The sequence below is a fragment of the Cupriavidus sp. C1SS-2L genome (assembly GCF_057073735.1).
In genome coordinates, this window is record NZ_CP172709.1 from 2,659,503 (window position 1) to 2,717,173 (window position 57,671).

General features: G+C 65.9%; 44 protein-coding genes (1 of these 44 only partly in view). 29 read left to right on the top strand and 15 right to left on the bottom strand.

Translation table 11 applies throughout. From position 1 onward, the window contains the following. Nucleotides 1-588, top strand: the 3' end of a protein-coding gene (locus tag ACIGJG_RS30035) for a DUF1254 domain-containing protein (RefSeq protein ID WP_140949253.1). 741 nt of this gene lie to the left of the window's left edge; only the last 588 of its 1,329 coding nucleotides appear in the window; its start codon lies beyond the left edge, outside the window; the stop codon is at nucleotides 586-588. Between the two features lie 55 nt (nucleotides 589-643). Here the strand turns inward: ACIGJG_RS30035 and ACIGJG_RS30040 are convergent, their stop codons facing one another. After that, entirely contained in the window at nucleotides 644-1,315 is a 672-nt protein-coding gene (locus ACIGJG_RS30040) for a TetR/AcrR family transcriptional regulator (protein WP_483673638.1), read from the bottom strand. A gap of 355 nt (nucleotides 1,316-1,670) precedes the next feature. On the opposite strand from ACIGJG_RS30040, the gene ACIGJG_RS30045 reads away from it, so the two are divergent. Continuing rightward, nucleotides 1,671-2,777 (top strand): ligase-associated DNA damage response exonuclease, encoded by a 1,107-nt coding sequence (locus ACIGJG_RS30045; protein WP_483673640.1) that lies wholly within the window; start codon nucleotides 1,671-1,673, stop codon nucleotides 2,775-2,777. Continuing rightward, nucleotides 2,774-4,429, top strand: a complete 1,656-nt coding sequence (locus ACIGJG_RS30050; RefSeq protein WP_483673642.1) for an ATP-dependent DNA ligase — start codon at nucleotides 2,774-2,776, stop codon at nucleotides 4,427-4,429. Before ACIGJG_RS30045 ends, ACIGJG_RS30050 begins: the two co-directional genes overlap by 4 nt. On the opposite strand, the gene ACIGJG_RS30055 is transcribed toward ACIGJG_RS30050, so the two are convergent. From ACIGJG_RS30055 to ACIGJG_RS30070, 4 genes are all read right to left on the bottom strand, one after another. After that, nucleotides 4,416-5,399, bottom strand: coding sequence for a Bug family tripartite tricarboxylate transporter substrate binding protein (locus ACIGJG_RS30055; protein ID WP_011300018.1), 984 nt, complete (start codon nucleotides 5,397-5,399; stop codon nucleotides 4,416-4,418). The genes ACIGJG_RS30050 and ACIGJG_RS30055 overlap by 14 nt on opposite strands. A 47-nt stretch (nucleotides 5,400-5,446) precedes the next feature. Then, nucleotides 5,447-7,909: a CaiB/BaiF CoA transferase family protein gene (locus ACIGJG_RS30060; protein WP_483673644.1), complete on the bottom strand. Its 2,463-nt coding sequence runs from the start codon at nucleotides 7,907-7,909 to the stop codon at nucleotides 5,447-5,449. A gap of 43 nt (nucleotides 7,910-7,952) precedes the next feature. Further along, the gene (locus ACIGJG_RS30065; protein ID WP_483673645.1) at nucleotides 7,953-11,270 is read right to left on the bottom strand and encodes an acetyl-CoA carboxylase family protein; all 3,318 of its coding nucleotides are present in this window, start codon (nucleotides 11,268-11,270) and stop codon (nucleotides 7,953-7,955) included. Nucleotides 11,271-11,343: 73 nt separating this feature from the next. Further along, on the bottom strand, nucleotides 11,344-12,891 hold the full coding sequence (locus ACIGJG_RS30070; protein WP_041680143.1) for an acyl-CoA carboxylase subunit beta: 1,548 nt from the start codon (nucleotides 12,889-12,891) through the stop codon (nucleotides 11,344-11,346). Between the two features lie 173 nt (nucleotides 12,892-13,064). Here ACIGJG_RS30070 and ACIGJG_RS30075 point away from each other — a divergent pair, with 173 nt between their 5' ends. The 8 genes from ACIGJG_RS30075 to ACIGJG_RS30110 all read left to right on the top strand — a co-directional run bounded on the left by ACIGJG_RS30075 (nucleotide 13,065) and on the right by ACIGJG_RS30110 (nucleotide 22,808). Then, nucleotides 13,065-14,798, top strand: a complete 1,734-nt coding sequence (locus ACIGJG_RS30075) for a sigma-54 interaction domain-containing protein (RefSeq protein WP_011300014.1) — start codon at nucleotides 13,065-13,067, stop codon at nucleotides 14,796-14,798. Nucleotides 14,799-14,943: 145 nt separating this feature from the next. Then, nucleotides 14,944-15,762 (top strand): IclR family transcriptional regulator, encoded by an 819-nt coding sequence (locus ACIGJG_RS30080; protein ID WP_483673646.1) that lies wholly within the window; start codon nucleotides 14,944-14,946, stop codon nucleotides 15,760-15,762. Nucleotide 15,763: 1 nt separating this feature from the next. Then, on the top strand, nucleotides 15,764-16,825 hold the full coding sequence (locus ACIGJG_RS30085; RefSeq protein WP_140953386.1) for a cyclase family protein: 1,062 nt from the start codon (nucleotides 15,764-15,766) through the stop codon (nucleotides 16,823-16,825). 60 nt (nucleotides 16,826-16,885) lie between these two features. Then, nucleotides 16,886-18,127, top strand: a complete 1,242-nt coding sequence (locus tag ACIGJG_RS30090; RefSeq protein ID WP_011300011.1) for an ABC transporter substrate-binding protein — start codon at nucleotides 16,886-16,888, stop codon at nucleotides 18,125-18,127. Then, nucleotides 18,127-19,272 carry a thiolase family protein gene (locus ACIGJG_RS30095; RefSeq protein ID WP_483673648.1) on the top strand — a complete coding sequence of 382 codons (1,146 nt, stop codon included), beginning with the start codon at nucleotides 18,127-18,129 and terminating at the stop codon, nucleotides 19,270-19,272. Before ACIGJG_RS30090 ends, ACIGJG_RS30095 begins: the two co-directional genes overlap by 1 nt. Continuing rightward, the gene (locus tag ACIGJG_RS30100; RefSeq protein WP_140953389.1) at nucleotides 19,269-19,622 is read left to right on the top strand and encodes a Zn-ribbon domain-containing OB-fold protein; all 354 of its coding nucleotides are present in this window, start codon (nucleotides 19,269-19,271) and stop codon (nucleotides 19,620-19,622) included. The genes ACIGJG_RS30095 and ACIGJG_RS30100 overlap by 4 nt, the downstream gene beginning before the upstream one ends. A 69-nt stretch (nucleotides 19,623-19,691) precedes the next feature. Next, complete coding sequence (locus ACIGJG_RS30105; protein ID WP_483673649.1) at nucleotides 19,692-20,678, top strand: tripartite tricarboxylate transporter substrate binding protein; 987 nt, start codon at nucleotides 19,692-19,694, stop codon at nucleotides 20,676-20,678. A 36-nt stretch (nucleotides 20,679-20,714) separates the two neighbouring features. Further along, nucleotides 20,715-22,808 carry an acetate--CoA ligase family protein gene (locus ACIGJG_RS30110; protein ID WP_483673650.1) on the top strand — a complete coding sequence of 698 codons (2,094 nt, stop codon included), beginning with the start codon at nucleotides 20,715-20,717 and terminating at the stop codon, nucleotides 22,806-22,808. A gap of 195 nt (nucleotides 22,809-23,003) precedes the next feature. Here the strand turns inward: ACIGJG_RS30110 and ACIGJG_RS30115 are convergent, their stop codons facing one another. The 3 genes from ACIGJG_RS30115 to ACIGJG_RS30125 form a co-directional block, all read right to left on the bottom strand. Beyond that, complete coding sequence (locus ACIGJG_RS30115; RefSeq protein WP_483673651.1) at nucleotides 23,004-24,191, bottom strand: acyl-CoA dehydrogenase family protein; 1,188 nt, start codon at nucleotides 24,189-24,191, stop codon at nucleotides 23,004-23,006. A 66-nt stretch (nucleotides 24,192-24,257) separates the two neighbouring features. Then, a complete protein-coding gene (locus ACIGJG_RS30120) occupies nucleotides 24,258-25,277 on the bottom strand; it encodes a tripartite tricarboxylate transporter substrate binding protein (RefSeq protein WP_483673652.1) in 1,020 nt (339 codons plus the stop codon). A gap of 86 nt (nucleotides 25,278-25,363) precedes the next feature. Beyond that, a complete protein-coding gene (locus tag ACIGJG_RS30125; RefSeq protein ID WP_140949246.1) occupies nucleotides 25,364-26,170 on the bottom strand; it encodes an IclR family transcriptional regulator in 807 nt (268 codons plus the stop codon). 155 nt (nucleotides 26,171-26,325) lie between these two features. Between ACIGJG_RS30125 and ACIGJG_RS30130 the strand changes: the two genes are divergently transcribed. From ACIGJG_RS30130 to ACIGJG_RS30140, 3 genes are all read left to right on the top strand, one after another. Beyond that, entirely contained in the window at nucleotides 26,326-27,567 is a 1,242-nt protein-coding gene (locus ACIGJG_RS30130; RefSeq protein WP_483673653.1) for a CaiB/BaiF CoA transferase family protein, read from the top strand. 370 nt (nucleotides 27,568-27,937) lie between these two features. Then, a complete protein-coding gene (locus tag ACIGJG_RS30135; protein WP_483673654.1) occupies nucleotides 27,938-28,957 on the top strand; it encodes an oxidoreductase in 1,020 nt (339 codons plus the stop codon). Nucleotides 28,958-29,112: 155 nt separating this feature from the next. After that, nucleotides 29,113-30,258: a CaiB/BaiF CoA transferase family protein gene (locus ACIGJG_RS30140; protein WP_041680142.1), complete on the top strand. Its 1,146-nt coding sequence runs from the start codon at nucleotides 29,113-29,115 to the stop codon at nucleotides 30,256-30,258. A 99-nt stretch (nucleotides 30,259-30,357) separates the two neighbouring features. Here ACIGJG_RS30140 and ACIGJG_RS30145 read toward each other — a convergent pair whose 3' ends face one another. From ACIGJG_RS30145 to ACIGJG_RS30155, 3 genes are all read right to left on the bottom strand, one after another. Continuing rightward, complete coding sequence (locus tag ACIGJG_RS30145; RefSeq protein ID WP_011300000.1) at nucleotides 30,358-31,335, bottom strand: Bug family tripartite tricarboxylate transporter substrate binding protein; 978 nt, start codon at nucleotides 31,333-31,335, stop codon at nucleotides 30,358-30,360. 120 nt (nucleotides 31,336-31,455) lie between these two features. After that, nucleotides 31,456-32,706, bottom strand: a complete 1,251-nt coding sequence (locus ACIGJG_RS30150) for a CaiB/BaiF CoA transferase family protein (RefSeq protein WP_483673656.1) — start codon at nucleotides 32,704-32,706, stop codon at nucleotides 31,456-31,458. 96 nt (nucleotides 32,707-32,802) lie between these two features. Continuing rightward, complete coding sequence (locus ACIGJG_RS30155) at nucleotides 32,803-34,917, bottom strand: 3-hydroxyacyl-CoA dehydrogenase NAD-binding domain-containing protein (protein WP_140949217.1); 2,115 nt, start codon at nucleotides 34,915-34,917, stop codon at nucleotides 32,803-32,805. Between the two features lie 1,127 nt (nucleotides 34,918-36,044). Between ACIGJG_RS30155 and ACIGJG_RS30160 the strand changes: the two genes are divergently transcribed. The 7 genes from ACIGJG_RS30160 to ACIGJG_RS30190 all read left to right on the top strand — a co-directional run bounded on the left by ACIGJG_RS30160 (nucleotide 36,045) and on the right by ACIGJG_RS30190 (nucleotide 43,124). Further along, the gene (locus ACIGJG_RS30160) at nucleotides 36,045-36,785 is read left to right on the top strand and encodes an IclR family transcriptional regulator (RefSeq protein ID WP_140949219.1); all 741 of its coding nucleotides are present in this window, start codon (nucleotides 36,045-36,047) and stop codon (nucleotides 36,783-36,785) included. A gap of 52 nt (nucleotides 36,786-36,837) precedes the next feature. Continuing rightward, on the top strand, nucleotides 36,838-37,587 hold the full coding sequence (locus ACIGJG_RS30165; protein ID WP_140949221.1) for an SDR family NAD(P)-dependent oxidoreductase: 750 nt from the start codon (nucleotides 36,838-36,840) through the stop codon (nucleotides 37,585-37,587). Then, the gene (locus ACIGJG_RS30170) at nucleotides 37,580-38,743 is read left to right on the top strand and encodes an acyl-CoA dehydrogenase family protein (RefSeq protein ID WP_140949222.1); all 1,164 of its coding nucleotides are present in this window, start codon (nucleotides 37,580-37,582) and stop codon (nucleotides 38,741-38,743) included. Before ACIGJG_RS30165 ends, ACIGJG_RS30170 begins: the two co-directional genes overlap by 8 nt. 105 nt (nucleotides 38,744-38,848) lie before the next feature. Beyond that, on the top strand, nucleotides 38,849-39,349 hold the full coding sequence (locus tag ACIGJG_RS30175) for a MaoC family dehydratase (protein ID WP_011299994.1): 501 nt from the start codon (nucleotides 38,849-38,851) through the stop codon (nucleotides 39,347-39,349). After that, nucleotides 39,346-41,481, top strand: coding sequence for an acetate--CoA ligase family protein (locus ACIGJG_RS30180; protein WP_011299993.1), 2,136 nt, complete (start codon nucleotides 39,346-39,348; stop codon nucleotides 41,479-41,481). The genes ACIGJG_RS30175 and ACIGJG_RS30180 overlap by 4 nt, the downstream gene beginning before the upstream one ends. Next, a complete protein-coding gene (locus ACIGJG_RS30185) occupies nucleotides 41,475-42,254 on the top strand; it encodes a citryl-CoA lyase (RefSeq protein ID WP_011299992.1) in 780 nt (259 codons plus the stop codon). The genes ACIGJG_RS30180 and ACIGJG_RS30185 overlap by 7 nt, the downstream gene beginning before the upstream one ends. A gap of 129 nt (nucleotides 42,255-42,383) precedes the next feature. Next, nucleotides 42,384-43,124, top strand: coding sequence for an IclR family transcriptional regulator (locus ACIGJG_RS30190; protein WP_011299991.1), 741 nt, complete (start codon nucleotides 42,384-42,386; stop codon nucleotides 43,122-43,124). A 161-nt stretch (nucleotides 43,125-43,285) separates the two neighbouring features. Here ACIGJG_RS30190 and phbB read toward each other — a convergent pair whose 3' ends face one another. Both phbB and ACIGJG_RS30200 read right to left on the bottom strand, forming a co-directional pair. Beyond that, nucleotides 43,286-44,029, bottom strand: coding sequence for an acetoacetyl-CoA reductase (gene phbB / locus ACIGJG_RS30195; RefSeq protein ID WP_041680141.1), 744 nt, complete (start codon nucleotides 44,027-44,029; stop codon nucleotides 43,286-43,288). A 262-nt stretch (nucleotides 44,030-44,291) separates the two neighbouring features. Continuing rightward, nucleotides 44,292-44,849, bottom strand: coding sequence for a phasin family protein (locus ACIGJG_RS30200; protein ID WP_011299989.1), 558 nt, complete (start codon nucleotides 44,847-44,849; stop codon nucleotides 44,292-44,294). A gap of 484 nt (nucleotides 44,850-45,333) precedes the next feature. On the opposite strand from ACIGJG_RS30200, the gene ACIGJG_RS30205 reads away from it, so the two are divergent. Next, the gene (locus ACIGJG_RS30205) at nucleotides 45,334-45,777 is read left to right on the top strand and encodes a hypothetical protein (RefSeq protein ID WP_011299988.1); all 444 of its coding nucleotides are present in this window, start codon (nucleotides 45,334-45,336) and stop codon (nucleotides 45,775-45,777) included. A gap of 84 nt (nucleotides 45,778-45,861) precedes the next feature. Here the strand turns inward: ACIGJG_RS30205 and ACIGJG_RS30210 are convergent, their stop codons facing one another. Continuing rightward, a complete protein-coding gene (locus tag ACIGJG_RS30210) occupies nucleotides 45,862-46,881 on the bottom strand; it encodes a Bug family tripartite tricarboxylate transporter substrate binding protein (RefSeq protein WP_011299987.1) in 1,020 nt (339 codons plus the stop codon). Between the two features lie 444 nt (nucleotides 46,882-47,325). On the opposite strand from ACIGJG_RS30210, the gene ACIGJG_RS30215 reads away from it, so the two are divergent. From ACIGJG_RS30215 to ACIGJG_RS30230, 4 genes are all read left to right on the top strand, one after another. Beyond that, nucleotides 47,326-47,658 (top strand): hypothetical protein, encoded by a 333-nt coding sequence (locus tag ACIGJG_RS30215; RefSeq protein ID WP_245001823.1) that lies wholly within the window; start codon nucleotides 47,326-47,328, stop codon nucleotides 47,656-47,658. Nucleotides 47,659-48,054: 396 nt separating this feature from the next. Then, complete coding sequence (locus tag ACIGJG_RS30220; RefSeq protein WP_140949225.1) at nucleotides 48,055-49,209, top strand: porin; 1,155 nt, start codon at nucleotides 48,055-48,057, stop codon at nucleotides 49,207-49,209. A 534-nt stretch (nucleotides 49,210-49,743) separates the two neighbouring features. Continuing rightward, nucleotides 49,744-50,730, top strand: a complete 987-nt coding sequence (locus ACIGJG_RS30225; RefSeq protein ID WP_220630427.1) for a Bug family tripartite tricarboxylate transporter substrate binding protein — start codon at nucleotides 49,744-49,746, stop codon at nucleotides 50,728-50,730. Between the two features lie 61 nt (nucleotides 50,731-50,791). Further along, a complete protein-coding gene (locus tag ACIGJG_RS30230) occupies nucleotides 50,792-52,213 on the top strand; it encodes an aldehyde dehydrogenase family protein (protein WP_483673657.1) in 1,422 nt (473 codons plus the stop codon). 53 nt (nucleotides 52,214-52,266) lie between these two features. Here the strand turns inward: ACIGJG_RS30230 and ACIGJG_RS30235 are convergent, their stop codons facing one another. Next, the gene (locus tag ACIGJG_RS30235; RefSeq protein WP_483673658.1) at nucleotides 52,267-53,466 is read right to left on the bottom strand and encodes an acyl-CoA dehydrogenase family protein; all 1,200 of its coding nucleotides are present in this window, start codon (nucleotides 53,464-53,466) and stop codon (nucleotides 52,267-52,269) included. 570 nt (nucleotides 53,467-54,036) lie between these two features. Here ACIGJG_RS30235 and ACIGJG_RS30240 point away from each other — a divergent pair. The 3 genes from ACIGJG_RS30240 (at nucleotide 54,037) to ACIGJG_RS30250 (ending at nucleotide 57,572) form a co-directional block, all read left to right on the top strand. After that, nucleotides 54,037-55,014: an NAD-dependent epimerase/dehydratase family protein gene (locus tag ACIGJG_RS30240; protein WP_011299981.1), complete on the top strand. Its 978-nt coding sequence runs from the start codon at nucleotides 54,037-54,039 to the stop codon at nucleotides 55,012-55,014. A gap of 212 nt (nucleotides 55,015-55,226) precedes the next feature. Further along, nucleotides 55,227-56,393 carry a porin gene (locus tag ACIGJG_RS30245; RefSeq protein ID WP_011299980.1) on the top strand — a complete coding sequence of 389 codons (1,167 nt, stop codon included), beginning with the start codon at nucleotides 55,227-55,229 and terminating at the stop codon, nucleotides 56,391-56,393. Nucleotides 56,394-56,594: 201 nt separating this feature from the next. After that, nucleotides 56,595-57,572, top strand: coding sequence for a Bug family tripartite tricarboxylate transporter substrate binding protein (locus tag ACIGJG_RS30250; RefSeq protein WP_011299979.1), 978 nt, complete (start codon nucleotides 56,595-56,597; stop codon nucleotides 57,570-57,572). Nucleotides 57,573-57,671 lie beyond the last annotated feature (99 nt).

Sequence of the window (57,671 nt, forward strand, 5' to 3'; positions counted from 1 at the left end):
GCGGGGACGATGGACGATGCGCAGCGGAAAGCCCTGTCTGCCGCACTGGCAGCGCTCGATGCCGAACTCGCCGCACCGATCCCGTCGGACCTCGGCGGCGGCTGGTCCCTGCCGGTCGAGTTGCTGTCCACGTTCGGCGAACGCTATCTCGAGCGGGCGCTGGTGGCGCGCAACTACATTGGCGCGCTGGGCATGGAAGAGGCGATGTACCTGATCGCCGATTGCGATGGCGACGGGCAGCCCCTCGACGGCCGCGCCAGCTATGAACTGGTCTTTCCGGCAGACGGCCTGCCGCAGGTCGATGCGTTCTGGTCGCTCACGCTGTACCGAAAATCCGATTGCATGCTGGTGGAAAACCCGTTGTGCCGGTATTCGCTCGGGGACCGTTCACCGGCGCTGCAATATGAATCGGATGGCAGCCTGCGCCTGCTGCTGGGCTCGCGCGCACCGGCTGCTGCATCACTGCAAGGCAACTGGCTGCCTGCGCCCGATGAACCTTTCTATGTCGCATTGCGCCTGTACGTACCGCGCAAGGCTCATCTGGACAAGACCTTCGCGTATCCCCCCATCCGGCGCGTCAGTGCCTGAGCGCGTAATCGCATGAGCGCGTGACGTCATGCCGCTGCACGGGCAGCGGCAGCGCTCACCCCTTTCGCGCCTTGCCAGCGCGGCGCGGAGCGCTCGTGGTGCGCGTGACCGGTCCCGTGAGCCCTGCAGTGCAGTAGTCGGCCAGTTCGTCGACGGGCGGCGCGCCATGCTCGGCGCGCGTGCGCTGGTACCAGTCCGCCAGCGAAAAGACCGTGCCGTGGTTGAACCACATCAGGCGGTAGTCCATCACCTTCGCCGGCACGTCGGGCAGCGCGGCCATGACCATCCGACGCGTGCGCGCCAGCCCGGTCATCGCATCCTTGTCGAGCAGTTCCGCGTTGAAGAGCGTCGGGCTGAACATCGTCTGCGCGGCCACTTGCAGATAGTTTCCACCCCATGCCGTGTCGACCACGGTATCGGCCAGGGCACTGATCGATGCATGCACGATCGCGCGCACATCGCCTGCCTTGCCGGCGGCCTCGACTTCATCGAGATAGGCGTTGCGCAGCACGTTGACATGGGCCAGCCGCAAGTTCAGCAGATGGGCGACCAGCGCCTCGCGCGAACCGAAGTGGTAGTGCAAGGCCGAGCGGTTGCGCTGGCCCGCCTCGACCACGATCTGCCGCAGCGGCACCTGCTCGATGCCATGCTCGGCGAACAGCCGCTCCGCGATTTCCAGCATGCGCATGGCGGTTTCGCTTTGCTGTGCGGCGGCGGGTGTTGCCACCTCGGCCGGCGGGGGCCTGCCGGCGGGGTGGCTTGCCTCGGCGACGAGGGAACTTAGGGTGCGGATGCGGGGCATTCCGGGAGTTTTTGATGGGAGGTTGGATGGATTATCAGAGCGCCGAGCCGTTCAGGCAATTGGATTGGAACGTTCCAGGAAGGGCAGCGGCAGGACGCCACATCGCGAGAGCACGTAGCCCCAGGGTTCCAAGGATCAAAACGCCGCAGGGGCCAGCGCGCTGTCAGACCCCACCGACACGCGAATCGGCCGCAACCGGCTCCACAACCCGTAAGCGCACGAAGTATGATGCTCGCGTCTTCATGGCGGCTTGCGGGCCGCAGTGCGTCAGGAGGCAAGCTTGGACCACCCACGGCCGCCCACATCCGAATCCCGCCACGCCCACGACCTTATCATCGCCCGCCCCGAGGGCCTTTACTGCCCGCCGGGTGACTTCTACATCGACCCGTGGCGCCCGGTAGATCGCGCCGTCATTACCCACGCCCATTCCGACCACGCCCGTTTCGGCCACGCGCACTACCTGTGCGCCGAACCCGGTCGCGGCGTGCTGCTGGCACGGCTGCCTGGCATTCAGCTCGACACCCTGCCGTACGGCCAGCGCATCACGCACCACGGCGTCACGCTGAGCCTGCATCCGGCCGGCCACGTGCTTGGCTCCGCGCAGGTGCGACTCGAATTCGGCGGCCAGGTATGGGTGGCCTCCGGCGACTACAAGCTGGAATCCGATGGCACCTGCGACCCGTTCGAGCCGGTGCCGTGCGACACCTTCATCACCGAAAGCACCTTCGGCCTGCCGATCTACCGCTGGCCGCCGCAGGCGGCACTAATGGCGGAGGTTTTCCACTGGTGGCAGGCCAACGCGCAGGCAGGACGCGCCAGCATCGTTTACGCCTACACCTTCGGCAAGGCACAGCGCATCCTGCACGGGCTGCTGCGCCACGCCGGCGATGACGGCCTGCCAGGGCCAGTCATCGCCCACGGCGCACTGACCACGCTCAACGCCGCCTATGCCGAAGCCGGCGTGGCGCTGCCGCCGATGATGCTCGCCACCGAACTGCCGCCACGCAGCCCGCTCTTGCGGCAGGCACTGGTGGTGGCGCCGCCGTCGGCGCAGCGCTCGCCTTGGCTGCGCCGCTTTGGCGATGCGTCCGATGCGTTCGCCAGCGGCTGGATGCAGTTGCGCGGCACGCGCCGGCGCCGCGGCGTGGACCGCGGCTTCGCGCTGTCCGATCATGCCGACTGGCCCGGGCTGCTGAAAGCGATCGAAGCGACGGGCGCCGGCCGCGTGATCGTGACGCACGGCAATGTGCCGGTGATGGTGCGCTACCTCAGCGAGCGCGGCTGGCAGGCGCAGGCGTTCGATACCGAATACGGCGACGACGACGAATCCGCACGCGCCGATGAGCAGGCTGAGCCAGCCGCCGCTAGTGAGGATACGGCGCCATGAAGGCCTTTGCCGATCTCTACGCCGCGCTCGACGGCACCACCTCCACCAAGGCGCGGCTGGCCGCGCTGGTGGACTACCTGCGCGCGGCGCCGCCGCAGGACGCCGCCTGGGCCGTGTATTTCCTCGCGGGCGGCAAGCCACGCCAGATCGTGCCGGTGTCCCTGCTGCGCGACATGGCACGCCAGGCCGCCGACCTGCCGGACTGGCTGTTCGAGGAAAGCTACCAGGCCGTGGGCGACCTGGCCGAGACCATCGCGCTGTTGTTGCCGGACCCCATGGATTCTGATCATGCCGGCCTGGCCGAATGGGTCGAGCAGCGCCTGCTGCCGCTGCGCGGCCTGCCGCCCGACGAACTGATGCCGCGCCTCGATGCGCTGTGGCGGCCGCTCGACGCGCACGGCCGGCTGGTGCTGTTCAAGCTGATCACCGGCGCCTTTCGCGTGGGCGTATCGCGGCTGCTGGTGACGCGAGCGCTGGGTGAAGTCGCCGGCATTGACCCCAAACGCGTGGCCGAGCGCATGGTCGGCTACACCGACCTGTCCGCGCGGCCCGACGCAACGCGATTCCAGGCACTGCTCGCACCCGAAAGCGAGGACGACCGCGAACTGCGCGCCAACGGCCAGCCCTTCCCGTTCTTCCTCGCGCATCCGCTGCAGGTTCCGCTGGAGCAGTTCGATGCCGTGCTGGGCGACCCGGACAACTGGCAGGTCGAATGGAAGTGGGACGGCATCCGCGCGCAGCTCGTCTGCCGCGGCAATCAGACCTGGCTGTGGTCGCGCGGCGAGGAACTGATTACCGAACGCTTTCCCGAGATCGTCGAGGCCGCCGCGGCACTGCCTGACGGCACCGTACTCGACGGCGAGATCGTGATCTGGCAACAGGGCCGCGTGCAGCCCTTCGCGCTGCTGCAGCAGCGCATCGGCCGCAAGACGCTGAACGCTAAGCTGCTGCGCGACGCGCCGGCGATTCTGATGGCCTACGACCTGCTCGAATGGCGGGGAGAAGACTGGCGCACGCGGCCGCAGGCCGAGCGCCGCGCACGGCTGGAACAGCTTGTCGCCAGCCACGTGCACCCGGCACTCGAACTGAGCCCGCTGGTGCAGGCCGGCGACTGGGCGCACTTCGCCAGGCTGCGCGAGGCGTCGCGCGAGATGGGCGTGGAAGGCTTCATGTTGAAGGCCGCAAGCGCGGCCTATGGCGCGGGCCGCACCAAGGACGTGGGTATCTGGTGGAAATGGAAGATCGACCCGTACTCGGTCGATGCGGTGCTGGTCTACGCGCAGCGCGGCCACGGCCGCCGCGCGAGCCTCTATACCGACTTCACGTTCGCGGTGTGGAACGCGCCGCCCGGGACGCCGGACCGCGCACTGGTGCCGTTCGCCAAGGCCTATTCCGGTCTGACCGATGAGGAAATGCGCGCGGTCGACGCCATCGTGCGGCGAACCACGGTGGAGAAGTTCGGCCCGGTGCGCAGCGTCGAGCCAACGCAGGTATTCGAGCTGGGCTTCGAAGGCATAGCCCGCAGCGGCCGGCACAAGAGCGGCATTGCGGTGCGCTTTCCGCGCATGTTGCGCTGGCGCACCGACAAGCCGATCGACGAGGCCGATACGCTAGCCACGCTGGAGGCGATGCTCCCCGTCAGTCCAGCGTAATCCCTTCCCGCTGGATCACCGCGCCCCAGGCCGCATCTTCCTTCTCGATGCGTTTGGCGAAGGTGGCCGAATCGATCATCACCACATCGCCCTGCTGCCCCAGCGCCGCCTTCGCCTTGCTGTCCTCCAGCAAGCCACGCGTGATCGCGTTGAGCCTCTGGACGATCTGCGGCGGCGTGCCGGCCGGTGCGAGCATGCCGATCCAGAAGGTCACGTTGAATGGCGTGATGCCGAGTTCTTCCAGCGTGGGCACGTCAGGCAGCTGCGTCATGCGCTTGGACGAGCTGACGGCCAGCGGCTTCAGTTTTCCGACCTTGATCTGCGGCAGCGCGGTCCACGGGTCGAACGCGGCTTCGAGTTCTCCGCTCATCACGGCCAGCTCGGCCTGCGCAGCCGACTTGTACGGGATATGCGTGGTCTGGATCTTCGTCCGGTTGTTCAGCATGGCGAAGCTCAGGTGCGCGATATTGCCGGGGCCCGCCGAACCATAACTGATCTTGCCCGGATTCTGCGCGGCAAACTTCACGAGATCCGGCACCGAGCCGACCGCATGCTTCTGCGACCACTCCGGGTTCGTGACGAGGATGAACGGCGCCTCGAGCACCAGCGTGACCGGCGCGAAGTCCTTCGGCTTGTAGTTGCTCTTCTTGTAGACCTGGTGGTTGATGGTGATGCTGCTCGAGTTCGTGAGCAGCAGCGTGTAGCCATCAGGCGCGGCACGGGCCGCCTCGCCCACGCCGATCAGCCCGTTGGCGCCGCCCTTGTTGTCGACGATCACCGGCTGGCCCAGCGATTTGCTGAGCTGCTCCGACACGACGCGCGCCACGGTATCGGTGAACGAGCCCGCCGGGAACGGCACGATCATACGGATCGGCTTGTTCGGCCAGCTGCCGCTCTCGGCGACGGCCGGGCCGGCGACGGTGCAAGCCAGGGCGATCAGTGCGGCACCGGCCATGTTGAATTTCTGCATGCTTGTCTCCTGTTGCTGCTCTGTGTTTTTTTGATGTCTCGCTGACCTTACGCGGCCTTGCCAGATGCCTTCGGCTTGGCAGCCTTGCCCGTGATGCCTAGCCGTTCGAGCTCCGCCAGCCGCTGCGCGCTCAGTCCGAGCACACGGGTCAGGACCTCGTCGGTGTGCTCGCCCAGGGTCGGCGACACATGGCGGACAGGCACGGGTTCGATACCGGTACGGCACCAGGCAGTGCTGGCCGTGTAGGGACCGCTGTGCGCACGATCTACGCGCTGCCAGAACCCGCGCGCGTGCAGATGCTTGTCCTGCAGCACCTGTGACATGGGACGGACCACGCCAGCCGCAATCCCGGCCTGTTGCAGCGACTGCATGGCCGTCTCGGGATCGCGGCCCGCACTCCATGCCGTGATGGCGGCATCGATCCTGTCCTGCTGCGTACGCCGCCCGGCCGCATGTGCAAGCTGCACGTCTGCTGCAAGGTCTTCCCTGCCGATTGCGCGGCACAGCGCAGGCCAGTGCGCGTCAGGGACAGTCAGGACCACCCACGCGTCGTCGCCAGCGCAGCGGAAGCAGCCGTGCGGCACATTCACCGGATGGCGATTGCCCTGCCGTGGCGCGACGGTTCCGCTGACCGATTGGTCAATGATGAACGGCGCCGCCATCGGCAACATCGCTTCGACCTGCGACAGGTTCAGGTGCCGCCCCTTGCCAGTCGCCTGCTGGGCGAACAGCGCCAACAGCATCGCTGCTCCGGCATTGAATCCGCCGACCGGATCGCCGTACGCGTACGATGTCATCGCGGGCGGACCATCCGGATGCCCCGTATGCAGCGGCAGGCCGCTTGCCTGCTCCAGCGTGCCGCCATACGCGCGGGTGTTGCTCCACGCGTTGCCGAGGCCGAATGCGGGCATCGACACCATGACCAGCCGCTCGTTCACGGCGCGCAGTGCCTCGTAGTCGAGACCAAGCTTCGGCAGGACCTCGGCCGAGTAGTTCTCTATCACCGCATCGGCGCGCGCCACAAGATCGAGCAGCAACTGCTTGCCTTCGGGCTGCGTCAGGTCCAGCGTGATGCCGAGCTTGTTGCGGTTCATCAGGTGGAAGTTGGTGTTCTTCTCGTATAACCGCTCCCGATAGAACTCCTCGGTGAAATTCGCGCCACGCCACCAGTCGGGATAGCCAGTGCTTTCGACCTTGATGATCTCCGCGCCGAAATCGGCCAGCGTCCGCGACGCCAGCGGCCCTGCCCATCCCATCGTCAGGTCGACGACGCGAATGCCCTGCAGCGGCAGTTGCGGCGAAGCGGTTTGCCGAAGTTGCCGGCGCGGGTGGTGATCAAGGCCCGCAGCGCGATAGAAGGCGTCGTGCGCGCCCTTTGCCGGAGCGGGTCCGCCAAGCAGTGGCCCGGCCGCATCGAGCCGCAGCGGCACGACCGGGCCTTCAAACGCCACGCCACCGATTTCCACCGGCACGAACGCATTGCGCTGCCGATGCACGTCCTGGCGCAGCAACTGCTCCATCGTCGGCACGATCACCGCCGGATGCTTCTTGTCGCAAAGGATGTCGAACCATTCCTGCGCGGTCCGCGTGCGCAAGGCGGGAATGAGCAGATCGTCGATCTCGTCCGCGCGGGCCATGCGCTCCTGGCCATTCGCATAGCGCGGATCATTGCCCAGCTCCGGACGACCAATCGCCTCGCACAGCGCCTTCCATTGCGGCAGCGTGTGCGTGAAGATGCCGATCCAGCCTTGGGCGGTCTCGAAGATGCCGGCCGGATGCGTGCCGCAGAAGCGGTTGACGCCAAGGCGCCGCAGCGGGTGTCGCTTGTCGGGCACCATGCCCGCTTCCATCTCGACCATGCCGAAGACGGCTTCGTGCGCGCTCAGCACGTAGCGGCGGCTGCCTTGCCCGCTGCCGATCAACGCCGCAACGGCGGACGAGAACACCTGCAGGCCGACGGCGATTGCGGTCTGCACATCGTGGGGCATGTGCGGCGGGCCCGCTACGGGACCGCTTCCGTGGATCGCACCCGCAAGACCCCGGCAGACGGACTCCGCACCTGCGTATTCACTGTACGGCCCGCTTTCGCCAAACCATGTGAGCGCCACTTCGATCGGCTCGTGCGGCGGCTGCGCAGCGCCCGACCAGACGGAACTGGCAAGCACGCCGGGACCCTCCGTCAATGCGCGCGCATCCAGCACGACATCGCAAGTCCGCGCAAGTTGAGCGATCCATGCAATGTCTTCGGCATTGTCGGCATTTGCCGTGACGCTGCGCTTGTTCGTGTTCAGCCATGCGAACAACGCGCTTTCCGGTTCGGCGCCGGGAACATCGACCATTGGCGGCATCTGCCGCCAGGCATCGCCCGCAGGACTTTCGACCTTGATGACTTCGGCGCCGAAATCGGCGCACAACTTGCCCGCGTACGCCAGCGCCGGACCGGTGCCGATCTCGAGTACGCGCAGCCCGCGCAGTGCAAGCTGCGCCGGGTCAGGACCATTCCTGATCATGCAAACCTCCTGGCTGTTGTGGATGGAATCGCTGCGGTCGCGTTCACCATGCATCGACGAAGCCGCGGCGCGCGCGGCGGCTACGCAGTTCGGCGGAGGCGATGCCCTGCGCGATCCATTTCCGGGTCTGGGCCGGGTCGATCACGGCATCGATCTCCACGGCCGCTGCTGTATTGATCGCATGCCCGCGCTCATAGGACTGCCCGACGAGCTGGTCGAACAGCGCCTTGCGCTCGGGGCCATCCGGCACTGCTTCGAGTTCCTTCTTGAAGCCCAGTCTCACGGCACCTTCCAGACCCATCGGTCCGAACTCGCCGGTGGGCCACGAGACAGTGAAGCTCGCGGAGCGGAAGCCACCGCCCGCCATCGCCATGGCGCCAAGCCCATAGCCCTTGCGCAGCGTCACGGCCAGCAGCGCGACGCGCAGCTTCGCGGCTGTGAGGAACATGCGCGATACGTGCCGCACCTGCGCTTGCGCTTCGCACTCCGGCCCGACCATGAATCCCGGCGTGTCGATCAGCGAGACGATCGGCAGCCCATGCGCATCGCACAGCTGCATGAAGCGCGATGCCTTGTCGGCCGCATCGGCGTCGATGGCGCCGCCGAGGTGGTAGGGGTTGTTGGCCATGATGCCAACCGCCTGCCCTTCCACGCGCGCCAGCGCGGTGTGGATGCCCGCGCCAAACCCGCCGCGCAGCATCAGCACGCTGCCGGCATCGGCAATGCCTTCTATGGCCTTGCGCGTGTCGTACACGCGCAGACGGTTTTCAGGAACGACATGGCGCAGCGCCAGCGGGTCCGGCGCACTCCAGTGCTCGACGCGTCCCTGGAACATGGACAGGTAGTGCTTCGCGACCTGCACGGCTTCCGCCTCGTTCTCTACCAGCACGTCGATCACGCCATTGGCGAACTGCACGGGCGCGGGACCGACCTCTTCGGGGCGGTAGATGCCGAGACCGCCCCCTTCGATCATCGCGGGCCCTGCCATGCCGATGTTGGCCGACTTGTCGGCGATGATCACGTCGCAGCAGCCGAGGAAAGCCGCATTGCCCGCAAAGCAGCGGCCCGACACGATGCCGACCACCGGCACCTCGCCGCTCAGTTCCGCGAACGCGGCAAAGGACGGCTGGTAGAGGCCTGACACAGACGGGAAATCGACATCTCCGGGCCGGCCGCCACCGCCTTCGGCGAACAGCACCAGCGGCAGTTCATCGCGCAACGCCACTTCGACGATACGGTCGGTCTTGATATGGTTGCGCTTGCCTTGCGTCCCGGCGAGCACCGTCGCGTCGTAGGCCATGACCGCGCTGCGCGCACGGTCCTTGCCGACCAGTGCGCCGTTGATGTTGCCGATGCCGGTGATCAGCCCGTCCGCGGGCGTGTTGACGATGAGATCGTCCTTCGTACGGCGAGACGACTGCGCCGCAAGGGCCAGCCCGCCATATTCCACGAAGGTATCGGCATCGCACAGGTCGGCCAGATTCTCGCGCGCAGTGCGCTGGCCACGCGAGCGGCGCCGCGCGACGGCGTCGGGACGCGCGGCGTCATCGAGAAACGCGTGCCGGTCCAGCACGCGCTGCAGATCCGCGCGGATGGCGTTCGGGTCGGCCTTCTGCGCCGCATCCACCGCCACGCCCTCCGCCTCAACCTGCTCCACCACGATCAGGATCTGGCCTTCCGCTGCCAGCGCACCCTTCTCCAGCCGCAGGTCGACCACGCGGCCACCGCATTCGGCGGTGATCGCGTGTTCCATCTTCATGGCATCGAGCACGGCAACGGTCTGTCCGGGCTTGACGATCTCGTCAAGACCAACGGCGATCTCCACGACGCGGCCGGTCAGCGGGGCACAGATTGCCACGAGGCCGTCCTCGACTTCTTCCTCGGCTTCATGCGATCTGGACGCGTGTGCAGCGGGCGAGCGAGAGGCATCGCCGAGCAGCGCCTCCTGCGCGCGGCCGGCTTCCGCGACCGCCTCTGCCGAAGCCGCCAGCGCCGGCAGGATCGCCTCGAAGTGGCGGGTATGGACATCCTGCGTGAGGAAGTCGTCGCGCTGCACCAGCGCGCGCAGCAGGTTGATGTTGGTCGGCACGCCGACGATGCGGAACTCCGCCAGGCTGCGCTGCAGGCGCCGCACGGCGGCCTCGAACTTTGGTGCGGCGCTGCTGACGATCAGCTTGGCGAGCAGCGTGTCGAAGTTGGGCGACGGCTCATAGCCGGTGTAGCCGTGGGAATCGACGCGGACGTCGGGACCGGACGGCGGATCGAAGCGTTCGAGCCGGCCATACGCGGGACGCGCAAGCCCCTGTGCATCGGTACTTTCCGCGTTGATGCGCACCTGGATCGCAAAGCCCTTGGGTTGCGGCGGCGACGCCGGGTCCAGCCCGAGATCGGCAAGCGTGCGCCCTGCCGCGAGGCCGATCTGCAGCGCGACAAGGTCGACACCGGTGACCTGCTCGGTGATGGTGTGTTCGACCTGCAGGCGCGGGTTGGCTTCGATAAAGACGAAGTCCTTCTGCTCGCCCGATTCCGTTTCCTCGACCAGGAATTCGAACGTGCCAAGGCTGCGGTAATTCACACAGCGCGCAAGCCTCAGGGCGGACTTGATGATCTCGTCGCGCAGCTGGGGCCGCAGCACGGGGCTCGGCGCGATCTCCACGAGTTTCTGGAAGCGGCGCTGCAAGGTGCAGTCACGCTCGCCCAGCGCGACGACATGGGTGCCGTCGCCGGCGATCTGCACTTCGATATGGCGCGCGCGGCTCACTAGCCGTTCGGCGTACAGCGCATCGACGCCGAACGCGGAAGCTGCCTCCGACCGGCAGCGCGCATACGCTTCGGCCAGGTCTTCGCGCCGCCTGACCACGCGCATGCCGCGGCCACCGCCGCCGCCAACGGCCTTGATCACCACGCCGGCATCGCCCTGCTTGTCGAAGAAGCTCGTGATGTCTTCGAGCGAAGCACCGCCGCGCGTGGCGGGCATGACGCGCACATCGCTTTCCATCGCCAGCTCAAGCGCCCTTCCCTTGTCGCCAAACAACGCAAGCTGTTCGACCGTCGGCCCGATGAACCGGATGCCGGCGTCGGCGCACGCCTGCGCAAAATCAGCGCGCTCGCTCAGGAAGCCATAGCCTGGGTGGATCGCATCGCAACCGGATGCCTTCGCGGCGGTGATGATTCCCGCAATGTCGATATAGGCGGCCGGCCCTGAGCCGTCGAGGGCAATCGCCTCGTCAGCCAGCATGCGATGCCGCGAGCTGGCGTCGTCCTGCGAATACACGGCCACCGTGGCGATATCCAGGTCGCGTGCCGCGCGCAGCACGCGCAAGGCAATCTCGCCCCGATTGGCGATCAACAGCTTGTTCAATTTTGTCTCCTCGTTCAGATTGCGGCTTCTGCGGCCAGTGACTGGTATTGCGTGCTTGTTGCGTGCGGCCCGCTCAGGGACGGATGCCGAAGCGGCTGATGCCCGCTTCGCGCAGCGGCGCCGCCAGGTTGGCAAATTCGCACAGCAGCGTGCGGGTCTCGCGCGGGTCGATGATGTCTTCGATGACGAAGGCTTCGGCGCTGCGGAATGGCGAGGTCAGGCTGCGCACGCGCTGTTCGATCTCGGCGCGCTTCTGCACCGGATCATCCGCGCCTTCGATCTCGGCCTTGTAGGCGACTTCGAGCCCGCCTTCAATCGGCATCGCGCCCCAGTTCGCCGAAGGCCATGCATAGCGGCAATTGAAGCGGCCCATATGCTGATGCGCGGCCGCGGACATGCCATACGCGCGGCGCAGGATGACCGAGCACCACGGCACGGTCGCCTGGTAGACCGCTGCGAGCGCGCGCACGCCGTGGCGCATGGTCGCGGCCTGCTCGGCCTCCTGGCCGATCAGGAAGCCAGCCGTGTCGACAAGATTGACCACGGGCAGGTGGAAGGTCTGCGCCAGGTCGACGAAGCGCGTGAATTTCTCGGCGGTCGCGCTGTCCCAGCCGCCACCATGGAAGTACGGGTCGCTGGCGATCACGGCCACAGGCCAGCCATCGAGCCGGGCCAGCCCGGTGACGATGGCGCAACCCCATTGCCGGCCGATCTCGAAGAACGAACCGTCGTCCACGAGCGCCTGCACGATCGGGCGGATCTTGTAGACCGCGCGGCTGTCACGCGGAATCGCAGAGAGCAGCCATTCGTCGCGGCGGGCGGGATCATCGGACGGCTCGGTGCGCGGCGGGAGTTCGTGGACCGACGCCGGCAAGTAGGACAGGAAGCGGCGGGCATGCTCGAACGCGTCCCGCTCCGTGGCGACTTCGTCGTCGACCACGCCATTGCGCGTGTGGATGTGGCTGCCACCCAGTTCGTTCTTGCTCAGTTGCTGGCCGATGTGCGCGACCACGGGCGGGCCTTCGGTGAACAGTTGCGAGGTTTCCTTGACCATCACCGAGTAATGGCTGGCTGCCACGCGTGCAGCGCCCATGCCCGCGACGGACCCGAGCGCCAGCGACACCACGGGCACCACCGACATGTTCTCGACCACGTGCTGCCAGACCTTCATGGTGGGAATCAGCGTGTGGCCCTTGATCTCGATATTGCGCACCGAACCACCACCGCCGGTGCCGTCGACAAGCCGCACCATCGGCAGGCGCAGATCGTGCGCCATCTTCTCGGCGTGGACGAGCTTGTCGCCAACCGCGCCATCGTTGGCGCCGCCACGCACCGTGAAATCGTCGCCCACCAGCACCACGGGCCGCCCGCCCATCTTCGCGCGGCCCATCACGAGGTTCGACGGCACCAGGTCCACCAGCCGGCCATTGCTGTCATAGCGGCCGCTGCCGCTCAGGCCACCGACCTCGCGGAACGATCCCGGGTCGGCAATGCCGGCGACGCGATCGCGCACGGTCAGCTTGCCGGCCTCGCGGTGGCGCGCCACTTTCTCTTCGCCGCCCATGCGCTCGGCCAGGCGGCGGCGGTAGGCGAGTTCGTCAATTTCGGGCTGCCAGGTCACGGTGTGTCTCCGGAGTTCTCGTTCGTGCATCGGATCCAGTACCGCACAAGCCATGCCAACCCGGCGACACCCCGCGAGCCGTTGATTTCATTGAGGATTCTTTTTTGCGCAGCTATGATGTCCGCGATAACGACAGGATGTGTCCACACAGAGGACACACACGGAGACAGACGGTGTCCTCATCGACAACACAAGGGCCGACCCCGCCCGCCCTCGGCGCGGTAATCCGGTCACGCGAAGGGAAGCGGCTATCGGCGATAGGGGTCTGTGCTGACCCCAGCACTGCGGAAGCGGCGGAAGCTGCTTGTGCCGGAGCGGCGGATCGCACGGCGGGTAGGCGGCTGTTTCCCGTGGAGGCTGGCGGTCACCGCTACGTCGGCCTGTGTCTCGAGGACGCAGCGCAGCAGATCATCCTGCTGCACCGCGCCGATACGCACACCGTACTGTTCGACTTCCTGGGCACGGTGCCCTTTGCCAGCGCCATCCTCAACCATTTCCTGACCGACCCGTACCAGGCCATCACCGTGGCTGACCGGCAAGGCCGCATGCGGTTCATGAGCCCCGTCCACGAAAAATTCCTGGGCCTCGATACCGGCGAAGGCATCGGTCGCCCGGCCGCCGACGTCATCCCGAATTCGCGGCTGGCGCAGGTAGTGGCCAGCGGCAAGGCCGAGATCGGGCAGCTTCAGCCGATGAATGGCGTGACGCGCGTGGTCAACCGCATTCCGATCCGCCAGGACGGCGAGGTAGTGGGCGCCATCGGCCAGATCATGTTCAAGGGCCCGGAAGACATGGTCCGGATGCACGATGAACTGTCCGAACTGCGCTCGCAGGTCGCGCGCTACCAGCGCGAACTGGACGGCCTGCGCGAGGGCCAGCCGCCGCTCGGGTTGATCGGCGACAGCGCGCCGATGCAGCGCCTGCGCCGCGAAATCCAGACTGTTGCGCGGCTCGACGTGCCGGTGCTGATCCTCGGGGAAAGCGGCACCGGCAAGGAACTGGTTGCCAACGCCATCCACCACGCGGGGCGCGAGCCCGTCAGCGAGCGGCCGCTGCTCAGCCTGAACCTGGCCGCGCTGCCCGCCACGCTGATCGAGTCCGAACTGTTCGGCCATGCGCCCGGCGCGTTCACGGGCAGCCAGCGGCATGGGCGGGCCGGCAAGCTTGAGCTCGCAGCTGGCGGCACCGTGTTCCTCGACGAGGTCGCCGACATCCCGATGGAGATGCAGGTCAAGTTGTTGCGCGTGTTGGAGGACCACATGGTCGAACGACTCGGCAGCCGCCGGGCGCAGCACGTGGACTTCCGGCTGATCTCCGCGACCAATCGCGACATTCCGGCGCTGATCGATGCGGGTCGCTTCAGGCTGGACCTGTACTACCGCCTCAGCGGCGTGGTGCTGCGCATTCCGGCGCTGCGACAGCGGCGCGAGGATATTCCCGCGCTGCTGCAGCACTTCGTCAATGCGTTCTGTGCGCGCAACGGCGTGCCGGTGCCGAAGGTCGACCATGACGTCGCGCGGCACCTTGCGGGCCAGCCGTGGCCGGGCAATGTGCGCCAGTTGCGCCAGCGTATCGAGGAAGCGCTGGTGTTCTGCGATGGCCGCATGCTCAGGGCTACCGACTTTGCGCGTGGCGAATCGGCGCGTGGGCTCGTGGGCCTGGAAAGCGAGCCGGTCGTGCATCCACTGGCGCGGGCGTATTCGCATGAAGAGGTTGAAACGGACAGCAGGGCATCGAATGCGGCATTGCCGGTTAGTGAGCCTGCGGCGGGGATGAGCGAGCTTGCCTATGCGGCAGTGGTCGACGCGATTGCGCGTCATGGCGGCAACAAGAAGCGCGCCGCCGAACAACTGCGGATTTCGCGTTCGCATCTGTACAAGATATTGGAGCGCGGGCCCGGCGGGTGAGTCGGAACGGCGTGCGCAAGTAGCAGCGTCAGAGTTTCATCCCGCAAAATTTTTCTGCGCCGCAGGATGACGGCCCTTGCCTGATCGCCTATAACCGCTCCTACAGGTTTCAAATGACGAAAACCTGACAAGGAGACATACCGGCGTGACCATTCCGAGCACCTCGCTGCAGAAGGCCTGCCGCCTGCTGCGCGCGCTGACCGATGTCCGTAACAGCCGCCTGACCGACCTCGCGAACGCCGCCGGGGTCGACAAGGCGTCGGCGCTGCGCCTGCTGGAAACGCTGGTGGCAGAAGGGATGGTGCAACGCGACGCGGTGACTAAGGCGTTCATGCCCGGCCCGGAGTGGCTGACCCTGCACGCCACCACCGTGCATCGCACCGACTTGCGCCCGCTGGTCCGCCCCGCACTGATCCGGCTGGCCAATGCGTTCCAGGACAGCGCCATCCTGTCCGTGCCCAGCGGCTGCGAGTCGGTCTGTATCGAATTGCGCCTGGGCACGTTCCCGATCCGCGCGAACTACCTGGACATCGGCAGCCGCCGGCCGCTCGGCATCGGCGCGGGCAGCCTGGCGCTGCTCTCCGCGCTGCCCGACGCGGAGATAGAGGCCGTGATCGAAGGCATTGCCCCGGCCATGCGCCGCTATCCACGCTTCAGCAAATCCATGCTGCTCGGCCACGTGCAAGCCACGCGCGAGCGCGGCTACGCAGTGCTGCTGGACGTGGTGGTCGAGCGCATGGGCGGCATCGCCATCGCGTTGCCCGGCCCGGACGGCTACCCGCTAGGTGCGATCAGCATCGCCGCGCTCAACGAACGCATCACCGAGCGCGAAGCCGCGATGGCGCGTGCGCTGCGGCGCGAGGCCGATGCCATCTGCCAGAACTGGCGCCCGCGCAGCGGCGCCATTCCCGACACCGAACGAGAACGGCCGGCGGCCCGGCCACGCACGCGAGAGGAGGCATGACATGCGCTGGAAGCAACGTCCGCAGGGTTCCAACTGGGGCGATTTCGGGCCCGACGACCAGCTCGGCCGCATCAACCTGATCGGCCCCGAGCAGGTCGTGAAAGGCGCGCGCGAGGTGCAGGCCGGCCTGAGCTTCTGCCTGTCGCTGCCGCTCGACTACCCCGGTGGCAACAAGCTCAACCCGCGCCGCCATCCGCCGATACTGCGCCCGACGTTCCGCGACGACATCCCGTACGTGAACTTCCCGCTGGCCAAGGTCGACCCGGCCGCGACCGACGTCATCAGCGACGACCAGGTGCTGATGTGCCTGCAGTACAGCACGCAATGGGATTCGCTCGCGCACGTCGGCGCGCTGTTCGATGCCGATGGCGACGGCAAGCCCGAGCGCGTCTACTACAACGGCTATCGCGCCAACGAGCATATCGTCGGCCCCGTGGACTATGCCGAGGACGACCACTTCGCGGCCCACCCGTGCGACCACGGCCACGACCACAGCGCCGCGCAGGCGCTGGGCATCGAGAACTTCGCGGTCAGGGGCATGCAGGGTCGCGGCGTGCTGGTGGATCTGGCGCACACGTTCGGCATGGATTTCCGCAACGTCGGCTATGACGACCTGATGCGCGCCATGGACGCCACCCAGGCCGAAGCCGAGCCCGGCGACATGCTGCTGCTGCGCACGGGCTTTGCCGAGGTGGTGCTGTCGATGCAGCGCGAGCCCGACGAAGCGGTGCTGCACCACAGCTGCTGCGCGCTCGACGGGCGCGACGACAAGCTGCTGCAATGGATCACCGATGCCGGCATTGCCGCACTGATCGCCGACAACTACGCCGTCGAGCGCTACCCTGCCCGCCCCGCGCCCGATGGCGACAAGCACCATCCGCTGCTGCCGCTGCACCACCACTGCCTGTTCAAGCTGGGCCTGCCGCTTGGCGAGTTGTGGTACCTGCGCGAACTGGCCGACTGGCTACGCGCCAATGGCCGCACGCGCTTCCAGCTCACCGCGCCGCCCCTGCGCCTGCCGGGCGCAGTCGGCTCGCCGGTGACACCGATCGCCACGGTCTGACCACACCACACAGCAACACACGACAGCACACAACAGCACACAACAAGCCACGGAGACGACATGAAGCGACACCATTCGATGTTCCGCAAGGCCGCCGGCACGCTGGCCATGGCCGCCGCGCTGGCCTGCGGCGCCGCGCACGCCCAGCCAGCGGCTGGCATCTCTGACGACATGGTCAAGATCGGCATGCTGCTCGACATGAGCGGCCTCTACGCCGATGTCACAGGCCGCGGCAGCGCCACGGCCGCGCAGATGGCCATCGACGATTTCGGCGGCAAGGTACTGGGCAAGAAGATCGAACTGGTGGTGGTCGATCACCAGAACAAGGCGGACATTGCCGCCAACAAGGCACGCGAATGGTTCGACACGGGACATGTCGATGCCATCCTCGACGTGGCGGCCTCCGCGCCGGCGCTGGCCGTGCTGGACGTGGCCAAGCAGAAGAACCACATCGTGGTGTTCTCGGGCCCGGGCAGCGAGCGCATTACCAACGACCTGTGCACGCCGGTGTCGGTGCACTACGCGTACGACACCTATGCGCTCGCCAATACGACCGCACGCGCCATGGTGCAGCGTGGTGGCAAGACCTGGTTCTTCCTGACCGCGGACTACGCGTTCGGCCATACGCTGCAGGACTCGGCCACCGCGGTGATCAACGAAGCCGGCGGCAAGGTGCTGGGCGCCGCGCGCCATCCGATCGGCGCGAGCGACTTTGCGTCCTACCTGCTGCAGGCGCAGGCCAGCAAGGCGCAGGTCGTAGGGCTCGCCAATGCGGGCGGGGACACCGTCAACGCGATCAAGGCCGCGTCGGAGTTCGGCCTGACGCGCAACGGCGCGCAGCGCATGGCCGGCCTGCTGCTGTACATCAACGACATCCACGCGATCGGTCTCAAGACGGCGAGCGGGCTGGTGCTGACCGAGGCCTTCTACTGGGACATGAACGACGCCACGCGTGCGTGGTCGCGGCGCTACTTCGAGAAGGTCAAGAAGATGCCGAACATGAGCCAGGCTGGCGCCTACTCGTCGGTCATGCATTACCTGAAAGCCGTGCAGGCCGCGGGCACCGACGAAACCGCCGCGGTGATGAAGAAGATGAAGTCCATGCCCATCAACGACTTCTTCGCCAAGAACGGCCGCATCCGCGAAGACGGCCGCATGATCCACGACATGTACCTGTTCGAAGTGAAGAGCCCGGCCGAGTCCAAGTATCCGTGGGACTACTACAAGGTACTGGCAACGGTGCCGGGCGACCAGGCTTTCATGCCCGCGTCAAAGTCGCAATGCCCGCTGCTCAAGCGCTGATGACACGCACAAGCTACGTACGCGGCACCGGCAACACGCGCTTCGGCCGCCTGGAGGGCAGCACGCCGTTGACGCTGATGGCGCAGGCCGCCGATGCCGCACTGGCCGACAGCGGACTGGCGCGCGCGGACATCGACGGCGTGCTGTGCGGCTACGCCACCACGCTGCCGCACCTGATGCTGGCCGACCGCTTCTGCGAGTACGCGTCGCTCACGCCGGCCTATGCGCACGGTGTTGCCGCGGGCGGCGCTACCGGCGGCGTGATGGCAATGCTCGCGCACGAACTGGTGCGCGCCGGCCGCTGCCGCCATGTGCTGGTCGTGGCCGGCGAAAACCGCCTTAGCGGCCAGAGCCGCGACCAATCGATCCAGACGCTGGCGCAGGTCGGCGAACCGCATGCCGAGGTGCCGAACGGCGCTTCGGTGCCGGCCTACTACGCGCTGCTGGCCTCGCGCTACCTGCATGAAGCCGGCATGGATGCCGATGCGCTGTCGGGCTTTGCCGTGCTGATGCGCGAGCACGCGGCGAGCCATCCCGATGCACATTTGCGCGAGCCGCTGTCACTGGCTGATGCGCGTGCCGCACGGGCCATCGCGACGCCGCTGCGGCTGTCGGATTGCTGCCCGATCTCCGATGGCGCAGTTGCCGTGGTCGTGTCCGCCGAGCCTGGCGTCGGCACGCCGGTGCGCATCGCGGGCGCAGGACAGGCGCATCGGCACCAGCACCTGAGCGCGATCGACGACGTCATGCAGACCGGCGCCGCCGACGCCGCGCGGCGCGCGTTTGCCGAAGCTGGCGGCGGCGCGGAAAGCATCGATTACCTGGCCATCTACGACTCGTTCACGATCACGCTGGTCATGCTGCTGGAAGAACTCGGACTTGCCGAACGCGGTCGGGCGCAGGCACGGCTGCGCGCGGGCGATTTCGGACGTAACGGCCCGCTGGCGCTCAATACGCATGGCGGCTTGCTGGCCTTCGGGCATTCGGGCGTGGCCGGCGGCCTGATGCACCTGGCCGAAGCCGCGCGCCAGCTCGCGGGCCGCGCCGGTGAACGCCAGGCCGGCACGCGCCGGCGCGCGCTGTTCCATGCCGACGGCGGCGTGCTGTCGTCCCACGTCAGCCTGGTGCTGGAGGCCATGCCATGACCCATCCCTATACCGATGGCCTGGACGTCGGCGTGGTGCGCTACCAGTGCTGCGACGACTGCGGCGCCTGGCAGCCGATGGAGCGCCATGCCTGCCGTCGCTGCGGCGGCCTGCAGCTGCGCTGGCGCGATGCTCGCGGACTCGCCACCGTCCACGCCGTCACCGAGATCAGCCGCGCGCCCGATGAAGCGTTCCGCGCGCTCGCCCCATACACGCTGGTGCTCGCTACGCTCGACGAAGGCCCGCGCGTGATGGGGCATGCCGAGCCCGGCGTCGCCATCGGCGACCGCGTGCGTGCGGGCTTCCTGCGCTTCGGCGAACGCACGCTGCTACGTTTCCAGCGCGAATAGCGCCGCCTCTGGCGCCCTGCCGGCAAGCGCCTCCCCGTCCCGGCCGGCATTCACAACCGGAGTAACCACTTGGCACCGAATCGATCCCGGCGGCACGCGCTCGCCCTGATTTCCTGTGTAGTCCTGTCCGCGACTGCCCTCCCGGTCGCGCAGGCACAGTCGTTCCCGAACAAACCGATCCGCGTCGTGGTGCCGTACCCGCCCGGCGGCCCGACCGATATCGTTGCCCGCGTGGTCGGGCAGAAGCTGTCCGAAAAGCTAGGCCAGCCGCTGGTCGTGGAGAACCGCCCGGGCGCCGGCGGCAATATCGGCGCCGAAGCCGTGGCCAAGTCCGCACCGGATGGCTACACGCTGCTGGTCGCCACCACCGCGCATGCCATCAACATGACGCTGTTCAGCAAACCCGGCTACGACACGCGCAAGGATTTCGCGCCTGTCAGCATGCTCACGCGTGGCCCGCTGGTACTCGTGACCGCTCCCGCCACGCCGGCCAGCAATGTGGTCGAGCTGATCGCACTGGCCAAGGCCAAACCGGGACAGGTCACCTTTGCGAGTTCGGGCAACGGCCAGTCCACGCACCTCGCCGCGGAACTGTTCAACAGCATGGCGGGCATCCACATGACGCACGTGCCGTACAAAGGCAGCGCGCCCGCGCTGACCGACGTCATGGGCGGCCAGGCCACGGTGATGTTCGACACGATGCTGTCGGCCATGCCGTTCGTGCGCGACGGCAAGCTCAAGGCGCTCGCCATCACGGGCGCCACCCGCTCGCCCGCCGCGCCGGACACACCGACCATCGCGCAGGCCGGCCTGCCCGGCTACGAGGCCAGCGCCTGGAATGCGCTGCTGGCCCCGGCCGGCACGCCGCCGGCGATCCTCAATACGCTCAACGGCGCGCTCAAGGCTGTCCTGCAGGACCCGGACGTGCGCGCGCGCTTTGCCTCGCAGGGCTTCGCCGCCGAATGGACCGAGCCCGCCGCCACCGCCCGCATCATCGGGCAGGAAATCGACAAGTGGGCCAGGGTCGTCAAGACCTCGGGCGCCACCATCGACTGACCTCTCACTATCCGCCTACCCGATCAAGCCTTGCTCATGACCGCCCCACTCCAGCCCCTGCTCTCCCCGCGCTCGATTGCCGTGATCGGTGCTTCCGACAACATCCACAAGATCGGCGGCCGGCCCATCCATTACATGAAGGCGCACGGCTATGCCGGCACGCTCTATCCCGTTAATCCGCAGCGCGACACCATCCAGGGGCTGCGCGCCTATCCCACGCTGGACGCGCTGCCGGAAGTGCCTGAGCTGGCCATCATCATCGTGGCCGGCGAAGCTGCGGTGCAGGCCGTGCACGACTGTGCGCGGCTCGGCGTGGCGGCGGCTATCGTGATCGCCTCAGGCTTTGGTGAAGCGGGCGCCGAAGGCCGCCGCCAGCAGGACGAGATGGTGCGCGCCGCGCGCGCCACCGGCCTGCGGCTGGTTGGCCCGAACAGCCAGGGGCTGGCCAACTTCGGCAGCGGTGCGATCGCGAGTTTCTCCACGATGTTCATCGAGGTGCCACCCCAGGACGGACCGGTGGCAGTGGTCAGCCAGAGCGGCGGCGTGGCGGCAATGGTCTACGGGTTGCTGCGCGGACAGGGCATCGGCGTGCGCCATATGCACGCCACGGGCAACCAGGCCGACATCACGGTCAGCGACTTGGCGCTGGCCGTCGCGCATGATCCCGGCGTGCGGCTGGTGCTGCTGTATCTGGAGAGCCTGTCCGATCCCGAGGTGCTGGCCGAAGCCGCACGCGTCGCACGTGCTCGCAATGTGCCGATCGTGGCCGTCAAGGCTGGCCGCTCGCAGGACGGGCAGCGCGCCGCGGCTTCGCACACCGGCGCCATCGCCAACGAAGACCGCGCTGTCGACGCGTTCTTGGCCCGCCATGGCATCTGGCGCGTCGACGATGCCCACGCGCTGGCACGCTGCGCGCCGATGTACCTGCGCGGCTGGAACGCCAGCGGGCGCCGGCTGGTGGTGGTAAGCAACTCGGGCGCCAGCTGCGTCATGGCGGCCGACGCGGCCCAGTCGTTCGGATTGACGCTTGCGCCGCTATCCGACGCCACCCAGGCAGCGCTCGCTGAACGCCTGCCAGGCTTTGCCGCAACGGCGAACCCGGTAGATGTCACGGCCGCGCTGCTCACCAACAGCGCGTTATTCGGCGAGGTGCTGCCCGTGGTCGGGCAGGATCCTTCCGCCGACTTGTTCCTGCTCGATATCCCAGTCTCCGGCATGGGCTACGACGTGCCGCGATTTGCCCGCGACGCCGCCGCGTTTGCCGACACCGCGGGCAAGCCCATCGCCGTCGCCGTCTGGCAGCAGCCGGTGGCCGACGCATTCCGTCAGGCCGGCGTGCCGACCTACGCCAATGCAGCCGAAGCGCTGTCCGCCTTCTCGCAGGTGGTCTCTCATCAGGAGCGCCTGCGGCAGATCGAAGCCGAAGGCGAGCCGCCGGTGCCGGCTCGCCCCGCGCTGCCGGTGACTGCAGGCGCGACGCTAAGTGAAGCCGCCAGCCTTGGCCGTCTCGCGGCCGCCGGCATGCCGGTGGTCGAGCACTACGTGTGCCGCCACGTCGATGCAGCAGTCGCCGCATGGCAACGCATCGGCGCGCCGGTCGCAGTCAAGGCCAGCTCGCCACAGGTGCCGCACAAGAGCGAATACGGGCTGGTGGCTTTGAACTGCAACGATCCGGAATCGGTTGCCAGCGCCTTTGCTGCCCAGACCCGCACGCTGGAAAAGATGGGCGCGACGTGCGAAGGCGTCGTGGTCGCCCGCATGTCTCGCGCCCAGCGCGAATGCATGATCGGCGCGCACTGGGATCCGGTGTTCGGCGCTGTACTGGTGGTCGGGGACGGGGGCAAGTATGTCGAGGTGCTGCGCGACACGGCTGTACTGCTGGCGCCTTGTCGGGAGGCTGACGTAGCCCGCGCGCTCGAAGGACTCCGCATCGCGCCTTTGCTGTATGGCGTGCGCGGCGAACTGGCGGTGGATCTCGCGGCACTGTGCCGGCTGGCGGTTCAGGTCGGCGATATGGTGCACGCAGCTGGCGGGGAGATCCGGTCGGTGGATCTCAATCCGGTGATGGTGAACGCCGGTGGTGTCGTGGTTGTGGATGCGCTGGTGGAGATCGCAGGAGGTTCGCTTTAGACAAAGTGCTGTCCCTGCGCTCGAGCCCCGGAATCGGACCCTTGGTGGCTTCCTGTTTCTCCGCCAGGCGCCGCGCCCTGGCGGAGAAGCCGGTCCCCGATGTGGTCTTCGAATGCGTCGGCGTGCCTGGCCTGATTCAACAGATCATGCGTGCAATGCCGCCGCGCTCCCGGGTAACCGTCGCGCTCGCATGAATCAGTCCCCCACAGGCTCCGCGGCGATACCCAGAGCCTCGGTCCGCGCAGCAAGAGTGCGGCGGGCGATATTGAGCTGGTGGATCTGCGTCGTGCCTTCATACAAACGGAACACGCGGACGTCGCGATAGAACCGCTCCGCCACGGTGCGGGCCATGTAGCCACTGCCGCCAAATACTTGCACCGCGCGGTCGGCCACACGGCCGGCCATCTCGGAGGCAAACATCTTGCACATCGACGCTTCCATCGTGACATCCTCGCCATTGTCGCGGCGGCGCGCCGTTTCCAGCACCAACGCACGCGCCGCATGCAGTTCGGTGTTACTGTCGGCGATCATCTGCTGCACGAGCTGGTAGTCGGCAATCGGCTTGCCGAACTGACTGCGCCGTGTCGCGTAGCGAACCATTTCGTCGACCAGGCGTACGGCCGGACCGATGCAGAGCCCCGCCAGGTTGATCCGTTGCTTGTTGAGCGCCTTCATTGCAGTCTTGAAACCGGTGCCTGGCTTGCCGCCGACGATGGCGCTGGCAGGCACGCGGCAATTCTCAAGGTAGATGTCGCCCACTGGCGAGCCGTGCTGCCCCATCTTGCGCTCGGCCGGGCCAGTGGTCAGACCGGGAGTGCCGCGCTCGATCAGGAACGCGCTGATGCCGGGCGCGCCGGCGACGCCAGGCTCGCTACGCGCGAAGACCGTGAACAGATCGGCAATCGGCGCATTGGTGATGAAGCACTTGGTGCCGTCGAGTACATAGTGGTCGCCCTCGCGCCGTGCGTTGGTACGCAGTGACGTGGCGTCGGAACCGGCATCCGGCTCGGTCAGCGCGAAGCAGCCGGTGAGTTCCCCGGAGGCAAGGCGGGGCAGGTAGCGATCTTTCTGGGCCTCGGTACCGTCCACCACCAGCGACTCCGACGCAATGCCGGTATTGCCACCGAAGCGTGCACGAAACGTCGTAGCAGCTTGCGAGACTTCGATATTGACCAGCGTAAGCTCTTCCGAAGTCAGTCCGGCACCTCCGAAGGCTTCCGGAATGCTATGACCGAACAGGCCAAGTCTTCGCATGGCATCGACGACGTCTGCCGGGATGGCATCGTCAGCATCGATGGAGGCTTCCAGCGGGATGCAGGTTTCGGCAACGAACCGGCGGATGTCAGCCAGTATTTTCTCGAGGCGAGCGGTGTCACGGATCATGGTGTATCTGTTTCCTGTCGATAAAGATAACTTGGGCGAGCCGGCGCGGTACAACACATCCGGGGCTCAGCTTCCGCCCATGCCCGCGTTGCGCAGAACGCCGGACCACTTGCGCGTCTCTGCGGCGATGCGCGCATCGAACTGTTGTGCGGAAAGGGGAGCTACGTCCATGCCGAGCTCGGCCAGGCGCTTCACGACTGCAGGGTCGGCGAGCGCCTTCGTCACGCTCTGCTGCAGCCGTTGTACCGCGGCGTCGGGCGTCTTGCGCGGCGCCACCAGGCCGAACCAGGCGCTAACCTCGAAACCAGGCAGGTGTGCCGACTCGGCCACGGTCGGCACCGACGGGAAGGCGGCGGAACGGCGCGCCGCGGTGGTGGCCAGAGCCACCAGCTTGCCGCTCTGCACCTGCGGCCGGGCGATGGCCACTGTCAGCGCCATCATCGAAATACGGTTGCCGAGCAGGTCGGTGAGAGCCTCGGGCTGCCCCTTGTAAGGCACGTTGGTAAGCTTCACGCCGGCGGACTGCGCAAGCAGTTCCGCGGACAAATGATTCGAAGTGCCAGGGCCGGGGCTCGCGTAAGTGAGCGACCCTGGCGCCGTGCGCGCGGCGGCCAGCAACGACGGCAGGTCGCGCAGCGGCGAGGCGCCCGGCACCACGATCAGGTTCGGGATATCGCCAATGCCGGCGATGGCCCTGAAATCCCGCTCGGCGTTCCATTTCACCGCCGCATTCAGCATAGGACCGACAACATGGCTCGGGCTGACGGCCAGCAACGTGTAGCCGTCAGCAGGCGCCTTGGCGACATAGTCGGTGCCGATCGCGCCGCCCGCGCCGGCGCGGTTCTCGACGATCACCGGTTGATGCAGGTCGTTTGCCATGTACTCGGCCGTAATACGCGCCACCGAATCCACCACGCCTCCCGCCGAGAAAGGCACGATGACGCGGATGGATTTCTCCGGGAAGGTCGCCGCCGCGTCGGCGGCCATCGCCGCACCTGCCGGCATGCCGCCTGTCCCAAGCATTGCCATCGCGGCGATCGCTGCCAGGGGGTACCGCCGGATTGTCTGGTTGTCGTGTCGTGCCATGCGAGTCTCCTGTTTTGGAATGCGAACCGCTGCGGGCCGCTTTGAAAATCACTGCCCGCGCCGGTCTGCGATGCGGGCACGGCGTGCTATCGTGCACACGCCAATTCGATCTGTTTCACACACGCGACCAGTCGCGGCGCTACGTCCCGTTCCAGGTACCCGCCGGTGTTGCGCATTGCGGAGACCGTGCAGTTCAGCGCGAACGGATCGTTGTGCAAACCCTGCCGGATCGGTGCCGCGATTGCATGAATCTCTGTACGCCACTCGCCGCGGCTGATGCAGTAGCCGTGCGCGGCGAAGTGCTTCTGGTCGGCTATCCACATCACCTTCTCGGCGGCGAAGCGCTCGGCATCGCCGACGCTCAACCGGTTCAGCACGGCGGTGCGCTCCTTCGCGTCGCATGCGAGCAGAATGGCTCGTCCGATCGAGCTGCCGAGCAGCGGACGCGTGCTGCCTATGTCGGGCTGATAGATGTTGGCGGTATCGACGCGGCAACTATCGACGTACACCACAGACAGGCGCTCACGCATGCCCAGGTTGACCGTGCAACCTGTCTGCTGGGCGATGGCTTCCATATATGGCCGTGCGATCTGCCGAATCGTGAGGCCGGCGAGCATGGGATAGGCGAGCGACAGCACCCCGGCACCGAGCCGGTATTTCTGGCTATTGGGCACGCGGCTCAGGAAACCGAGCAGCGAGAGCGTATAGGTGAGTCGCGAGACGGTTGCCTTCGGCAGCCCGGTCTGGGCCACGATATCCTGGTTGCCCAGCACCGGCCGCGCCGGCGTGAACGCCCGGAGCACATCGAGGCCGCGGGCCAGGTTGATGGCGAACTGGCGATCTGTCGCCAGTTCGTCGGAACTGGCAAGTCCGGGCAGTGGATTCGAGGTCATGGAGGGATCCTGCAACATTGGGGCGATGCTCATTTGGCAGACGGTTGAAGTCAATATCAGGGCGAACCGGTTCCGCTGTGCGAAACCAGGATTGTCCGCGATGCGCAGGTCTGCCACTGTCGAAGCCGTTCCGACTGACCCGTAGCGGCACCGACATGACACCTCCCCTTGCACAGACCACCTTCTCCAGGAATGCCCCGCAAGATCGCGGCCCGCTTGCGGGCGTGCGTATCCTCGACATGGCGACCGTCGTCGCCGGCCCGTTCTCCGCCACGCTGTGCGGCGATATGGGAGCCGACGTCGTCAAGCTGGAGCTGCCCGACGGCAGCGATCCGCTGCGCAGCCTCGCGCCGGTCAAGGACGACGTCCCGCTGTACTGGAAGGTCACCAACCGAGGTAAGCGCGGCATCACTCTCGACGTACGCACGGAGGCGGGCCGTGAGTTGTTCCTGCGCATGCTCGGCGAGTTCGACGTGCTCGTGGAGAACTTCCGTACTGGCACGCTCGCGCGCTGGGGCCTCGATCTCGCCACACTGCACGCGGCAAATCCGCGTCTGATCGTATTGCGCCTGACCGGCTTCGGCCAGACCGGGCCCTATGCGGCACGCCCCGGCTTCGCACGCATTTTCGAGGCAATGAGCGGGCTGACAAATCTCGCCGGCACCGAGGAGAGTGGCCCGATGCACATGAACTTCCCCATCGGCGACATGATTGCTGGTCTGTTCGGCGCGTTCGCCATATCGACAGCCATCGCCGAGCGGCGCGCCAACCCGGAATTGCGCGGCCGCGAGATCGACCTCGCCGCCACCGAGGCACTGTTTCGCCTGCTCGAACCGCTCGCCGTCGAGCACGAGCAACTTGGCGTGGTGCGCCAGCGGGCCGGCAACCGCGCGACCTATACTGCGCCCTCGAACATGTACCGCACTGCAGACGGCGTGTGGATGACGCTGGTGGCCTCGTCCGACGCCACATTCCGGCGCCTGGCGGAAGCGATGGACCAGCCGCAACTGCCGCTGTCCCCCGATTTCGCGGTGAACGCTGCGCGCATCCGTAACCTGGAGCGGCTCGATGCGCTGATCGCCGCATGGTTCGCGGCGCGCGATGCCGATGCGGTGTCCGCGGCGCTCGAACGCTGCGACGTACCGTTCAGCAAAGTATTCACGATTGCCGACGTCATGGCCGACGCGCAAATGCAGGCACGCAGCGCCGTGATTCGCATGCCTGATCCGGACGTCGGCTCCGTGCCTGCGCCGTGCGTGGTGCCACGCTTTGGGGGGTATCAGCCGCCCGCACCCCGCACCGGTCCCGCCACTGGCGAACACAACGACGAGTTCTACACCGAACTGGGTCTTGGCAAGGACGACCTCGCGCGGCTCGCGCGGGACGGCGTCATCTGAGTGCAGGCAGGAGCCGGTTTCCGTTGATCACCGTTGAATTGACGCTACAACAAGGAGACTCCTTGGGCACCCTGACCGAGTTCCGCCAAGCGGCTCGCACCTGGGTCGAGGCGAACTGCCCGTCCGAGATGCGCGAGCCGATGCACAGCGATGCCGACCTTTGCCGGGGCGGCACCAGATTCCACTTTCAGTCCGATGCCTGCCAGACCGTGCTTGCTGGTCTGGCAGTGCCCGCATGCTGCCCCCGCAGCACACTCCTTTACAACGAGTCAGCCCTGGGTCCCGAGACCCGGCAGGCTTTCCCCTGTTCATCCCGCCGCCGCGCTGCGACCGGCGCCCGCTGGCCATGGCCACGCAATAGGAGGCCGTCATGAACCGCTTTCTTGCCTATCGCCTGCATGACGACGGCCCGGACGGGCGCGTCGCAGGACGCTTCACGGAGCTTCGCTTCGACAATCTGCCGCCTGGCGATGTGCTGATCCGCGTGGCCTATTCCGGCATCAACTACAAGGACGCGCTCGCGGCGGCCGGCCGCAATGCCATCGTGCGGCAATATCCGCGCACGGGCGGCATCGACCTGAGTGGTCACGTGGCGGCGTCCGATGACCCGCGCTTTCGCGAAGGTGACGCGGTGGTCGTGCATGGCTTCGGCATCGGCGTCGACCACGACGGTGGCCACGCGCAATATGCCCGCGTGCGCGGCGATTGGGTGATGCGGCTGCCTGAGGGCCTCTCACCGCTGGAGGCCAGCACCATCGGCGTGGCGGGCTACACCGCCGCGCTGGCGCTGCACTGGATGGAGCACAACGCGATGAGCCCGGAGCAAGGGCCGGTGGTGGTAAGCGGCGCGACCGGCGGCGTCGGCAGCATGGCGGTCGATATTCTTTCGGCGCGCGGCTACATGGTGCACGCGATGTCCGGCAAGAGCGCGGAACATGCCTATTTGCGCTCGCTTGGCGCCGGCGAGATCCTTTCGCCAGAGGTGGCCTCGCAGCCCGGCAAGGCACTGGAAAAGGCCCGATGGGCAGGCGCGATCGATACCGTCGGCGGCCCGGTGCTGGCCTGGATGATGCGCACCATGCAGCCGAACGGCGTCATCGCCAGCGTGGGCAACGCCGGGGGCCCGCAACTGGACACCACGGTGCTGCCTCTTATCCTGCGCGGCGTACGCCTGCTAGGCATCAATGCCAACAGCCCGATGGCGCGGCGCGAGGCCGTATGGGCAAAGCTGGCTGCCGACTATCGGCCCCGCCGCCTTGCCACCATTGGCCAGGTCATCGACTTCGACGCACTCCCCGACGCCATGGACCGCATGCTGTCACGCGCCACGCGCGGACGTCTGGTGGTGCGCATCGATAACGGTTCGCCCGACCTTGAGCGGGGATTGTAGTGTGAAGCGCCACGCCGAATCGCCGACTGGCTGATCGGACAGCAAGCCTTTATCGAAGAACAGTATGCGCCGCCGCGATCCCGCGGCCGCTGGCGGCAAGGCAATGGTGAATGGCAAGCCGCCAGACCCGAATCGAAAAATTGGAGATACGAACCATGGGACCTCTTGCCGGTATGAGGATCGTTGAACTGGCCGGCATCGGCCCCGGCCCCATGTCTGCCATGCTTCTGGCCGACATGGGGGCCACCGTGCTGCGTGTGGAGCGCCGTGACGCGGCCGACCTGGGCGTGAAGCGTCCCATCCAGTACAACCTGCTGCTGCGCAATCGAAGGGCCATCGCGCTCGACCTCAAGGACCCCGCCGCCGTCGAACTGGTGCTGGATCTGGTGGAAAACGCCGACGCGCTGATCGAGGGCTTTCGTCCCGGCGTGACCGAGCGGCTCGGCCTCGGCCCGGATGTCTGCCTGAAGCGCAATCCGCGTCTCGTCTACGGCCGCATGACCGGTTGGGGCCAGACCGGACCGCTGGCGAGCGCCGCCGGGCACGACATCAATTACATCTCCCTGACCGGGACGCTGAACGCGATTGGTCGCCACGGTCAGCCGCCCAGCGTGCCGCTGGCATTGGTGGGAGACTTCGGAGGCGGCGCCATGTTCCTGGTCATGGGCCTGCTGGCCGCGATCATCGAGGCGCGCGGCAGCGGCAAGGGACAGGTGGTGGACGCCGCGATCGTCGACGGTGCGCTGGCACTGAGCACGGCGATCTACGGCATGCATGCAGGAGGCCTGTGGCACCCCGAACGTGGCAGCAACGTGCTCGACTCCGGGGCGCCGTACTACGACGTCTACGCTTGCAAGGACGGCAAATACATCTCGATCGGTCCGATCGAGGCACGCTTCTACTCGGACCTTCTCCAGCGCCTGGATCTCGACGCGGCGGAACTGGGGAACCAGAACGACACCGCCGCCTGGCCTCGCGCGAAGGAGGCCTTCGCACGCGCCTTTCTCGGGCGGACGCGCGATGAATGGTGCGCCGAACTGGAAGGCACCGATGTCTGTTTCGCGCCCGTGCTGTCCTTCGACGAAGCGCCGCAGCACCCTCATATGCAGGCACGCGGCAGCTTTGTCGAGGTCGACGGAGTTACCCAGCCCGCGCCGGCACCGCGATTCAGCCGCACCCAGCCAGCCGTACCCACCGCGCCGCAGGCAGCGTGCGATGCCACGGTATTCCAGGCACTCTCCGGCTGGATGGACCCGGCTACGGTGGGCAGGTGGCAGGAAAGAGGGGTCTTGGGCGGTTAAGGAAACCCGTCATGCCGAGGTCAAGTTGATGGCTGAACGCAGCCACATCGCTTTGGGACCCTGGCCTCTTTGAGCTTCAGAGCCGGCCTCACCGGCCCCTTACTCGACCGCAATCCCCTTATCCCGAATCACCTTGCCCCACTTCGCGTAATCCTGGCGGATACGCTGGCTTTCTTGCGCAGGCGTCTGGTAGTTCGCAATCGCGCCAGCCTTGAGCACCTTGTCCTGGACATCCTTGTCGGCCAGGATCTTGCCGACTTCGGTGGAGACACGGTCGACGATGTCCTTCGGCGTTCCCGGGGGCGCCAGCAGGCCGCCCCACGACACGGCGTCGTAGCCCTTGAAGCCTTGCTCTGCAATGGTCTTGACGTCCGGCAGCATGCTCACGCGCTGCGGCGAGCCGATGGCGATGGCGCGCAGCTTGCCGGCCTGGATATGCGGCAGCGCGGCGACGAGATCGGCGTACATGATCGGTACCTGGCCGCCAATGGTGTCGCTGATCGCGGGCACACCGCCCTTGTACGGCACGTGCTGCATCTCGAAGCCGCCCATCTGCTTGAGCAGTTCCATGCTCAGGTGGCCGAAGCTGCCTGCGCCCGAGCTGGTGTAGTTGAGCTTGCCGGGCTGGGCCTTGGCCTGCGCGATCAGCTTGGGCAGATCGGTCACGGTCGGCAACAGCGCCGGGTTGACCACCACGACGATCGGCAGGTCATAGACCGTGGCGACCGGCGTGAAGTCCTTGGTCGTGTCGTAGCCGGCCTTCTTGTACAGGTACGGGGCGAGCAGCGTCGGCGTGGCCAGCATCATGAAGGTGTAGCCGTCCGGTGCGCTCTTGGCGACCTGCGCGGCGGCGATGGAGCCCGATGCACCGGCGCGGTTCTCCACGATCACGGGTTGCTTGAGCGCTTCGCCCAGCTTCTGGCCGACGATGCGCGATACGGTATCCGTAGGACCGCCCGGCGGGAACGGCACGACAAGCTTGATCGGCTTGGTCGGCCAGGCTTGCGCAAACGCGCTGCTGATCAGCATCGGCGCGGCGGCCAGCGCCAGGATGGCACGGCGGCGGGAGTGGACCATACGGGTGAAATTTCGAATACGCACTTTTAGTTCCGGTTTGAGTCAGTGCAAGGTCTCCATGGGGCCCCCTTGCCGGGCCTGGCCGCGCGCACACTCATGGCGTTCGCGCGGCGCGAATGCTCAGGCGTTGCCCGGTGTCTCCGGCAGCGTCAGTACGCCGCGCGCCTGCAGGTCCTGCAGTTGCTCGTCGCTCATCTCCAGCAGGTTCTGCAGCACGGCCCGCGTGCCTTCGCCCAGCGTCGGCGGCGCGCTGCGGATCGGCAGGCGCTGGCCATCCAGGCGGTACGGCGGCGCGAACACGTGCGTGCTGCCTGCCACCGGATGCGGCATTTCGCGCAGCAGGCCGCCCTGGCGGGTCCGCTCGCTGGTCAGCGCCTCATGCAGGCCGGCCACCTTGCCGCACGGAATGCCGCAGGCCGTCATGCGTTCCAGCAGCAGGTCGCGCTTGAAGCTGCGGATCAGGCCGGTGATCAGCGGGGTCAGCGTCTCGCGGTGCTTCGCGCGTTCCACATTGGTCGCATAGAGCGGATTCTCGACAATGTCCGGGCGCTCGATGACCTGGCGGCAAAACTTGTCGAACTGGCTGTTGTTGCCCACGGCGATGATCAGCGGTCCATCGGCGGACTCAAACATGCCGTAAGGCACGATCGACGGGTGGGCGTTGCCGTAGCGTGCCGGATCATGGCCGAGCAGCATGGCGTCCAGGCCGTAGTAGCCGGTGACCATCACGCCGCAGTCGTACAGCGCCATCTCGATCAACTGGCCCTTGCCCTTACGCTCGCGGCGGAACAGCGCGGCCAGCACGGCCTGCGCGGCATACATGCCGGTCATCAGGTCGACCACGGCCACGCCGAACTTCAGCGGCGGCGTGTTCGCTTCGCCGTTGAGCGCCATCAGACCAGCCTCGCCCTGGATCACCAGGTCGTAGCCAGGCCGCTTGGCCTCGGGCCCGCTGGTGTTGTAGCCCGACACCGCGCAGTAGATCAGGTCCGGCTTGATGGCCTTGAGCTGCTCGTAGCCGAGGCCCAGCTTTTCGGCGCCGCCGGTCTTGAAGTTGTGGATGACCACGTCGAACTGCGGCAGCAGGTCATAGACGATCCGCACGCCTTCCTTGCTCTGCAGGTCGAGCGTGATGGACCGCTTGTTGCGGTTCATGCTGTTGAAGTACGTGGTCTCGGTCTTGCCGATGCGCATGCCCCAGTCACGGGTGTCGTCGCCGCGGCCGGGGTGTTCCACCTTGACCACGTCGGCGCCGAAGTCGGCCAGGACCTGGCCGCACAGCGGCCCCGCGAACACACGCGACAGGTCCAGCACACGCACGCCCTCCAGCGGGAAGTCGACGTCCTGGGATGGTTCGGTTGTTGTTTGCATTGCTTGTCTCCATGCGCTGCAGCGAGGCATGTGCCGCCTCGCTGCAATGAATTGTTCTGGCCACACTGGCGTCGCGCACTGCGCGACGCCGGCATGTCAGCGGCCGGCCTGGTTCAGGCTGGCAAAGTCCTTGCCTTCCGCCACCAGCTTCTCGAGCAGCGGTGCCGGCTTCCAGAATAGCGGGTCTTCCTTGGCAAAGGTGCGGATATCTTCGAGGATCTTCGGCAGGCCGACCATATCGGCATACTTCATCGGGCCGCCGCGGAAGCGCGGGAAGCCGTAGCCCGACAGGAACGTCACATCGACATCGAGCGGACGCAGCGCGATGCCTTCTTCCACCACCTTGGCGCCCTCATTGACCATCGCGGCCATATAGCGGCGCATGATCTCCTCGGCCGTGAACTTGCGCGGTGCGATGCCCTTCTTCTGGCGTTCGGCCTCGACAATGGCGAGCACTTCCGGGTCGGGCTGGCCGATGCGTGCGCCTTGCGGGTACAGGTAGAAGCCACGGCCCGTCTTCTGGCCGAACCAGCCGCGTTCGCAGATGCGGTCGGCGACTTCGACATAGCGCGCCTTTGGATCGCGCGTGGCAGCGCGGCGCTTGCGCGTGGCCCAGCCGATGTCGCCGCCGGCGAGGTCGGTCACCTGGAACGGGCCCATCGGATAGCCGAAACCGCGCACGGCCTCGTCGATCTCGTAAGGGCTGGCGCCGTCTTCCATGATGTAGTCGGCGGCCTGCTTGTAGACGGCCAGGATGCGGTTGCCGATAAAGCCGTCGCACACGCCTGCGCGCACCGGGATCTTCTTCATGCGCTTGGCCAGTTCGAACGCGGTCACGACCACGTCCGGGCTGACCTTGGCCGGCACCACGATCTCCAGCAGCTTCATGATGTTGGCCGGGCTGAAGAAGTGCAGGCCGATCACGTCCTGCGGACGCGAGATGCTGCCAGCGATCGCGTCGATATCAAGATACGACGTATTGGTCGCCAGCACGGCGCCCGGCTTGCACACGCGGTCCAGTTGCTGGAACACGGCCTTCTTGACTTCGATGTCTTCGAACACGGCTTCGATCACGAGGTCCACGTCGGCAATCGATTCATACGACGTGCTCGGCGTGTAGCGCGCCATGATCGCGGCCTTGCCTTCCGGCGTCATGCGGCCCTTCGCGATCAGGCCGTCGTAGACCTTCTCGACATTGGCCTGGCCACGCGCGATGGATTCGGCATCGCGCTCGATCATCACCACCGGCAGTCCGGTATCGAGCGCGGCCACGGTGATGCCCGCGCCCATGGTGCCACCGCCGATCACGGCGATGCGGTTGAGCGCGCGCGGGGCGGCGCCTTGTGCCTCGGGCACCTTGGCGGTTTCGCGCTCGGCAAAGAACGCATGGACCAGGCCGGCGCGCTGCGGGCTGTTCAGGCATTCGACGAACAGCGCGCGCTCTTTGGCCAGGCCTTCGTCGAACGGCAGTTCGACCGCGGCACGCACGCATTCCACAATCTTCTGCGGCGAGAACAGGCCGCGCGTCTTCTTGGCAGTCTCGGCCTGCAACGTGTCGAGTTCGGCCAGTGCTGCGGCCTTGTCGGCAATGGCGAGGTCGCGCGTGCGGCGCAGCGGCGCGCCTTGCTCCAGCAATTCGTTGACGTAGGCGAGGCCAGCGGCCACAGGGTCGTCGCCTTCAGCCAGGCGATCAACGAGACCAGCGGCCTGCGCGGCCTTGGCCGACAGGTGCTTGCCGCTGAGCATCAGATCGGCAGCGGCCTTCACGCCCATCAGGCGCGGCGCGCGTTGCGTACCGCCAGCGCCGGGCAGCAGGCCCAGGTTGACTTCAGGCAGACCCAGCTTGGCGGCCGGCAGCGCGAGGCGATAGTGGGCCGACATGGCGACTTCCAGGCCGCCCCCAAGGGCCGGACCATGGATCGCGGCGACAACGAGCTTGTTGCTGGCTTCGATCTGGTTGCAGACTTCCGGCAGCGACGGCGGCATCGGCGGCTTGCCGAATTCGCGGATATCGGCGCCGGCGATGAAGGCCTTGCCTTCTCCCACGACCAGCACGGCGCGCACGCCGGCATCGGCTTCGGCCTGTTCGATGGCCTGCTTCAGGCCCTGGCGAACGGCAACGCCGAGGGCATTGACCGGCGGATTGCAGATGGTGATCACCTGCACGTCGCCGTGGCGGGCTGTGCGAACGACGGAAGCTTCGTTGGTCATGGGGGTTGTCTCCAGTTACTGACGGTCAGTCCGGCATTCTTGCCCTGATAAATTGACTATACAATCACAATGATTGTTGACATAACGTTAAAGAAAATTTGACGATTAGGCGGCGGGGGGCGTTAGTTGGGATTTGGGGTGTCGTGCTTGGCGGCGCCGCTGTTTCGCCGGCGTAGCCGGCGAGTCACTTTTTGTCCGAGCGACAAAAAGTAACCAAAAAACGCGTGTCTTGGCAGACGGCCATCAACGATGCGCTTCTATGGCTCGAGCGGCTTTGGTCTCGCGATGCTTGGGTGCTCGTTCAGGCCTGCTCACGCTATGTGAGTCAGAACCTGTGCCTGGCGCGGTACGACTTTTGAACGATCCCCAAGTTGGACTCGGGTACAGCGTTTCAACAAGGTCAGTGGTGTGACGCCTTCGGCTGCGCTGCGCGCACGTCGTAGTCGGGGTGCAAGTTCATCAACGGCGGGCGCCCGAGGTCCGTTTTCTACTCCTTCTCTCTACTTCGCGCATGCAGCGCGGGCATCGTTGCCGAGGCGCGGTTTGCCCTGGGCCCACGTGCTCAGACTTGAGCTCTGCGCGTAGCGCAGCCGAAGGCGATCACCCGATATCGCCAGCAGCAGGGTCCACGGACAGTTTCGGGGCTCGTTCAATCAGCGCTGTATTCCCACCCACGGTGGTGCTCCACGCGGCAGGCAGCGTGAAAAACCTCTGAAGCTCATACCCGTACAACACCCTCAGCCCACTACGATAAATATTCGCCCGTTAGGGCAAGCCTGACGCGCTTTTGCCTCCTTTTGTCGCTCGGACAAAGGAGGTCGCCGGCTACGCCGGCGAAACAGCAGCGCCAGCCAAGGCCGAGAACCCGTCTCAACCAGCACCCGCCCACTAGGCCGGACACAACCGCGGCGCCCCGCCTGTTCCATACCTGCCGAGACAAAAGCTATCAAGAAGCGCTGCACTAGCCACAAAAGGCGCCAACTGCGTGGTTGCAGACCGGCTCAACTCGACAATCCGAGGAACCGTAGATAAATACACCCCCTCGAAATATAGATTGCCTTGGCCTTCGACAGGTCGTACATTATTTCCAAGTATCGTAAATACATACGGCATTTCGGAGATAGAGCTTGCCCGTCCAGATCCCAGCAGCCAGCCGCGCCATGGCCGTATTCGAGGTCTTTGCGCGCGAAAAGCGCGACCTGTCCAATTCCGAGATGGCGAAGCTGCTTGCCGTGGCCGACAGCAGTTGCTCCGACCTGCTGCATACCCTGCATTCGCTCGGCTACCTGATGCGCACCACGCGCACGCGGCGCTTTTACCCGACTGGCCGCCTGTTTGAGACCGCGCGCCAGATCGCGGAAAACGACCCGCTGACCCGGCTTGCGCAGGAAGCGGTGCAGCGCCTGACCGATGCCACCAACGAGAGCGCGTTCTTCGGCGTGCTGGAACCCCAGGCCGTGCGCGTTGCCGCTGTGGCGCAGAGCCGGCTGCCGCTGCGCTACATCCTTGATGTCGGCGAGCGTGTCGCGCTGCACGCCTCCGCGCTGGGCAAGGCCCTGCTGGGCGTGCTGCCGGAGGGCGAGGCACGCAGCAGGCTGGAAGCCATCCGCAGACCGGCCGTCACGCGCAGCACGGTGGTGGATATCGAGCCGCTGATGGCCCAACTCGCGCGTGGCCGCGAGCAAGGCTGGTACGAAGCCCATGACGAAGGCACCGCGGGTGTGATGGCACTGGCGGTGCCGGCGCGTCTGGACGAGCGCCCGGTGGCGATCTCGCTGGCCGGGCCCATCGAACGTATCGAAAAAAATCGCGAATCCTATCTGGCGGCCCTGCGCGATGTGCGCGATGGACTGCTGGCCGACCAGTGATTTGCAAACCCGACTCTGCAAACCCCGACTCTGCAACCCATAAGGAGGAGAAATGGATCTTGGACTGAATGGCCGCGTGGCGATCGTCACCGGCTCGGCGCGCGGCATCGGCGCGGAAACCGCCCGCATGCTGGCGAAGGAAGGCGCAGCCGTGGTGATCACGGACCTGGACCTGGAGGCCGCGCGCGAAACCGCGAGCGGCATCGAGCAGGCCGGCGGCAAGGCCATTGCCGTGCAGTGCGATGTGCGCCATGAAGAACAGGTGCGCAATATGGTTGGTGCCGGCAAGGAAGCGTTCGGCAGCATCGACGTGCTCGTCAACAACGCCGGCCTGGTCAAGGACCGCACCATCCTCAAGATGGACGAAGCCGACTGGGACCTCGTGCTTGACGTGACGCTCAAGGGTTCGTTCCACACGTGCCGCGCGGCGCTGCCGTTCATGCATGAAAAGGGCTGGGGCCGCATCATCAACATCAGCTCGCGCGCGCTGTTCGGCAACCCGGGCCAGGCCAACTACTCGACCGCCAAGGCCGGCATCATCGGCTTCACGCGCGCGCTGTCGCTGGAGCAGGCACGCAAGGGCGTGACCGTCAACGCGATCGCCCCGGGCTATATCGAGACCGAGTACATCAAGAGCCTGCCGAACTACGACACCATTCTCGCCAACGTCATGGCCAAGAACGCGGTGACCTTCCCGGGCCAGACCAGCGATATCGCCGGCGCCGTGGCCTTCATGGCATCGGAGCATGCCCGCTATATCACCGGCACCACCCTGTTCGTGACCGGAGGCCGCTATGGTTGATTCCAGCATTGACGTCGACGGCCTCGATGCCGAGCAGCGGCTGCTGCGCGACAACATCCGCCGCTACCTGAAGGAAACCTTCACCCCGCACATCCGCCAGGCCGAGCGCGACAAGCGCTTTCCGCACGAACTGATGACGGGCCTGATCGACTTCGGCTACTTCGGCGGCGTCCTGCCAGAGGCCGATGGCGGCCTGGGCCTGGACTACCTGACGTGGGCCGTGATGATGGAAGAAGCCGGTTACTGCTGGCTGTCGCTGCGCATCCTGATCAACGGCCTGAACATCGTCTCCGGCATCATCAACGCCTACGGCACCGAAGTGCAAAAGGAACGCTTCGTACGCCCGCTGCTGCGCAACGAGCGCAAGCCATTCGTGTCGATCTCGGAACCGGACGTCGGCTCCAACGTGGCCGAGGTGAAGACCCGTGCCGACAAGAAGGGCGACCGCTACGTGCTCAACGGCAGCAAGCTGTGGGTCACCAACGGCATGTTCGCCGACTTCGGCATCGTGGTCGCGCGCACCTACAGCGAGACCTGCAACGGCGAGCTGTCGCTGTTCCTGGTCGAGCGCGATGTGACCAAATACACGGCCGAACCGGTGGACGTCATGTTCACGCGCAGCACTGGCACAGCGGCCTTTACGTTCGAGAACGCCGAGATTCCCGCCGCCAACCTGATCGGCGTGGAAGGCCAGGGCCTGCGCCAGATCCTGATCGGCCTGAACTTCGGCCGCCTGAACGTGGCCATGGGTGCGGTCGGCGCGGCCCAGTGCGCGCTCGACCTGTCGGTCGACTACGCGCTGCAACGCAAGCAGTTTGGCCGCCAGATCGGTTCATTCCAGCTGATCCAGAAGCACATTGTCGACATGACGATGCGCGTGCAAGCCTCGCGCTCGCTCGGCTACCGCGCCGCCCGCTCGATGCAGAACGGCACCTCGCGCACGGAATGCTCGATCGCCAAGCTATACGCGACGGAAGCCGCGTTCGAAGTATCGAACCTCGCGCTGCAGGTGCATGGCGGCATCGGTTATGCCACTGAGTACCCGATCGAACGCATCTTCCGCGACACGCGCGGCGGGATGATCCCCGAGGGCACCACGGAGATCCAGACGCTGATTATCGCGCGCGAGATTCTGGGGATCAGTGCGCTGTCCTGAGCGTCGCCAACGTCGACACCACTTGAAGAAGGCTCCTCTCTCCTGCTTGCGGGAGAGGGGAGAAACCCTGAAAAGCCACAGAAGCACCGAACACCGAGACACACAATGACCCAACCCGCCATCCTCGAACAAGTCGCCAACACCACGCTCTTCTGGGAAGACCTGACGCCCGGCCTGACCTACAGCACCTCGTCGCGCACCATCACCGAAGCCGATGTGGCCGCGTTTGCCGCGCTGACCGGCGATTTCAACAAGGTGCACGTCGATGCCGAGTACGCCAAGGGCACGATCTTCGGCCAGCGCATCGCGCACGGCATGCTGGTGGCAGCATTCATGGCCGGCCTGACCTCGCGCTCGATCCCGAACCAGTTCTTCGAAGGCTCGCTGTTCAGCGTGCTGGAAAACCGCCTGAAGTTCCCGAAGCCGACGTTCATCGGCGACACCATCCGCGTGGACATCGAAGTGGTCGAGCAGAAGACCACGAGCCGCCCGGACCGCGGCATCATTGCCTTCATGCGCAAGGCCGTGAACCAGCGTGGCGAAGTCGTGGCGGAAATGGCCGCTACCTGCCTGTTCAAGCGCCGCCCGACGGGAGAAGCGCAATGAGCAACCAGGGCATCTGGTTCAGCGACCTCTCGCGGCTGGTCAATCCGAACTCGATCGTGCTGGTCGGTGCGTCCGAAAAGCCGGACAGCATCGGCGGCCGCACGCTCGAGAACCTGACCACGTTCTCCGAATTCAAGGGCGAACTGCTGCTGGTCAACCCGGGCCGCACCGAGATTCACGGCCGTCCGTGCGTGGCATCGGTCAAGGACCTGAAGGAAGCGCCGGACCTGGCCATCCTGGCCGTGCGCGCCGACATGGTCATCCAGACGCTGCGCGACTGCGGCGAGATGGGCATCAAGTTCGCGATCGTGTTCACGTCGGGCTTTGGTGAAACCGGCGAAGACGGCCGCGCGGTGGAAGCCGAGATGCGCGAGATCGTCGCCAGCACCGGCATGCGCATCTATGGTCCGAACTGCCCCGGCCTGAACAATATGAACGCGCGCCTGGGCCTGACATTCTCGCCGGCTTGGCGCATCGACCGCCGTCCGGGCCCGATCGGCGTGGCCACGCAGGGCGGCGGCCTGGGCCGTTCGTTCATCCAGGCGATGGACCGTGGCGTGGGTGTGGGCCTGTGGTGCTCGGGCGGCAATGAAGTCGACCTCGAGGTCAGCGACTACATCCACTACATGGCCGACGCCCCCGATATCGAGGTGATCGTCACCACGCTCGAAGGCGTGCGCAATGGCCCGCGCTTCATGGCGGCCGCACTGCATGCGGCCCGACGCGGCAAGCCCATCGTCGCGATCAAGGTCGGCAAGTCGGAATACGGCGCCAAGGCGGCGCAGTCGCACACGGCCGCCATCGCTGGCTCGGCCGAGATCAACAGCGCGGTATTCAGCCAACTCGGGATCATCGAAGTCGACGATATCGATGAACTGATCGACGTGGCATCGTTGCTCGCGCGCCGCAAGCCGACCGGCAAGGAACAGCTTGCCGTGTACAGCTTCTCGGGCGGCACCGCCGCGCTGGCGTCCGACATGGTCGGCCTGGCCGGCCTCAAGCTGTCCGAGTTCGCGCCGCACACGATCGAAGCGCTCCGGAATGCCCTGCCCGGCTTCGCCGCGTTCACCAATCCGGTCGACGTGACGGCCGAAGTACTGGTCAATACCGAAGTCAGCTACGCCACGCTCAAGGCCACTGCCGCCGACCCGAATACCGACCTGGTGCTCGTGCCGATCCCGGTCGAGTACGGCAAGACCACGGCCATGCTGGCCGACAGCATGGTGCACGTGCAGCAGGAAGAAACCAACACGCCGATCGTGCCGGTCTGGATGAGCGACCGCACCGGCGAAGGCCATCGCAAGATGATCGATGGCGGGCTGATGCCGATGCGCGCCGTTGGCAACGCCGTGCTGGCTGTCCAGCGCTTCATTGAATACGGCCGCTGGAAAGCGAAGTTCGAGCGCGAATGGTGTCCTCTGGCTGACGTGAGCACCGCCGAGACCACTGCCAACCTGTCCGAAGCGAAGACCAAGGCGCTGCTGGAACAGGCCGGCGTCCCGACGCCGCAGGGCGTGGTGGCACGCTCGCCGGCTGAGGCCGCGCAGGCGTTCCGCAATGTCGGCAATGGCAAAGCGGTTATGAAAATCGTGAGCGCGGCCATCACGCACAAGACCGATATCGGTGGCGTGCGGCTGGGCATTGCATCCGAAGGTGCGGCCATGGCCGCGTATGAGGAAATCCACGCCAACGGCGTGAAAGCCTGCGACGCCGCGCAGATCGACGGCGTGCTGGTGGAGCCGATGCTGCCCTCCCCGTTCGTGGAAGCCGTGGTGGGCATCCACCGCGATCCGGTGTTCGGCCACGTGTGTACGTTCGGGCTGGGCGGCGTCAGCATCGAGCTGTTCAAGGATGTGAGCCGCCGCCTGCTGCCGCTCACGCCGGCCTCGGCGCGCGAGATGATCACCGAGACGCGCTGCTATGAACTGCTCAAGGGCTATCGCGGCCAGCCGGCGTTCGATATCGACGCGCTCGTCGACATGCTGGTGAAGCTGTCCGACTTCGTGGGCAAGCATGCCGCGCGCATCGAAGAGCTGGAGATCAACCCCCTCGCGGTGCGTCCGCAGGGTCAGGGAGTGGCTGCGCTGGACGCCGTCCTCTCGTTTCAGGGCATGGAGCCTTCAACATGGTAACGACTGTCAAGACTGAAATCGGCTACACCACCACCGACACGATCATGGTGCGTGGCCTGAACCTCGCCACGGAGATCATCGGCAAGTTCGATTTTGTCGACATGATCTTCTTCACCACGCTGTCGCGCCTGCCCACGCCGCGCGAGAAGGTCATGGTCAACGCCTTGCTGGTGACCACGGCCGACCACGGCATCACGCCGAGTTCGCTGTCGGCCCGCCTGACCTACATCGGCGCGCCGGAAGCGCTGCAGGGCGCGGTGGCCACCGGCCTGCTCGGCGCGGGCAGCGTATTCCTCGGCCCGATGCAGAATGCGACCGAGATGCTCAACGAAGGCACGCGCGAACTCAGCGATGACGCCACCGACGAGCAGCTGCTGGAAACCGCCCGCGCGCTGATCAAGCGCTACAAGGAAAGCCGCCAGCAGGTCTACGGCGTGGGCCATCCGATCCACGTCGATGGCGACCCGCGCGTGCCGGCGCTGCGCGAGCTGTCGCGCCAGAACGGCTACTACGGCCTGCACTGGCGCCTGATGGAGGCGATCGTCGAGGTGCTGGTCAAAGAGCAAAAGCGCAAGCTGCCGATGAACGTGGTCGGCGCGATCGGCGCCATCGTCGCCGCGATGGGCCTGGACCCGCTGATCGCGCGCGGCCTGGCGCTGGTGGGCCGCTCGGCAGGCCTGCTCGCCCACGTACTCGAGGAAAAGCAGGATCCGATGGCGCGCGAAGCGTGGCAGCTCGTCCTGAAGGCAGATCCGCGCAACGTGCTGCCCTGAGGAGACGGGCGCCTATGACGCCGCTGCACGGCGGCGCCTTAGGCGCGTGGGCGGATGACGCGGGCTTTCCGAGCCGTACGAAATTTCGTATAGTTCCACTGTCCGCTGAATCCACCACCTCTGCCAAGCATGCCCACAATGATTCCTGCCGCCAGCCGAGCCATGGCGGTGTTCGAAGTGTTCGCGCGCGAAAAGCGCGAACTGTCCAACTCCGACATGGCACGCCTGCTGTCATTGCCGGAAAGCAGCACCTCCGACCTGTTGCACACCCTGCATTCGCTGGGCTATCTGATGCGCACGACGCGCACTCGGCGCTTCTATCCCACGGGTCGCCTTTCTGAAATCGCACGGCAGATCGCCGAGAACGACCCGCTGACCACCGTGGCGCAGGAAGCCATCGAGCAGGTCAGCGCCAGGACCAACGAGAGCGTCTTCTTCGGCGTGCTCGACGGGACCGCGGTCAAGGTCATGGCCGTCCAGGCCAGCCGCCTGCCCCTGCGCTACATCATCGAAGTCGGCTACCGCGCCGCCCTGCACGCGTCCGCGCTCGGCAAGGGGCTGCTGGGCCTGCTGCCCCCCGAAGAGGCCCGCGAGACACTCGCCAAAAGCAGCCTGCGCGCCGTCACCGCGCATACGGTCGTCGACATCGACACGCTGATGGCCCAGGTCGCCAAAGGCCGCAAACGCGGATGGTACGAGGCGCACGAAGAAGGCAGCGAGGGCGTCCACGGTCTGGCGGTGACGGGCTGGCTGGGTGGCCAGGCTGCCGGCATCTCGCTGGCGGGGCCTGCCGAGCGCATGAAGAAGAACCACGACGCGTATCTGGCGGCGCTGATCGAGGTGCGGGATGCGTTGATGAGCGAGGAGTGAGGGGTGAGGGGTGAGGGGTGAGGGGTGAAGGGTGAAGGGTGAAGGGTGACGAGTGATACCGGGCCGTCCCTTTGCTTGTCACGAAGCCTTCCAGGCCATGCAATGCCGGCACGCTATACGCGGTCCGGCCGAGCCATGGCGGCCCGGCACTCGACCACGCCTTACTGCATGTGCTGCCCGCCATTGATGGCGATATTGGACCCGGTCACATAGGCCGCGTCCTCCGAACACAGGTAAGCAATCAGCGCAGCCACTTCTTCCGGCTTGCCGACGCGGCCAACCGGAATCTGCGGCAGGATCTTGGTATCCATGATTTCCTTGGGCACGGCGTTGACCATTTTGGTAGCAAGGTAGCCCGGAGAAACCGTGTTGACCGTCACGCCCTTTCTTGCCACTTCCAGCGCCAGCGACTTGGTGAAGCCGTGCATGCCGGCCTTGGCGGCGGCATAGTTGGTCTGGCCGAAGGCGCCCTTGGACCCGTTGACCGAAGAGATGTTGATGATGCGTCCCCAGCCGCGTTCGACCATGCCTTCGCACAGCGGCTTGGTGAGATTGAAAACCGAGTCGAGATTGGTCCGCATCACGGCATCCCAGTTCGGCTTGTCCATCTTCTTGAAGGCCATGTCGCGGGTAATGCCGGCGTTGTTCACGAGGATGTCCACGCGGCCAACGTCAGCGATGATCTTCGCGGCGCAGGCCTGGCAGGCATCGTAGTCGGATACGTCGACCTCGTACGCACGCATCTCGCGGCCGGCGGCGGCCATCTCGGCAAGCCAGTTCTGTGCGTTCGCATTGCCCGGCGAATGCGTCACCACCACGGCGTGGCCTGCGTCGTGCAATTTGATGCTGATGGCTTCTCCCAGCCCGCCCATGCCACCCGTTACCAGTGCGATTTTCTTGGTCATCCTGCCTGCTTCATTCTCGTAAAGTTGAAAAACCCCTGGATTGCCGATTAAGGCGTTCCCCTGGTCGTCCCGATCAAGTTCCCGTTGCATGCGCGCAAAACGGCAAAAAGCGGGTCGCCGGAATGATTCCGGTGCCGCTTTGTCTGCCGTTGCGGGAAGGTTGGTGTCGCGGTGCGGTAAGCCAGGGACACTGGGGTCCCTGCTCTGCCAGCCTGCGATCTCTGTTCGGCGCGCTGGCCTGCACGCCAGCGGCGCTACGCCGTTACTGCCGGGGCGCGCGGGCCCCCGCCTGCTGTGCCGCGCCCGAAGCCGCTAGGGCGGTCGTGACAAACCTGGCCCCGGCGGCTTCAGCCGTCTGCTTGGCTGCGCTCTGGATCGATTGATAGGTGCTGCTGGCGGCTGCTACGCTCGATTGCAGCAGCGCGGTGATCGCTTCAGACCCGGCCGGCGCGTTCTTCACGAAGGTGTCCACGAAGGACTGCATATTGCGGCTGTGCTGTTCGTATCGGGCTTCGACCGCCTTAGTCAGTTCCGCCTGCGTGTTCGATGCGATTTCGTACACATTGCGTGCATAGGCAATGGCCTTCTCGGCGGCGGGCTGCGCCAGGTTGGCTTGCACGGCAAACACATCGCGCAGGTCCCTTCCGGCAAACAAGGCCCGGACATTGTCCTGACTGTCTGCAACCGTTGTCCTGGCGGTCTGCAGGTTCAGCTCGGTCAATCGCTGGAGGCCTTCAACCGCAATGTTCGTCAGCGTGAACCAGTAGCCCACGCTGGATTCTTGCGCTGCAACAACCTGATCTGGCGTAGAGGGGAACATCCGTGATCTCCGGTGGATTTGAAATGGCGGATTTTGCGCAAACATGCAGCAAACGTTACTCACCAAGCGGTGTTTTCGGGATCGGCAGCGCCGTCAATCCCTACCTCGCACCATTCGAGTGCAAATCCTAGAGTAATTCCTCTAATTTTATCCGTAGGTATATACCCAAAAAGTATTGAAAAGCTGACAATAAAAGTGCTTTAACATGCCCAAATGTTACATATATTTACGTGAAAATGTTGCAATGCATCGATAGGACTGCAGCGTCGTGTCTCAGGGGCCTAGCCCGGCCATGAGCACTGGCGGCCAAGCTGCCGCCCCCCCATACCTCCCACGGCGGAACATAGCGTTCCCGATGAAGCGGACCCTATAAAATCTGCCCGGCCCACCGATTGCGGGGGGCGCTATCGTTGCCGCAAGGCTTTAAGGTGTAGGCATCAAAAAGGCCGATTTCAGCCGGCCATGCAACACCGGAGAGTTCTCCATGACCTGTCAGCCCGCCCCGGCACCCCGCAGCTTCCACGAAGACGCCCGCCAGTTCCTGGCCCACACCCTGCCCACGCTGCGCCGCTTCGATGCCCAGTTGCACGCGCTTGCCGGCAGCGCCCGCGCCGGCGGCATGACGCTGGCGACGCGCCACGCATTCCTGCTGCGCCTGGCGGGCTATGAAGCCGATCTGAAGGCCATGGCCGGGATCGCACGGACGCTTGCCGCGACACAGCAGCACGACAGTCCCGCCGCACAGGCAATGGGGGCCATGCTCACGGCCCGCGGTGCCGACCTCCATCTTCAAATGGAAGATTTCCTGGCGCAGTCGCTCGGGGACTGCGGCATGGCGCAGGACCGGGCTGCGCGTGCGGCGCGTGCGGGCACCCGCGCGGCAATGCCAGCCCGTGATTCTGCGCGTGCTGTGACGGCAGGCGCGTAGCGCTTGAAATGCAACCGGCGCCCTGGGAGCGCCGGCATAGGCTTTCCATGCGCCGGCCGCCCGATCGGGGACCGGCCTGAATGATCAGTCCAGCGTCGCGCCGGCGCGTTCGATCGTCCCCTTCCACTTGGTCCGCTCGCTCTGCACGAAGGCACGGAATGCCTCCCCGCTCAGCGGCAGCGGTACACCCCCCATCTTCTGCAGGGCTTCAACCGTGGCCGGTTCCTTGACCATGCGCCCGACGTCGGCTTCCCACTTCGCCACGACGGCGGCAGGCGTGCGTGCCGGGAAGAACAGGCCGATCCACGAGGTGGATTCCGCACCCGGATAGCCCGCCTCGGAAATCGTCGGCACCTGCGGCAGCGCGGGCAGCCGGCTCGTGCCGGTCACGGCCAGCGCGCGCAGCTTGCCGGCCTGGACCTGCGTCAGGGTCGACACAGGGTAGTCGAAGGTCAGGTCGACCTGACCGGCCAGCAAGTCATTGATCGACGGCGCGCTGCCCTTGTACGGCACGTGCACAAGCTTCACGCCGGCCAGCGTCTGGAACAACTCGGCCGCCAAATGGCTGCCCGTGCCGTTCCCGGCCGAAGATACCGTCAACTTGCCGGGGTGCGCCTTGGCATACGCCACCAACTCCCTGACCGACTGGTAAGGCAGCTTGCCGTTGACGACCAGCAGATTGGGAATCGACACCAGCGCCTGTGCAGCGATGAAATCCTTTGCGGGATCGAAGCGCAGCGACTTGTACAGGAACTGGTTGCTGGCCATCGTGCCTTGCGTGCCGAGCAGTACGGTATAGCCGTCAGGCTCCGCGCGCGCCGCGATCTCGGTGGCCAGGTTGCCGCCCGCACCGGGGCGGTTGTCGACGATCACGCGCATGCCGTAATCGCTGGTCATCTTGGCCGCGACCAGCCTCCCGATCTGGTCGGTAATCCCGCCGGGCGGCCCGGGCACGACCAGCGTGACAGGTTTGGCCGGATAGGCCGGTGCGGCGAGCGCAGCGGGCGCCAGCGCGGCCAGCGTGCCGCAGGTCAGCAGCAAGCCGCTGCCGGCCGCTGCCGCGTGGGCAAGCAAGGTTCGAAACTGGGTAATTAGCGTGGTCATGGAATGCGTCTCCTGTAGGCCGGGATGCCGGCTATGCCTCTTGTGAAGCCATATGTGCTTCGGTTCACCGCGGAACGTATACCGGTCCCGGCGACGACGATTTATTCTACGTTATTTCGTACATATCTACTGTATATCGTAGATAAGAACATCCCCTAAGTGGGGCGGCAACCTGACCACCGTTTCGCAAAAAATGGGCCTTATCGCCACCGGGGTGGGCCGGTTCGCTGCATACCCCCCTTGGTCGAGTGGGGGCAATTTGTGCGTGCCGGCGTGAAACTGGTTTCCACCATGACGCGGGCAGCCCTTGCCCAATGCGCAGCCCTTTCAGAACGCGACACGATGCAGGCTCGACAAACAACATCCCAACCTCAAACCGCCCGCGGGCAAAGGCAGCCCGCCACCCGTGCCACCGCGCACGCCATCGCACCGATGGAGCGGCTCATGGATCTGCTTCAGGAGGTCCGCCAGTTCAGCCGCCAGTTGCAGCGCTGCGCGCGCGAATCCGCGCGTGCCACGAACACGCCGTCCTACGTGGATACGCTGCGCGCGCTGCTGGACAGCCGCATGCAATGCGACGACGCCCGCATGCGCATCGTCTGCTACGCGTGCGCGGCCGAACTCGGATTGCCGATGGAACTGGAAGCGGAGCATTGCCGGCAAGTCATGAGCGGCAGTCTGGGTTTTCCGCTGCGCGTGCTGTTCTGGGCCGCGCACCGCCGCATGCAATCCGCGCGCCGCAGCCATGGCAGCACCTGGCTCATGCCCCACAACTGATCGCGGCTGTGGCGCCTACGCCACGGCTTTGCACTCCGGCTCCCAATCCCCCCGATCCCTGCGAGTTCCACTTCAGTTGCCACCAGGCGTGTTGCGCATGAAGCGGTATGGCATCTGTATCGATGGGGGGGGAGCCGCGCCATCCGCGCGCCGGCGCCAGCTACGCCGGAATGTCCGCCACAAGGGGTGGGCAACCGCTTGATGCGCAGATGTCCCGTTCGGGTTGTTTCACTCCTGCCGAGGCAAAACACCACCCCGAGACGGGGAGCGGAGCACAGCGGCAACCATGCTTTCCTTGCAAATACGCACAACCGGTGCGCGAAGAACTTTCCCCGGCCGGGGTACCACGGTGCACGGCACGGGCAGCACAAACAACGACGGAGGAGATGGCAGCACATGAAACATAAACTGTGCGCAGTGGCGGTACTGGGAGCATTGTCGGCATGGAACGGCGCCGCGCACGCGGCGAACAACGTCACGCTCTACGGTGTGATCGACGCCCCGATCGAGTATGTGAACCGCGTCGCCACATCCGCTGCAAGCCCGAATACGGGCGGGTCGCGTATCGGCATGCCGAGCATTGGCGGCCTGTCCGCGTCGCGCTGGGGCATGCGCGGCACGGAAGATCTTGGCAGCGGCCTGCAGGCAACCTTTGTCCTGGAAGGCGCGTTCATGCCGGATACCGGTACCATGCCTTCCAGCGGGCTGTTCGGTCGCATCGCGACGGTGGGACTGAAAAAGAACGACCTGGGGCAAATCACCTTCGGTCGCCAGACCACCAGCTTGCTGGATGGCCTCGTGAACTTCTCGCCGCTGCGCTTTGCAGCCACGTACGAGCCGGGCATCTGGTGGATGGGCGTGAACTACCGCGAAAGCAACATGGCCAAGTACACCGGCCAGTTCGGCAATGTGCAGGCGGTGGCCCACTACTCGTTCGGTACTGGTGTACCGGCATTGTCGTCCGGCAACCTGCTCGCTAACGGCGGTGCGGGAGAAGATCCGGCGCATGGCAAGGACAACACCGCATACGGTGCGTCGGTCATGTACCTGGACGGCACGTTCGGCCTTGGCATCGGCTATGACCAATGGAACCCCGCGCTCACGCCCGGCCAGACCGCGAAGGTGCGCAAGGCTTCGATCGGCGGCAGCTATACCACGGGGCCGTTCAAGCTGTCGGCCGGCTACCGTTGGAACAAGGCCGACTTCCCGAACGGCAATACCTTCCTGCGCGATGACTACTACTGGGCCGGCGTCAACTACCAGGTCACGCCAGCCCTCGGCCTGTCGCTGGCCTACTTCTACGCAGACGTCAAGAAGACCGCGGCCACGCCCACGGCCGCTTCCTCAAATCCGCCGAACATGCAGCAGTACACATTCCTGGCGGACTACAACTTCAGCAAGCGCACCGACGTCTATTTCTCCGTCGGCTACGCGCGCAATGGCAGCCTGAGCTTTGACAGTGCAGCGACGGCCTATGCGTTCAACTATCCGTCCATGGCGGGTCAGAAAGGCATGCTGGGGGTGATCACGGGGATTCGGCATATCTTCTGATGGGGGCTTGGCAGGGCAAATGAAGGCGTTCCGCGCGGCCGGTCCGGCTGCACGCGCTTCGTCTGGTGTGACGGATGCCGCAGGCTTATGGCCTGCGGCATTTTTTTTGGTTCAACGAGGAATTCCGGAGAAGGCCGCCTTAATCTTCAGGAAGAAGTACTCCTCGTCACGGTAGCCATAGGCTCGGCGCTTAATGACCTTGCTGAACGACGTGAAACGGTGGCGCACATCGCGCCCGCGAGAGCCGCTGAAGCCGGTAAGCGGCGTTTTGCCCCTTCAGTAAGCCCCGTTTTTCCTCCGTTTTTCCCGCGCTCTCCAAAACAGCCGCTTCATCCGAAACGGATACGTTCGCCCCTCCCCGTATTTCCGCCCTCGCCCACCCCCGTCGGGGTGTGCCGCTTTCGCACGCCAAAGCAATCATCCGGAAAAGCACAACCCCGCGCCTCGGCGCGGGGTTGTGCCCAAGGAGCAAGTGCCGGCACGACCGGGCCCTACCGCCCGGCAATTTCAAGACGACAAAGAAGGAGACTGACCATGCTGATGTTCAAACGCCGCGCGCTGCGGCTGCTGTGCCCTGCCCTCGCCACGCTTGCCGCGCTCGCCATCGCCGCGCCTGTCAAGGCCGGCGATTACCCTGAGCGCCCCGTGAAGATCGTTTCGGTCACCAGTGCCGGGACCGGCATCGACGACTACACGCGCCTGCTGGCCAAGTACCTGTCCGACAAGCTCGGCCAAAGCTTCGTTGTCGAAAACCGGCCGGGTGGCAACATGGTCGTAGCCACCGACTATGTGTCCAAGGCTGCGCCGGACGGCTACACGCTGCTGCTGTCTGGCTCCGGCGCCATGGCTGCCAACCCATTCCTGTTCCGCAGGCTGCCGTATGACCCGATGAAGGACTTCGTCCCCGTGGCGCGCCTGTCGGTGCTGCCCATTGCCGTGATCGTGCCGGGCAACTCGCCCTACCACACCGCCGGCGAACTGATCGCGGCCGCGCGCGCGAATCCCGGCAAGCTGAACTTTGCTACGTCCAGCACGGGCTACCGCGTCATCCTGACCGCGTTCAACGATGCGGCAAAAATCCAGTCCGTGAGCGTGCCCTACAAGGCCGCCAGCGCGATGATGACCGATGTCATGGGCGGCATGGTCGACTACGGCGGCGTTGAAGTGTCGGCCATCATCCCGCACGTGCAGAGCGGCAAGCTGCGCGCGCTGGCCATTACCGGCCCGAACCGCCTGGCGCAGCTCAAGGATGTGCCGACGCTGCGCGAACTCGGCCTGGAGCGCTATTCGCTCAACACCTGGGTCGGCCTGTTCGCTCCGGCCGGCACGCCCAAGCCCATCGTCGACAAGCTGACCCGGCTTGCCTTGCAGTTCACGTCCACACCCGAGGCCATGGCGCACTACCAGGCACGCGGCAGCGCGGCCTATCCCGCCGATGGCGCCGAACTGCGCAAGAACATCGTGGCCGACCAGCAGGGCTGGAAGCAGATGATCACGGTGGCCGGCATCCAGCCCGAATGAACAGGAACACCAATCAATCCTGGCCCCACAGGGCAACAATGAATCGCCGGAGAACCGATATATGAAGACGCTGGACCGCTTCTACATCCAGGGAGAATGGGTGACGCCAGCTGCCGGCAGCACGCTGGTCGATGTGATCAACCCCGCCACCGAAGCGCCGGTCGCGCGGCTCGCCATGGGCACCACGGCAGACGCCGATCGCGCGGTCGCGGCCGCGCGCGATGCCTTTGGCACGTGGTCGCAGAGCACGCGCGAGGAACGCATCGCACTGCTTGAACGCATCGCCGAGCAATACCGCGCACGCGTGCCAGAGCTGGCCGAAGCCGTGCGGCTCGAAATGGGCGCGCCGGTCACGCTGTGCAACGCCATGCAGGCGCCGATCGGGCTCGTGCATATCCAGAACACGCTCGAAGTCCTGCGCAACTTTGCCTTCGAGACCACGCATGGCAAGACCTGGCTGCGCCGCGAGCCGGTCGGCGTAGCGGCGCTGATCACGCCGTGGAACGTGCCGCTGAACCAGATCGCGGCCAAGGTTGCGCCCGCGCTGGCTGCCGGCTGCACGGTGGTGCTCAAGCCTTCGGAAATCGCGCCGCTCGACGCGGTGATCTTCGCCGAGATCATGCACGCGGCCGGCACGCCGCTGGGCGTGTTCAACATGATCTTCGGTGACGGGCCTTCGGTCGGCGCGGCGCTGTCGTCGCATCCCGATGTCGACATGGTGTCGATCACCGGCTCCACGCGCGCCGGCGTCGAAGTGGCGAAGAATGCCGCGCCCACAGTCAAGCGCGTCGCACAGGAACTCGGTGGCAAGTCGCCGCTGGTGGTGCTCGACGATGCCGACATGAAGACCGCCGTCACCACCGCAGTGGCGCAGTGCATGGTCAACACGGGCCAGGTCTGCGTGGCGCCGACGCGCCTGCTGGTATCGCGCACGCGCTACGACGAGGCGCTCGCCATTGCCGCGGCCACGGCGGGCGCGCTGCAGGTCGGCGACCCTGCTGACCCGGCCACCAAGATCGGCCCACTGTCCAACCGCGCGCAGTTCGAGAAGGTGCAGCAGATGATCGGCATCGGCATCGAGGAAGGCGCGCGCGTGATCGCGGGCGGCCCGGGCCGCCCCGACGGCATCGAACGCGGCTTCTATGTCCGGCCGACGGTGTTCGCCGACGTCCACAACAGCATGACCGTGGCGCGCGAGGAGATCTTCGGCCCCGTGCTCTGCGTGATTCCTTATGACGGCGAGGAAGACGCCATCGCCATCGCCAACGACACCGTCTATGGACTGGCCGCCTATGTCGCGTCAGGCGATGCGGAACGTGCGCGCCGCGTGGCAGCGAGGCTGCGTGCGGGCACCGTGCGCGTCAATTTCGCGCCGGCGGACCTGACCGCACCGTTCGGTGGCGTCAAGCGCTCGGGCAATGGCCGGGAGTTTGGTGCTGAAGGACTGGTCGAGTTCCTGGAGTGGAAGGCGATCAGCCTGTAAGAGGCCCAACGCGCCGTCCCATTCAAGGGACGGCGCAGATTACCGCGTGGCGATCAGAGCCGGAACTTCGTCTTGGCGATGATGCCGCGCTGGATCTCGCTGGTGCCGCCGTAGATCGTGGTGGCACGGCGGAAGAAGGCCTCCGTCGCAATATCCTGCATCACGTCCTGCATCGGCAGCGGCTCGCCGGCGTGGCCATCGTGGCTCGACGGATACGACACCGGACCATAGTCGCCCATGCTCTCCACAGCAAACTGCCCCATCTGCTGCTGCAGCTCGGTACCACGGATCTTCAGCATCGATCCCAACGCGTGCGCAGCCGGGCTGTGGTCACCGGCTTGCTCCATCGCCGCGACTCGCTGCACCATGACCGCGATCGCTTCCAGCTCGGCCTCATAGCGCGCCAGCCGCAGTGCGAACTGGGGCTGCTCACCCAGCGTGCTGCCCGCGGCCGGCGCTGCAGCGAATGCGCGGAGCTGGCGTTGCAGGCGGCGCAGCGTAGGCAGGTCGGCCGTGGTCGCGTGCTCGTTGTTCAGCAGGAACTTGGTGATCTTCCAGCCGCCGCCTTCCTCGCCGATCAGGTTTTCGACGGGCACGCGCACGTTGTCGAAGAAGGTCTCGTTCAGGTGGTGGCAGCCGTCGATGCTGATGATCGGGCGCACGGTGATGCCGGGCGTTTTCATGTCCACCAGGATGAACGTGATGCCGGCCTGCTTCTTCTCGCCGCTGCCGGTACGCACCAGCAGGAAGATCCAGTCGGCCTGGTGGCCGTAGCTGGTCCAGATCTTCTGGCCATTGATGACGTAGTGGTCGCCATCGTGCACGGCCTGCGTACGCAGCGACGCCAGGTCCGAACCCGATCCCGGCTCGGAGAAGCCCTGGCACCACAGGCGCTCGCCGCGCAGGATGGCGCCGACATGCTCGTCCTTCTGCGCCGGCGTGCCGAAGTGGTTCAGCACCGGCCCGACAAGTTTCTGCGCAAAGGCATCCTGCGACGGCGTTCCGGCCAGCGCACACTCCTCGTCGAAGGCCAGCCGCTGTGCCACGGTCCAGCCCGTGCCGCCGTGTTCGGCCGCCCAGTAAGGCGCGCCCCAGCCATGCGTATTGAGCACGCGCTGCCACTGCATCAGCGTATCGCGCGGCGAACGCATGCCATGCGCGCGGCGCGGCATGTCGGCCGGCATGTGTTCGCGCAGGAAGTCACGCACCTGCTGGCGGAACTCGGCGAGGTTGGGGTCGGGTCGGAAGTCCATCTGATTCGCTCTCCATCTGGCGTGGCGGCGCCGCGGACGCGGCTTGCCGGATGGTGACACCTTAAGTGCTGGGGATGGTCGCGGCGCCCCCCACCACTGGTGGCGATAGGTGCCGCCAGGTTTGAAGCAATGCGTTGGTTGCGGGCCATCGGGCGATGTCCCATATGTTCTGGTGATACGAAATTCCACCCGATTCGAGTGGTCCCTTAATTGGCCAGCGCGACGACACTATCGGCAATGGCGAAATCGCTTCCGCCATTGTGGCGTGTGGCATGACTGCAATCGGGCTTGCCATGGCGTCACGGTCTCCACCCCGCGGGTCTGCTCGACTTGTGGGTCTTGGCGCTCCGGAAGGGTTTCGGGGCGCTTTTTTCTTTGTTTTCTTGCCGGAATAGCGGGGTGGCGTAGTTTGCCAGGAACGATACCCGGCCCTCACCAATCCCCCCTCCCATTGTCCCCACCAGTCACACCCACGCCCCACCACGTCAACCTCAATCCAAATCCCCTTACTACACTGCTGACAGTTCAATCCGGGCACACTGCGTTGCCCGCAAACGGTGACTGGCAGCTATGGCGGACTCTGAACGATTTCTGGTAACCGGGGCATTGGGGTGTATCGGCGCATGGACGGTTCGCCGGCTCGCAAACGAGGGCGTGCCAGTCGTTGCCTTCGACGCAGACAATGACGTGCGACGCCTGCGCCTGCTGATGGACGACGCACAACGGTCGCGCGTGGAAATGGTTCGGGGCGACATCACGGACCTGAGCTTGCTGGAGGCAACGCTCGATCACCATCGCATTACGCATGTCATTCACCTGGCCGCACTGATCCATCCAAGGTTCAAGAGCGATCCACCGCTTGGCGCCCGCGTCAACGTGCTCGGCGGCGTGAATCTGTTCGAGGCCGTAGCGCGGCGCGTGGAGCGAATTCCTCGCATCGTGTATGCGTCATCGATTGCGGTGTACGACAACGGCGACGCGGCCAACGATGCAGCCATCCAGCACCACACAGCCGGGCATCCGACAACCCTATACGGTGTGTTCAAGCAAGCCGAAGAGGGCATGGCGCGCGTGTATTACCAGGACAGAGGGGTGTCCAGCATCGGCCTTCGCCCGGCGACGGTTTTTGGCGCCGGAAGAGACTATGGACTGACTGCGGCCCCCACGCAGGCAGTCCTGGCGGCAGCGCTCGGACGCCCTTTCCATATTCCGTACAGCGGCCGCAGCCAGATCCACTATGCCGACGACCTTGCGCGCATGTTCATCGCTTGCGCACGTTCGGGCTATCGCGGTGCGGACGTCTTCAATATGCATGGCAGCGTCGCGGACATGGGCGAGATCGTCGAGACGATCGAGTCGGTCATTCCGCAGGCGCGCGGAACGATCACGTTCGACGGGGCATCGCTCGGGCTTCCGGAAGACTACGACGCGACCGCGCTCGAGAACGTGATTGGTCCGCTGCCCCGCACACCGCTGCGCGAAGCCGTGGGCGAGACCTTCAGGCTCTTTCGCAGCAGGATCGCCAGCGGCGAAATCCGCGACACCTGATCCGTTGATGGCGGCAGTACTGCCGCGCCGCGGATCTGCGCATCTCCCGACGCATCCCCTCGTTTTCCCGAACTGTCCCGAAGGGCATCAAGGTTGTCCCGGAGGGTCACGCCTTGCCACGCCCGATTCCGGATACTCGCGCAGGCTCAGATACCCCTTTCAACGAAACACCCGCATCACAGACCAGAAAACAACAAGGAGGAGATTTGTCCATGAAGCTCAGGAGCATGGCCGTGGCCGCATTGCTCGCCTGTTCGGGCGGCGCCCTCGCGCAGTCGAGCGTCACGCTGTACGGTGTCGCCGACGTCAACCTGGAATATGTCAACCACGTCGGCGCGATTCCGAGTGCCGCCAACCAGTTCAACCGCGGCCCGTCCAATGACGTCTACCGCATGAACGCGGGCGGCTTCTCCGGTTCCCGCTGGGGTATCCGCGGGACGGAAGACCTTGGCAATGGACTGAAGGCCTTGTTCGTGCTGGAGAACGGCTTCAACGTCGATACCGGCACCCTGCAGCAAGGCGGACGCATGTTCGGGCGCCAGGCCTTCGTGGGCCTGCAGCAGGCGGGCATCGGCCAGCTCAGCTTGGGCCGCCAGTACGCGTCCATGTTCGAGGCGCTGGCCAATTTCGCGCCGGCCGCCTATGCCACGCAGTATGAGCCGACGGTGCTGATGACCGGCCCGAACTTCCGCCAGGACAACACCGTCAAGTACACCGGCCAGTTCGGCCCTGTCACGGCGCTTGCGCACTACTCCTTCGGCGTGGGCCTGGCGCTGCCGCAGACGGTCGGCATCGCCACGCCGATCGGCGGCAACGGCGAAAACCCGGGCCAGGCACGCCGCGACAGCGCCTACGGCGCAGCCGTGGCCTACCAGGGCGGTGCATTTGGCGTCACGGTCGGCTACGACCAGTGGAATCCGACCATCGGCACCAGCAGCGGCACCGTCAGGAAAGCCGCGGTCGGCGGCAGCTACACCTTCGGCAGCCTGGCGAAGATCATGGGCGGCTACCGCTGGGGCCAGAACAAGAACGCGGCGGATGTCGTCATCCAGCGTGACGACTTCTACTGGATCGGCGCGAACTACCAGGTCACCCCGGCCATCGGCCTGACGCTGGAATACAACTACGACAACGTCAAGAGCCTGTATGGCGATACCCACGTCGCCAACCCGTGGCAGATCGCCCTGATTGCCAACTATGCGTTCTCCAAGCGCACCGACCTCTACCTGTCCACCGCCTATGCCAAGAATGCCGGGCTGATGATGGAGTCGCTGGCCACGGTGTACGCCAACAGCCTGTCGCTGGGCAACAACTACGTGCTGGCCAATGGCCAGAGCAATATGCTCGGCGTGTCATTGGGCATCCGCCACAAGTTCTGACGAGCCGCGGACACGGGTGCGGGCCGACTTGCTTGCGCGAGCCAGGCCCGCTTACATTGGGCTTTCCCTAACTGTCCCGAAATGTCAAATATTTGCCCCCGAATGTTAAGGGGCTTTGCATCGACCGCCCATACTTCTGGCACGACTTCCGTCGTCCATGGCACCCAACTCCAGCCCATACCCATAACCGGGGAGACAACTATGCCGATTCGCCCTGCCCTGACCCGCGTGCACCACGCCGCCGTTTGCGCTGTCCTGGCCCTGTCCATGCCCGTCGCCATGGCATGGACCAACAAGCCGGTCCGGGTACTGATCCCTGCACCTGCCGGTGGCACCATGGATGTGCTGGCACGCGTGCTGTCCGAAGCGCTCACCACCGAACTGGGCCAGCCCGTGGTGGTCGACAACAAGCCGGGCGCCGGCGGCGGCATTGCGATCAACACCTTGCTGGCGGCGCCGGCAGACGGGCAGACCATCCTGGTGTCGACCACCAATGTGCTCACGGAGATCCCCCATGTGATGAAGGTCTCCTTCGATCCGATGAAGGATGTGAAGCCTGTGGCCGCGGTGGCCAGGTCGACGCTCGTGCTGGTCGGGTCGCCGAGCCTGCCGGCCAAGGATCTGCCGAGCCTGGTCAGCTATGTGAAGGCCCATTCGGGCCAGCTCAGTTTTGCTTCCTACAGCTCGGGAACGGTCGCCCATTACGCCGGCCTGATCATGAACCAGAAGGCAGGCATGGATCTCCAGCACGTGCCGTTTGCCGGCTCTCCGCCCGCGCTGACACAGGTCATGGGCGGACAGATTGCCGTGATGTACGACGGCATGGTGACCTCGCTGCCGATGATCAAGGCCGGCAAGCTGCAGGCCTACGCGCTGGCCGCGAAACAGCGTTCACCGCTGCTGCCGCAGGTGCCGACGTTTGCCGAGCTGGGCTATCCCGACATTGACTTCAACAACTGGGCGGGTGTGTTTGTCTCGTCAAAGGTGCCGGCAGACGTGGTGCAGAAGATCCAGGCAGCGGTCTACAAGGCGGCCGCAACGCCCAAGGTGCAGGAACGGATCACCGGCCTCGGCTTCGAGACCGTGCCGCCGCAAACCCCTGCCCAGCTTGGACAGGCCTTGCGCACCGAATACGATCGCAACGCTGCCATCGTGAAGGCCTATAACATCCAGCCCTGACGGCCCGCGGCTCCGGCGGCATTGGCATTGCTGCCTGCCGGAGCACGCTTCAGTCCGTCGCGACGATGGGCAATTCCCCAACCTTCGCCAAACGCTCCT

What these genes read in the sequence shown, in the direction of transcription:
- ACIGJG_RS30200 (WP_011299989.1), bottom strand. Translation starts at nt 44,849, where the DNA reads ATGTTCCCCTCTACGCCAGATCAGGTTGTTGCAGCGCAAGAATCCAGC.
- ACIGJG_RS30125 (WP_140949246.1), bottom strand. Translation starts at nt 26,170, where the DNA reads ATGACCTCGAATCCACTGCCCGGACTTGCCAGTTCCGACGAACTGGCG.
- ACIGJG_RS30220 (WP_140949225.1), top strand. Translation starts at nt 48,055, where the DNA reads ATGAAACATAAACTGTGCGCAGTGGCGGTACTGGGAGCATTGTCGGCA.
- ACIGJG_RS30060 (WP_483673644.1), bottom strand. Translation starts at nt 7,909, where the DNA reads ATGATCAGGAATGGTCCTGACCCGGCGCAGCTTGCACTGCGCGGGCTG.
- ACIGJG_RS30165 (WP_140949221.1), top strand. Translation starts at nt 36,838, where the DNA reads ATGGATCTTGGACTGAATGGCCGCGTGGCGATCGTCACCGGCTCGGCG.
- ACIGJG_RS30110 (WP_483673650.1), top strand. Translation starts at nt 20,715, where the DNA reads ATGACCGCCCCACTCCAGCCCCTGCTCTCCCCGCGCTCGATTGCCGTG.
- ACIGJG_RS30225 (WP_220630427.1), top strand. Translation starts at nt 49,744, where the DNA reads ATGCTGATGTTCAAACGCCGCGCGCTGCGGCTGCTGTGCCCTGCCCTC.
- ACIGJG_RS30250 (WP_011299979.1), top strand. Translation starts at nt 56,595, where the DNA reads ATGCCGATTCGCCCTGCCCTGACCCGCGTGCACCACGCCGCCGTTTGC.
- ACIGJG_RS30090 (WP_011300011.1), top strand. Translation starts at nt 16,886, where the DNA reads ATGAAGCGACACCATTCGATGTTCCGCAAGGCCGCCGGCACGCTGGCC.
- ACIGJG_RS30145 (WP_011300000.1), bottom strand. Translation starts at nt 31,335, where the DNA reads ATGGTCCACTCCCGCCGCCGTGCCATCCTGGCGCTGGCCGCCGCGCCG.
- ACIGJG_RS30050 (WP_483673642.1), top strand. Translation starts at nt 2,774, where the DNA reads ATGAAGGCCTTTGCCGATCTCTACGCCGCGCTCGACGGCACCACCTCC.
- ACIGJG_RS30230 (WP_483673657.1), top strand. Translation starts at nt 50,792, where the DNA reads ATGAAGACGCTGGACCGCTTCTACATCCAGGGAGAATGGGTGACGCCA.
- ACIGJG_RS30205 (WP_011299988.1), top strand. Translation starts at nt 45,334, where the DNA reads ATGACCTGTCAGCCCGCCCCGGCACCCCGCAGCTTCCACGAAGACGCC.
- ACIGJG_RS30140 (WP_041680142.1), top strand. Translation starts at nt 29,113, where the DNA reads ATGGGACCTCTTGCCGGTATGAGGATCGTTGAACTGGCCGGCATCGGC.
- ACIGJG_RS30210 (WP_011299987.1), bottom strand. Translation starts at nt 46,881, where the DNA reads ATGACCACGCTAATTACCCAGTTTCGAACCTTGCTTGCCCACGCGGCA.
- ACIGJG_RS30175 (WP_011299994.1), top strand. Translation starts at nt 38,849, where the DNA reads ATGACCCAACCCGCCATCCTCGAACAAGTCGCCAACACCACGCTCTTC.
- ACIGJG_RS30130 (WP_483673653.1), top strand. Translation starts at nt 26,326, where the DNA reads ATGACACCTCCCCTTGCACAGACCACCTTCTCCAGGAATGCCCCGCAA.
- ACIGJG_RS30215 (WP_245001823.1), top strand. Translation starts at nt 47,326, where the DNA reads ATGGATCTGCTTCAGGAGGTCCGCCAGTTCAGCCGCCAGTTGCAGCGC.
- ACIGJG_RS30235 (WP_483673658.1), bottom strand. Translation starts at nt 53,466, where the DNA reads ATGGACTTCCGACCCGACCCCAACCTCGCCGAGTTCCGCCAGCAGGTG.
- ACIGJG_RS30240 (WP_011299981.1), top strand. Translation starts at nt 54,037, where the DNA reads ATGGCGGACTCTGAACGATTTCTGGTAACCGGGGCATTGGGGTGTATC.
- ACIGJG_RS30180 (WP_011299993.1), top strand. Translation starts at nt 39,346, where the DNA reads ATGAGCAACCAGGGCATCTGGTTCAGCGACCTCTCGCGGCTGGTCAAT.
- ACIGJG_RS30095 (WP_483673648.1), top strand. Translation starts at nt 18,127, where the DNA reads ATGACACGCACAAGCTACGTACGCGGCACCGGCAACACGCGCTTCGGC.
- ACIGJG_RS30100 (WP_140953389.1), top strand. Translation starts at nt 19,269, where the DNA reads ATGACCCATCCCTATACCGATGGCCTGGACGTCGGCGTGGTGCGCTAC.
- ACIGJG_RS30120 (WP_483673652.1), bottom strand. Translation starts at nt 25,277, where the DNA reads ATGGCACGACACGACAACCAGACAATCCGGCGGTACCCCCTGGCAGCG.
- ACIGJG_RS30170 (WP_140949222.1), top strand. Translation starts at nt 37,580, where the DNA reads ATGGTTGATTCCAGCATTGACGTCGACGGCCTCGATGCCGAGCAGCGG.
- ACIGJG_RS30115 (WP_483673651.1), bottom strand. Translation starts at nt 24,191, where the DNA reads ATGATCCGTGACACCGCTCGCCTCGAGAAAATACTGGCTGACATCCGC.
- phbB (WP_041680141.1), bottom strand. Translation starts at nt 44,029, where the DNA reads ATGACCAAGAAAATCGCACTGGTAACGGGTGGCATGGGCGGGCTGGGA.
- ACIGJG_RS30150 (WP_483673656.1), bottom strand. Translation starts at nt 32,706, where the DNA reads ATGCAAACAACAACCGAACCATCCCAGGACGTCGACTTCCCGCTGGAG.
- ACIGJG_RS30155 (WP_140949217.1), bottom strand. Translation starts at nt 34,917, where the DNA reads ATGACCAACGAAGCTTCCGTCGTTCGCACAGCCCGCCACGGCGACGTG.
- ACIGJG_RS30190 (WP_011299991.1), top strand. Translation starts at nt 42,384, where the DNA reads ATGCCCACAATGATTCCTGCCGCCAGCCGAGCCATGGCGGTGTTCGAA.
- ACIGJG_RS30135 (WP_483673654.1), top strand. Translation starts at nt 27,938, where the DNA reads ATGAACCGCTTTCTTGCCTATCGCCTGCATGACGACGGCCCGGACGGG.
- ACIGJG_RS30055 (WP_011300018.1), bottom strand. Translation starts at nt 5,399, where the DNA reads ATGCAGAAATTCAACATGGCCGGTGCCGCACTGATCGCCCTGGCTTGC.
- ACIGJG_RS30245 (WP_011299980.1), top strand. Translation starts at nt 55,227, where the DNA reads ATGAAGCTCAGGAGCATGGCCGTGGCCGCATTGCTCGCCTGTTCGGGC.
- ACIGJG_RS30185 (WP_011299992.1), top strand. Translation starts at nt 41,475, where the DNA reads ATGGTAACGACTGTCAAGACTGAAATCGGCTACACCACCACCGACACG.
- ACIGJG_RS30085 (WP_140953386.1), top strand. Translation starts at nt 15,764, where the DNA reads ATGCGCTGGAAGCAACGTCCGCAGGGTTCCAACTGGGGCGATTTCGGG.